52 protein-coding genes, 1 tRNA gene and 9 pseudogenes (1 of these 62 running past the window's edge) are annotated in these 56746 nt (G+C 57.8%); 31 read left to right on the top strand and 31 right to left on the bottom strand.

What is annotated here, in order from left to right; translation table 11 throughout:
- The 8 genes from nifN to HDG34_RS39440 form a co-directional block, all read left to right on the top strand.
- Positions 1–512: the end of a nitrogenase iron-molybdenum cofactor biosynthesis protein NifN gene (gene nifN, locus HDG34_RS24885; RefSeq protein WP_184062937.1), read on the top strand. The gene continues 880 nt to the left of window position 1, outside the view; only the last 512 of its 1392 coding nucleotides appear in the window; its start codon lies beyond the left edge, outside the window; the stop codon is at positions 510–512.
- Between the two features lie 22 nt (positions 513–534).
- A complete protein-coding gene (gene nifX, locus HDG34_RS24880; protein ID WP_184062935.1) occupies positions 535–948 on the top strand; it encodes a nitrogen fixation protein NifX in 414 nt (137 codons plus the stop codon).
- Entirely contained in the window at positions 941–1444 is a 504-nt protein-coding gene (locus HDG34_RS24875; protein ID WP_184062933.1) for a NifX-associated nitrogen fixation protein, read from the top strand. Before nifX ends, HDG34_RS24875 begins: the two co-directional genes overlap by 8 nt.
- A gap of 24 nt (positions 1445–1468) precedes the next feature.
- Positions 1469–1669: a CCE_0567 family metalloprotein gene (locus HDG34_RS24870; protein WP_105512102.1), complete on the top strand. Its 201-nt coding sequence runs from the start codon at positions 1469–1471 to the stop codon at positions 1667–1669.
- Between the two features lie 25 nt (positions 1670–1694).
- Entirely contained in the window at positions 1695–2006 is a 312-nt protein-coding gene (gene fdxB, locus HDG34_RS24865) for a ferredoxin III, nif-specific (protein WP_027193737.1), read from the top strand.
- A gap of 11 nt (positions 2007–2017) precedes the next feature.
- Entirely contained in the window at positions 2018–2578 is a 561-nt protein-coding gene (locus HDG34_RS24860) for a nitrogen fixation protein NifQ (RefSeq protein ID WP_184062931.1), read from the top strand.
- Between the two features lie 263 nt (positions 2579–2841).
- Positions 2842–3345, top strand: coding sequence for a DUF2325 domain-containing protein (locus HDG34_RS24855; protein WP_260321323.1), 504 nt, complete (start codon positions 2842–2844; stop codon positions 3343–3345).
- Between the two features lie 79 nt (positions 3346–3424).
- A complete protein-coding gene (locus tag HDG34_RS39440) occupies positions 3425–3547 on the top strand; it encodes a hypothetical protein (protein WP_260321322.1) in 123 nt (40 codons plus the stop codon).
- Here HDG34_RS39440 and HDG34_RS24850 read toward each other — a convergent pair.
- The 10 genes and pseudogenes from HDG34_RS24850 to HDG34_RS24805 form a co-directional block, all read right to left on the bottom strand.
- Positions 3537–4325, bottom strand: a complete 789-nt coding sequence (locus HDG34_RS24850) for an ABC transporter permease (protein ID WP_090811273.1) — start codon at positions 4323–4325, stop codon at positions 3537–3539. The genes HDG34_RS39440 and HDG34_RS24850 overlap by 11 nt on opposite strands.
- Before the next feature lie 3 nt (positions 4326–4328).
- Positions 4329–5243, bottom strand: a complete 915-nt coding sequence (nodI, locus tag HDG34_RS24845; RefSeq protein WP_184062929.1) for a nodulation factor ABC transporter ATP-binding protein NodI — start codon at positions 5241–5243, stop codon at positions 4329–4331.
- Between the two features lie 269 nt (positions 5244–5512).
- Entirely contained in the window at positions 5513–6871 is a 1359-nt protein-coding gene (nodC, locus tag HDG34_RS24840; RefSeq protein WP_184062927.1) for a chitooligosaccharide synthase NodC, read from the bottom strand.
- Between the two features lie 259 nt (positions 6872–7130).
- A pseudogene (locus HDG34_RS24835) lies at positions 7131–7784 on the bottom strand (polysaccharide deacetylase family protein).
- A 353-nt stretch (positions 7785–8137) separates the two neighbouring features.
- Positions 8138–8430 (bottom strand): annotated as a pseudogene (locus tag HDG34_RS24830) (IS4 family transposase); the annotation flags it as partial.
- A gap of 39 nt (positions 8431–8469) precedes the next feature.
- A pseudogene (locus tag HDG34_RS40215) lies at positions 8470–8637 on the bottom strand (6-pyruvoyl trahydropterin synthase family protein); the annotation flags it as partial.
- A gap of 103 nt (positions 8638–8740) precedes the next feature.
- Positions 8741–8983, bottom strand: coding sequence for a GTP cyclohydrolase I (locus tag HDG34_RS24820; RefSeq protein WP_260321321.1), 243 nt, complete (start codon positions 8981–8983; stop codon positions 8741–8743).
- 43 nt (positions 8984–9026) lie between these two features.
- A pseudogene (locus HDG34_RS24815) lies at positions 9027–9185 on the bottom strand (3-(3-hydroxy-phenyl)propionate transporter MhpT); the annotation flags it as partial.
- Between the two features lie 109 nt (positions 9186–9294).
- The gene (mhpE, locus tag HDG34_RS24810; RefSeq protein WP_184062923.1) at positions 9295–10317 is read right to left on the bottom strand and encodes a 4-hydroxy-2-oxovalerate aldolase; all 1023 of its coding nucleotides are present in this window, start codon (positions 10315–10317) and stop codon (positions 9295–9297) included.
- A gap of 13 nt (positions 10318–10330) precedes the next feature.
- Positions 10331–11272, bottom strand: a complete 942-nt coding sequence (locus HDG34_RS24805) for an acetaldehyde dehydrogenase (acetylating) (RefSeq protein WP_184062921.1) — start codon at positions 11270–11272, stop codon at positions 10331–10333.
- Positions 11273–11399: 127 nt separating this feature from the next.
- Here HDG34_RS24805 and HDG34_RS24800 point away from each other — a divergent pair, with 127 nt between their 5' ends.
- Positions 11400–11882, top strand: a complete 483-nt coding sequence (locus HDG34_RS24800) for a transposase (RefSeq protein ID WP_311734872.1) — start codon at positions 11400–11402, stop codon at positions 11880–11882.
- A gap of 56 nt (positions 11883–11938) precedes the next feature.
- On the opposite strand, the gene HDG34_RS24795 is transcribed toward HDG34_RS24800, so the two are convergent.
- Positions 11939–12106 carry a porin gene (locus HDG34_RS24795; RefSeq protein WP_184062919.1) on the bottom strand — a complete coding sequence of 56 codons (168 nt, stop codon included), beginning with the start codon at positions 12104–12106 and terminating at the stop codon, positions 11939–11941.
- A gap of 96 nt (positions 12107–12202) precedes the next feature.
- Positions 12203–12982 (bottom strand): ABC transporter substrate-binding protein, encoded by a 780-nt coding sequence (locus HDG34_RS24790; protein ID WP_184062917.1) that lies wholly within the window; start codon positions 12980–12982, stop codon positions 12203–12205.
- A 445-nt stretch (positions 12983–13427) separates the two neighbouring features.
- Between HDG34_RS24790 and HDG34_RS24785 the strand changes: the two genes are divergently transcribed.
- The 4 genes from HDG34_RS24785 to HDG34_RS24770 all read left to right on the top strand — a co-directional run bounded on the left by HDG34_RS24785 (position 13428) and on the right by HDG34_RS24770 (position 17241).
- Positions 13428–13766 (top strand): hypothetical protein, encoded by a 339-nt coding sequence (locus tag HDG34_RS24785; RefSeq protein WP_184062915.1) that lies wholly within the window; start codon positions 13428–13430, stop codon positions 13764–13766.
- A gap of 406 nt (positions 13767–14172) precedes the next feature.
- Entirely contained in the window at positions 14173–15498 is a 1326-nt protein-coding gene (locus HDG34_RS24780; protein ID WP_184062913.1) for an LLM class flavin-dependent oxidoreductase, read from the top strand.
- A 28-nt stretch (positions 15499–15526) separates the two neighbouring features.
- On the top strand, positions 15527–16027 hold the full coding sequence (locus HDG34_RS24775) for a flavin reductase family protein (RefSeq protein WP_184062911.1): 501 nt from the start codon (positions 15527–15529) through the stop codon (positions 16025–16027).
- A 296-nt stretch (positions 16028–16323) separates the two neighbouring features.
- A complete protein-coding gene (locus HDG34_RS24770; RefSeq protein ID WP_184062909.1) occupies positions 16324–17241 on the top strand; it encodes a LysR family transcriptional regulator in 918 nt (305 codons plus the stop codon).
- Between the two features lie 248 nt (positions 17242–17489).
- Here HDG34_RS24770 and HDG34_RS24765 read toward each other — a convergent pair.
- Positions 17490–18623: pseudogene (locus tag HDG34_RS24765) on the bottom strand (IS3 family transposase).
- Between the two features lie 580 nt (positions 18624–19203).
- Here HDG34_RS24765 and HDG34_RS24760 point away from each other — a divergent pair.
- The 3 genes and pseudogenes from HDG34_RS24760 to HDG34_RS24750 all read left to right on the top strand — a co-directional run.
- Positions 19204–20088 carry an acetaldehyde dehydrogenase (acetylating) gene (locus tag HDG34_RS24760; protein ID WP_184062907.1) on the top strand — a complete coding sequence of 295 codons (885 nt, stop codon included), beginning with the start codon at positions 19204–19206 and terminating at the stop codon, positions 20086–20088.
- Positions 20085–21110, top strand: a complete 1026-nt coding sequence (gene dmpG / locus HDG34_RS24755) for a 4-hydroxy-2-oxovalerate aldolase (RefSeq protein WP_184062905.1) — start codon at positions 20085–20087, stop codon at positions 21108–21110. The genes HDG34_RS24760 and dmpG overlap by 4 nt, the downstream gene beginning before the upstream one ends.
- 152 nt (positions 21111–21262) lie before the next feature.
- Positions 21263–22029: pseudogene (locus HDG34_RS24750) on the top strand (SDR family NAD(P)-dependent oxidoreductase); the annotation flags it as partial.
- Positions 22030–22219: 190 nt separating this feature from the next.
- Here HDG34_RS24750 and HDG34_RS39430 read toward each other — a convergent pair.
- The 3 genes from HDG34_RS39430 to HDG34_RS24735 form a co-directional block, all read right to left on the bottom strand.
- Positions 22220–22564, bottom strand: a complete 345-nt coding sequence (locus HDG34_RS39430) for a hypothetical protein (protein WP_260321320.1) — start codon at positions 22562–22564, stop codon at positions 22220–22222.
- A gap of 108 nt (positions 22565–22672) precedes the next feature.
- Positions 22673–24061, bottom strand: coding sequence for an MATE family efflux transporter (locus HDG34_RS24740; RefSeq protein WP_311734871.1), 1389 nt, complete (start codon positions 24059–24061; stop codon positions 22673–22675).
- 307 nt (positions 24062–24368) lie between these two features.
- The gene (locus HDG34_RS24735; RefSeq protein WP_184062903.1) at positions 24369–25466 is read right to left on the bottom strand and encodes an NAD/NADP octopine/nopaline dehydrogenase family protein; all 1098 of its coding nucleotides are present in this window, start codon (positions 25464–25466) and stop codon (positions 24369–24371) included.
- Between the two features lie 643 nt (positions 25467–26109).
- Between HDG34_RS24735 and HDG34_RS24730 the strand changes: the two are divergent.
- Positions 26110–26262, top strand: a pseudogene (locus HDG34_RS24730) (transposase); the annotation flags it as partial.
- Here HDG34_RS24730 and HDG34_RS40210 read toward each other — a convergent pair.
- From HDG34_RS40210 to HDG34_RS24715, 3 genes are all read right to left on the bottom strand, one after another.
- Complete coding sequence (locus tag HDG34_RS40210; protein ID WP_184062901.1) at positions 26220–26531, bottom strand: IS3 family transposase; 312 nt, start codon at positions 26529–26531, stop codon at positions 26220–26222. The pseudogene HDG34_RS24730 and the gene HDG34_RS40210 sit on opposite strands and share 43 nt — an antisense overlap.
- Positions 26532–26549: 18 nt before the next feature.
- Complete coding sequence (locus HDG34_RS39420; protein WP_260321319.1) at positions 26550–27041, bottom strand: transposase; 492 nt, start codon at positions 27039–27041, stop codon at positions 26550–26552.
- A 486-nt stretch (positions 27042–27527) separates the two neighbouring features.
- A complete protein-coding gene (locus HDG34_RS24715) occupies positions 27528–28427 on the bottom strand; it encodes a LysR substrate-binding domain-containing protein (RefSeq protein WP_184062899.1) in 900 nt (299 codons plus the stop codon).
- A gap of 208 nt (positions 28428–28635) precedes the next feature.
- Between HDG34_RS24715 and HDG34_RS24710 the strand changes: the two genes are divergently transcribed.
- From HDG34_RS24710 to HDG34_RS24700, 3 genes are read left to right on the top strand one after another with little or no spacing between them, the layout of a single operon-like run.
- Positions 28636–29781: an FAD-binding oxidoreductase gene (locus tag HDG34_RS24710; protein WP_184062897.1), complete on the top strand. Its 1146-nt coding sequence runs from the start codon at positions 28636–28638 to the stop codon at positions 29779–29781.
- Complete coding sequence (locus HDG34_RS24705; RefSeq protein ID WP_409259537.1) at positions 29756–30133, top strand: (2Fe-2S)-binding protein; 378 nt, start codon at positions 29756–29758, stop codon at positions 30131–30133. Before HDG34_RS24710 ends, HDG34_RS24705 begins: the two co-directional genes overlap by 26 nt.
- The gene (locus tag HDG34_RS24700) at positions 30130–31521 is read left to right on the top strand and encodes an NAD(P)/FAD-dependent oxidoreductase (RefSeq protein ID WP_184062895.1); all 1392 of its coding nucleotides are present in this window, start codon (positions 30130–30132) and stop codon (positions 31519–31521) included. The genes HDG34_RS24705 and HDG34_RS24700 overlap by 4 nt, the downstream gene beginning before the upstream one ends.
- A 361-nt stretch (positions 31522–31882) precedes the next feature.
- Here HDG34_RS24700 and HDG34_RS24695 read toward each other — a convergent pair whose 3' ends face one another.
- The 7 genes from HDG34_RS24695 to HDG34_RS24665 form a co-directional block, all read right to left on the bottom strand.
- Positions 31883–33028 carry a porin gene (locus HDG34_RS24695; protein WP_184062892.1) on the bottom strand — a complete coding sequence of 382 codons (1146 nt, stop codon included), beginning with the start codon at positions 33026–33028 and terminating at the stop codon, positions 31883–31885.
- 143 nt (positions 33029–33171) lie between these two features.
- Positions 33172–33966, bottom strand: a complete 795-nt coding sequence (locus HDG34_RS24690) for an ABC transporter ATP-binding protein (protein WP_184062890.1) — start codon at positions 33964–33966, stop codon at positions 33172–33174.
- Between the two features lie 70 nt (positions 33967–34036).
- Positions 34037–34750: an ABC transporter permease gene (locus tag HDG34_RS24685; protein WP_184062888.1), complete on the bottom strand. Its 714-nt coding sequence runs from the start codon at positions 34748–34750 to the stop codon at positions 34037–34039.
- Positions 34751–34754: 4 nt separating this feature from the next.
- The gene (locus HDG34_RS24680) at positions 34755–35444 is read right to left on the bottom strand and encodes an ABC transporter permease (protein WP_184062886.1); all 690 of its coding nucleotides are present in this window, start codon (positions 35442–35444) and stop codon (positions 34755–34757) included.
- A gap of 317 nt (positions 35445–35761) precedes the next feature.
- The gene (locus tag HDG34_RS24675) at positions 35762–36541 is read right to left on the bottom strand and encodes an ABC transporter substrate-binding protein (RefSeq protein WP_184062884.1); all 780 of its coding nucleotides are present in this window, start codon (positions 36539–36541) and stop codon (positions 35762–35764) included.
- A gap of 114 nt (positions 36542–36655) precedes the next feature.
- Positions 36656–37150, bottom strand: a complete 495-nt coding sequence (locus HDG34_RS24670; protein ID WP_184062882.1) for an NAD/NADP octopine/nopaline dehydrogenase family protein — start codon at positions 37148–37150, stop codon at positions 36656–36658.
- Positions 37151–37397: 247 nt separating this feature from the next.
- Positions 37398–37961: an MFS transporter gene (locus HDG34_RS24665; RefSeq protein WP_260321318.1), complete on the bottom strand. Its 564-nt coding sequence runs from the start codon at positions 37959–37961 to the stop codon at positions 37398–37400.
- Between the two features lie 905 nt (positions 37962–38866).
- Here HDG34_RS24665 and HDG34_RS24660 point away from each other — a divergent pair.
- From HDG34_RS24660 to HDG34_RS24625, 8 genes are all read left to right on the top strand, one after another.
- On the top strand, positions 38867–39169 hold the full coding sequence (locus tag HDG34_RS24660) for a hypothetical protein (protein ID WP_260321317.1): 303 nt from the start codon (positions 38867–38869) through the stop codon (positions 39167–39169).
- 84 nt (positions 39170–39253) lie between these two features.
- On the top strand, positions 39254–40021 hold the full coding sequence (locus tag HDG34_RS24655; protein ID WP_184062880.1) for an ABC transporter substrate-binding protein: 768 nt from the start codon (positions 39254–39256) through the stop codon (positions 40019–40021).
- Positions 40022–40234: 213 nt separating this feature from the next.
- The gene (locus HDG34_RS24650) at positions 40235–41638 is read left to right on the top strand and encodes an MmgE/PrpD family protein (protein ID WP_184062878.1); all 1404 of its coding nucleotides are present in this window, start codon (positions 40235–40237) and stop codon (positions 41636–41638) included.
- A 371-nt stretch (positions 41639–42009) separates the two neighbouring features.
- A complete protein-coding gene (locus HDG34_RS24645; RefSeq protein ID WP_184062876.1) occupies positions 42010–43173 on the top strand; it encodes an enolase C-terminal domain-like protein in 1164 nt (387 codons plus the stop codon).
- 1822 nt (positions 43174–44995) lie between these two features.
- Positions 44996–46366, top strand: coding sequence for an FAD-binding oxidoreductase (locus tag HDG34_RS24640; protein WP_184062874.1), 1371 nt, complete (start codon positions 44996–44998; stop codon positions 46364–46366).
- Positions 46367–46445: 79 nt separating this feature from the next.
- Positions 46446–47354, top strand: a complete 909-nt coding sequence (locus HDG34_RS24635; protein ID WP_184062872.1) for an EAL domain-containing protein — start codon at positions 46446–46448, stop codon at positions 47352–47354.
- Positions 47351–47740 carry an EAL domain-containing protein gene (locus HDG34_RS24630; protein WP_184062870.1) on the top strand — a complete coding sequence of 130 codons (390 nt, stop codon included), beginning with the start codon at positions 47351–47353 and terminating at the stop codon, positions 47738–47740. The genes HDG34_RS24635 and HDG34_RS24630 overlap by 4 nt, the downstream gene beginning before the upstream one ends.
- 282 nt (positions 47741–48022) lie before the next feature.
- A complete protein-coding gene (locus HDG34_RS24625; RefSeq protein WP_102630917.1) occupies positions 48023–48232 on the top strand; it encodes a hypothetical protein in 210 nt (69 codons plus the stop codon).
- Between the two features lie 490 nt (positions 48233–48722).
- Here the strand turns inward: HDG34_RS24625 and HDG34_RS24620 are convergent, their stop codons facing one another.
- The 3 genes from HDG34_RS24620 to HDG34_RS24610 form a co-directional block, all read right to left on the bottom strand.
- Entirely contained in the window at positions 48723–50009 is a 1287-nt protein-coding gene (locus tag HDG34_RS24620; protein WP_184062868.1) for an integrase arm-type DNA-binding domain-containing protein, read from the bottom strand.
- A gap of 164 nt (positions 50010–50173) precedes the next feature.
- Positions 50174–50260: transfer RNA gene (locus HDG34_RS24615), tRNA-Leu, on the bottom strand.
- Between the two features lie 1031 nt (positions 50261–51291).
- Complete coding sequence (locus HDG34_RS24610) at positions 51292–51465, bottom strand: hypothetical protein (RefSeq protein ID WP_184062866.1); 174 nt, start codon at positions 51463–51465, stop codon at positions 51292–51294.
- Positions 51466–52035: 570 nt separating this feature from the next.
- Between HDG34_RS24610 and HDG34_RS24605 the strand changes: the two genes are divergently transcribed.
- From HDG34_RS24605 to HDG34_RS24595, 3 genes and pseudogenes are all read left to right on the top strand, one after another.
- On the top strand, positions 52036–53139 hold the full coding sequence (locus HDG34_RS24605) for a porin (RefSeq protein ID WP_260321316.1): 1104 nt from the start codon (positions 52036–52038) through the stop codon (positions 53137–53139).
- A 312-nt stretch (positions 53140–53451) separates the two neighbouring features.
- Positions 53452–54117 carry a GntR family transcriptional regulator gene (locus HDG34_RS24600; protein ID WP_184062864.1) on the top strand — a complete coding sequence of 222 codons (666 nt, stop codon included), beginning with the start codon at positions 53452–53454 and terminating at the stop codon, positions 54115–54117.
- A 269-nt stretch (positions 54118–54386) separates the two neighbouring features.
- Positions 54387–54614: pseudogene (locus HDG34_RS24595) on the top strand (transposase domain-containing protein); the annotation flags it as partial.
- A gap of 224 nt (positions 54615–54838) precedes the next feature.
- Here HDG34_RS24595 and HDG34_RS39415 read toward each other — a convergent pair.
- Together HDG34_RS39415 and HDG34_RS24585 are read right to left on the bottom strand one after the other, a co-directional pair.
- A complete protein-coding gene (locus tag HDG34_RS39415) occupies positions 54839–55099 on the bottom strand; it encodes a hypothetical protein (protein WP_260321315.1) in 261 nt (86 codons plus the stop codon).
- Between the two features lie 227 nt (positions 55100–55326).
- Positions 55327–56287: pseudogene (locus tag HDG34_RS24585) on the bottom strand (IS110 family transposase); the annotation flags it as partial.
- Between the last annotated feature and the right edge of the window lie 459 nt (positions 56288–56746).

Raw genomic sequence — 56746 nt, 5'->3', positions numbered from 1 at the left:
AATTGCTCGATGCGATGCTGGACGGCCATTTCTACACCGGAGGCATCAAGGTCGCGATCGGCGCAGAGCCCGATCTGCTGTTCGCGGTCGGCAGCATGCTGCACGAGATGGGCGCGCAGTTGCGCTGCTGCATCAGCACGACGCGATCGCGCGCGCACGCGTTGCTGCCCGCTGATCAGGTCGTGATCGGCGATCTCGAAGACATGGAGCGCGCCGCGGCGGACTGCGACCTGCTGATCACCCATTCGCACGGCAGGCAGATGGCCGAGCACCTGCAAAAGCCGCTCTTCCGGATCGGTTTTCCGGTCTTCGACCGGGTTGGAAACGCACATCGACGCTACGTCGGCTACCGCGGCACGATGAACCTGATCTTTGAGATCGCCAACCTGATGATCGAGCAGATTCCGCATCACGATCCGGGCGAATGGCCGCTGCCGCAGGCCGCTATCGATCTGGCCGCGCGCGATCCGGCGCGCGAAGCGGACATTCCTGTCGTCGCGGCCGGTGCTTGACCCACCTAAAGGAGCACACAGCATGAAGATCGCGTTCGCCACCCAGGACAGGCGGTTCGTCGATGCGCATTTTGGCTGGGCGAGGAGCATCGTCACCTACAACGTCACACCGGACGGCTACCAGTTCGTCGAGGCGTTCGACTTTGGTGACAAGCTCGAAGAGGACGGCGACGAGGACAAGCTCGCGCCCAAGCTCGAAGCCGTCAAGGATTGCGCGATCCTGTACGTCGCCGCAATCGGCGGCTCGGCCGCGGCTCGAGTGGTTGCGCTGAAGATTCATCCGATCAAGGTGCCGCGGCCCGAGTCCATCGAGGAGACTCTCGGCAAGTTGCAACAGGTGCTGAAGGGCACGCCGCCGCCGTGGCTGCGCAAGGCGCTGGCGAAGGATGGCGAACGTGTATACGACTTTGAAGACGATGAGGTATCCCATGGCTGAAACATCCGCAATTCCGTCCAAGGCCAGCGACGAAATGCTGCTGGTCGCACCGTTCGTGCAGCAGCTCGTCAGGCAGTTGCGCGCGCAGGACACCCACGGCGTGTGGGACGGAAAGACCGACCTGCAACTGCTCAAGCCGTACATCCACACGCCGGAGGAACGCCGCGCGATTCCGATCATGGGCGACCCCGACCCCGACCCCGACCCCGACCCCGAAACGCTGTGGCGGCTCGAGCTTTTCTATAGCGCGATTGCGGTGGCGATCGAGCGTGAGACCGGCCAAATGGTTTCGCCGATGATGAAGATGAGCCACGAGGGCTTCGGCCGCATGGTGTTGATCGCGGGGCGGCTCGTTGTCGTCAACAAGCAGTTGCGCGACGTACACCGGTTCGGCTTCGCTTCGCTGGAGAAGCTCGCCGAGGCGGGCGCAAAGCTTCTCGACGAAGCGGTCGAGGTGATCCGGATGTACCCCGCCGTCGCACAGTACGGCGCCTGAAGGAATCGTGAGGGGACCGAGACGATGAGCACCGATGCCGATGAACTCAAGGCGCACCTGAAGAAACTCAACGCGCAAGCGACCCGGGCGAAGTTGGACCTGCACGACCTCTCAGAGGAACTCCCGACCAACTGGGAGAACATTCTCGCTGTCGCCCAGCGCTGCCATGACGCCCACGCCGCGCTGATGGCAGCCCGCAAGGCTGCCGCTGCGGCAGCGGCCTGAACCAGCGAAGCCATGGAGCCACATCATGAGCGATACCTTCAGCGTTACGCTGCCAAGCGGCGCCACCTGGACGCCGACGTTCGTCAACAGGCTCGACGAAGAAAAATGCATTGGTTGCGGACGTTGTTTCCGTGTCTGTCCGCGTGGCGTGCTGCAACTCGTCGGGCTTAACGAGGACGGCGCGCACATCGCACTGGACGGCGACGACGAAGACGAAGACGACGAGTACGAGAAGAAGGTGATGACTATCGTGCATCGGGAACTGTGCGTCGGCTGCACCGCGTGCGCGAAGATCTGCCCGAAAAAGTGCTACACGCACGCGGCGGCCGTTCTCTGAGCGATGCCGCGATGGACGCCTATGCGACCCTGATGGCGTGTGCGGTGGATGCGGCCGATCCCACCGTGCTGGCACTGGCCGGCGTGCTGTCGAGCGGGTTCGAGCACCACGGCGTCGATGTGCTGCCGATGCCCGGACTGGACGCCGACCAGACGCGCCGAATGCTCGCGCGCTGGTTCCCGGGTGCCGGCTCGGCGCTCGGTCTTACGTGCGTCTTGTCGCCCGCCACGATGCCGCGTGGCGACGAACTGGAAGACCTGGTGGCGTTGCTCAATCACCATGCCGATCCGCGCGCCGGCCCGGCAGACGAGGCGAACTGCGTGGCTCATGCATTGGCCTGCGCGAGCCTCGGGCAAAACCACCTTTGGCAAGACCTGCTTCTGCCGTCGCGGCGCGAGTTGTCCGCATTGATCAGCCACTGGTTTCCGCGGCTGGCCGCGAAGAATACGCATGACATGAAGTGGAAGAAGTTCTTCTACAAGCAACTGTGCGAGCGCGAGGGCCTGTTCATCTGCAAGGCGCCGAGTTGTGGCGTCTGTTCTGACCATGCGCTTTGCTTTAGAGCGGAGTAGGCAGCACGCGTCGGTCACCGCTTCGATTGTGTCGCGTCGCGGGTGGCCGACTTCTGGGGCTGGGCGAAGCTGCTGTCCGAGCATCGGCTGGCGCCGCACGCGCGTCATGCCGGCCGGACGCGCTACACGAACGACGCGGTGCGTAGCTGGTTTCTCACCCCGGCAGCAGGCGAACGGTTTGCTGGCCATGTCACGAGGTGCTCTCCATGAGACCCATGCCGCCTGCCGTTGCCGTAACGGTGCGTTCCGAAGCGCAGCCCGTCATGAATCAGAACCGCGGCACATGCCTTCCCGACAGCAGTGCGAGCCTGTCGCTGGAGCGCGCGCGGGCACATGTCGCGAGCCTGCAGCACGAGTTGTTCGCGGTTGAGCAGGCGCTGCTCGACGACCGCGCATTGACGCGCGCATTGAGCGGGCGTCGATGGGTTTATGTGGGCGGGCGGCCAAGCATCAACGCCGTGCTGCGTGCGCTGGTGGAGGCGGCCGGAGGCGAGTTCGTTCATCACACCGGGACCATCGACGACGATAGCCGTGCCGAAGGCTTCGAGGCTTTGCTGTCAGGCGCCTACCGGGTGCTGTGCCCATTGGATCTGATCGACCCGGACTCGCTGGTCGCGCTGCGGCGATTGTGCGCGCGTCACCGCGCGCCGTGGTCCGCTTTGCGTTCGTCGAGCGTGACGAGCTTCATCGCGGGCGTGTTGCGGGCTCGGCCTGCCCAGCCGCACGGCGTGGTCGCAGCGTCGCGCTTCTGCCTGAGGCATGGCTGACGTCGTCATGACTTTACGTACCGCGAGATGTGGGCGCAAAACTTGCCTTTGACGTGGTCTTTCCACGAGAGGGCCTGCCATGTCGGATTCCGCACAACGCTACGGCCTTTTCCTCAACGTCGAGAACCCCGACGGCGACGCGCGCGATGCGCTGACGCAAACCGTGCGTAATGCGACGGCCATAGCTGGCATTAAGACATGAGGCGTCGACGTAACAGCGCCACCGACAGGAAGAACGGCAACACCGTGCAAATGCAGAGAGCGCCAATATGCAAGGCAACACTGCCCACCGGGCGTCCGAGCATCGCGGGACGGATAAGGTCGACGGAATGTGCCAGCGGCAAGAAGCGCGCTACGTCGCAAAAAACGGCAGGTAGCTTGCTGATCGGGAAGATCACGCCGCTCAGGAGCACCATGGGCGTGAGAACGAGCGTTTGATAGAACACGAAGTAATCGTGACTGGGTGCAAGCGCCGTGAGGATCATCGCCAGACTCGCGAAGGCGAGGCCAGTCAGGGCGATGGCAGGCAATGCATAGAGAATGGATGACCACGCTGCATAACCCAGCACGGTGGCTACCACCATGACGGCGATGCCGGCAAAAAAGGCCCTGGTGGCGGCCCATGCCAGTTCACCGAGAACGATATCGCCGAGCGTGAGCCGTGTACACAGGATCGCTTCCCACATGCGCTGAACATGCATGCGAGAGAAAGCTGCGTAAATCGTTTCGAAGGTCGCGGAGGTCATCGCGCTCGTGGCGACCATACCCGCCGCGAGAAACGCGATATAAGATGCGCCATCGACGCGACCTACCATTATCCCGAAACCAAAGCCGAGGCCGAACAGATAAATCATAGGATCGGCAAGGTTACCGAGAATCGAGGCAAACGCGACTTTTTTCCATGCCAGATAGTTGTGGCGCCACACTGCAACCCAGTTCCACACGTTCGCGGGCAGGGCCGCTGCATAAAACTCTCTCATCGTTCACTCCTTCATCCCGCGCCCGGTTAACTGCAAAAAGACATCCTCGAGATTTGCTGGACGCTGTAAAAGGCGCAGCGCCGCGCGCCCGCGCAACTGTACACACACCCGTTCCGGATCGGACACATAGCAGAAGAGGGTCCCACCACTGACCTCGATACGCTGCGCGTGCGGCGCGATCAACGTGCGCAGCTCATGCGGATTGCCGCCGTGGATCTCGACCACGTGGCTCCCGATCTGTTCTTCGATCAGCATGCGAGGCCCGCCTTCGGCGATCTTTCGCCCCTCCTCCAGCACACACAGTCGGTCGCACAACCGCTCGGCCTCTTCCATGAAATGGGTGGTCAAGAGGATCGTCTTGCCGCGCGCCAACAATGAACGCAGGCTTTCCCAGATCAGGTGGCGCGCATGCGGGTCGAGACCCGTTGTAGGCTCGTCCATGACCAACAACTGCGGATCGTTGATCAGCGCGCGTGCCAACATCAGCCGCCGCTTCATGCCGCCGGATAGTTCGGTGACGCGCGCATCGACCTTGCTTTCGAGGCAAGCGAATTCGAGCAGCGACGGCACGACCGCTTCAATTTCACGTGTGCTCATGCCGAAGTAGCGCCCAAACACCAGAAGGTTCTCGCGCACGGTGAACCCGGGCTCGAGGTTGTCGAATTGCGGCACCACGCCAATGCTCATACGTGCCGAGCGAGCGCGCGCCGGCACTGGCTCCCCGAGCACGATGATCTTGCCTGCGTCGGGCGGCGCCATGCCGAGAACCATACGCACCGTCGTGCTCTTGCCCGCGCCATTTGGCCCTAGCAGACCGAAGCACTCTCCAGGCGCGACGCTAAACGACAATCCATCGACTACGATCTTGTCGCCATATGACTTCCTTACGCCGGTGAAGCTGATTGCTGCTTTGGACATGGAGATAAGAAGGAAAATTACGCACTCGTCTTAGAGAAAAAGAAGCCGTTCTGCTGCTGCGGCGCGATTGAAACCCTGGTCGATAGACGATCCTTGCCTGCCAAGCGCGAGAGTTACTGACAATGGAGTACCAGGATTTCGGTGAATGCACTGGCGTTGGGAAGACGACAATCGAGCCTTTGCGTGAGACGATCGCACTCAAGCGGACCAGTGCCGATGGTGGGCGGTTCTGGGTTGGCGCAATACTCGAGATCTATATGTATGATTAACTAATCGCCATCGAATGCTTCGTCAGACGTCGCTAATGTTGAAGACTCACACGCGTGATCCTTTCGACGGTGCGGAGTCGCAGATCTTGACGCTGAAGTCGCGTTCGGCTTTGTAACCGGATTCGAAGTATCGACCTGTTTTTCACGAACGTTCGATACGTTGCCTGCAGACCCACGGGACAGCCAATCGCTATTGCTCAATGTACACAGCGCATAGGCTTTCAGGGGAAGTAAGAGAAAGAGGTTAATGGGTGTGTGAAGAGAAAAGCCAAGAAATCGAATCTGGCGAGCGCGAACCGATGCCACGCTACAGCGGATCATGGTCGATGATGCGATTATCAGGGCGGTCCACCACGGCACTGTCGCTGTCAATGCGAGCTGCGCGAGACCCGCTAGTAGCGATAAGCCGAGAAATAGCGAGCCCAGATTCAGTCCGATCACGTCCAGCGTAAGGTAGCGATCGAGACAGGGCAGCAGGCGCAGCGAAAGCAACGTGTCCCGATAAGTACTGCGCGCCCAGCGCAGTTGTTGGCGCAGATACGCCCCCAGTCTGTCTGGAACGACTGTCGCCGCAATGGCGTCCGGAACGTACACGGTCCGATAACCTGCCGTCAGCATGAGAATCGTCAGATGGCGGTCCTCGCCGAAGTCGCTCGGTTTCCCGCGAAAAAGTTGCGTCTCGTACTGATCGAGCAGCAACAGGAGCGCGGACCGGCGGTACATGGCACACGGACCGCAGCAACACATAACAGCGCCGAAGCGAGTCTGTGCGGCGCGCTCTTCGTTGCAAGCCAACCAGTACTCCATATCGATCAGACGGGTCAACCAGGTGTCGCCGCGGTTGCTGGCCGTCAACTGCCCCATGGCGGCGCCTATCGTCGCGTCTCGCATTGTCAATACGAGCTTCTTGACGACATCGGGCGCCAGCGTCGTGTCCGAGTCGACGTTGAGTACCAGTTCCCCGGATGAAGAGCGTATCGCGGCGATCTGTGCCTTGCGCTTTCCCATATTTTGGGGAAGCGTAATGAAGTTGAATCTCGGGTCGCGCGCGTGGGCATCGTATACCGGCCTCACGGCGTCGAGATTCGCAGAACCATCATCGACCACATAGACCCGCAGTTTTCCGGCGTAGTCCTGGTTTGCAATGGACTTCAGGCACGCCGAGAGCGTGCGCGGTTGCTCGTTAAAGCACGGCACGATGACGTCCACGTCCGGCAGAAAGTTGGGGTCGGCGGCATTGGGCGAATTCGGCGGACCACTCGTCGGTAGGCCATGGAGGGCCTGTACGCTTTTGTAAACAGTCGAGAGTAGTGCATACAACAAAACCGGGGCAGTGCTGATTGTGGCAATGGCATTCATAGATGTCGGTTTGTTCCGTGTGGTTGGGGTAGCGAGCTGATTACAAATCCGCAGTCACGCAGTTCTGGAATCAGGCGGGAAAGCGCCATGAGGGTCTGGTCGCGCAGCCCAGCATGACAGCACCGTCCTGACTCGCCGGGAGGACGTCCGTTGTGCAAGAGCACAATTGCGCCAGGCCGGACAGAGGCCAGCACCGCGCTGACAATCGCATCGACGTGTAGACAGCAGCACTTGATTCGACAGACAGTGACAGTTCATTTCATCGTTCCCGACTTGAAAGCTGCTTTTTTCGGGGTGAGGAAAAGGTCAAGCCCGAAGCCGCGAAGCGGTGCGCCGCAGGCGCAGGCTTGAGGTTCGACTCGCCCCGAAGAATCATTCCCTGGTCGGGGGCGGACGATAGCTCCGCTGACATTGTCTGGCCGGTCAAGTACCGGCTAATACACATCGACGCCGGGGCGAGACTAGTCTGACGCCAAGGGTCTACCGACCAGTCAAGAGCCGCCAGGCCCGCCTTTGCCGCTTCAGCGACCACTTCGTCCGTCCATGTTCCGTAAGGGGCACGTATATGCCGAACTGTGGCTTGGGCACACGCCATCCGGATGATCCTGTTCGCGTCCAATATTTCGCGTCGTACTTCATCAGGTTCGCATCTGGACAAATCCGGATGAGTCATCGTGTGAGTGGCAATCTCTTGTCCCTCGGCGATCATTCGTTAGATCAGCTTCGGCTGGTCCTCTACGTACGCGCCGATGACGCAGAACGTTGCTGGCATCCGGTGTTCTGCCAGCACATCGAGGACGTCCGGTGTGCAAAGTGGATTAGGACCGTCGTCAAACGTCAAATAGACGTCGCGACGTCCGGCGCGATCGTGGCATTCGTCGCGCGCCTCGGATGCGCAATCGAGTACCTTCACAGCTCTGGCCCGTTTCGTTCAATTATCGAGCCAGTAAGCTGCTCCATAGTCGATCGTCCCATCCGGAAGGCCACGGGCACGGTTTCGGTAAGCTTAGGTGGCGTGTCGAGAGATACATCCAAAAGTGTGGGCATCATGGAGACATGTCTAAATCTGCCGTACTACTTAGGTTTATAAAATTGAAGTATTCGATCAATCAACTTCGATTTCCATTTCCGCAACGACGGGTTTCACTGTGCAATACAAAAATTGATTTGTAAAATTGATTGTGTTGATGCCTTGCATCTATAACGTGGATACGTTGAGAAATGCGTTTTACAGTGAGTGGATAGAGGCATGTCCCTATACAGGAGTCACGAGTCGTCTTCGCGAAGGGCCTGAATGGTCGAGACTGCATCCATAGTTCGCTGCATGCCGATCCAGAGGGTTTTCGCACCCGGTTCGCCATCACTCTTAAGGCGTAGAAGTCCACCCAGTGAAGAAATCAGGCGAATGATTTGATCGAGCGTGATGGGCGTCTTCGGTCGAGGCTTCTTCGCCAGCAGAAACTCACCGCGTATCTCGTCGGCATGGAAGAACAGTGACGCATCCAGTTCGGGCGGGGCCGGCCTAAACGCATCAGTCGGGCAATGCGCCACAGCAACATGCGGTGATCCCAGTGGTTTTCGACCCAGTCGCACAGCAGCGTCTTGATCGAACCGAAGTCGATGATGCGCCCGAGATCGTCAAGCGAGGCGGCTTCGCAAGCGAAGTGGATGCGGTAGTTGTGCCCATGCAGGTTCTGGCACTTGCCTTCATTCCCGTAGACGCGGTGCCCGCATGAGATGTCGTGATAATGCTCGGCCTGTAGCATGATCAGAACTCTTTGTCGTGCGATGTTCAGGAACTCGTCGCGTGCGCCTTTGCGATCGCGCAGGAAGCCGCGCATCACACTTGTCATCATGGTGACTTCGTGGTCACACACGCCGCGCGTCGTCATGCGCGATTGCGTTGCACGGGTGAGCACGCCCAAGCCCTGCGGCGTGGCCCGTTCCTCGATTTTCGTCGGCCAGTTGCATCACGGCTTCCTTCTGAATCTGGGAACACGACATCACCCAGTCGGCGAGCCGGTTGAACTGCGACACGCCGATCAGACGGTCACCGGGTATCACGCCAATCCATGCGCGGCCCGTGACCGAGGCCAAGTGATGCGAGCGCATCGGGCGAATCGGGAGAGAGCCGACCGTATGGAACTCATCGAGCCGCCGCGCCCATTTGCGCAACGGCCAGGTGAAATTCGCGCGCCATGCGCGGCGCGGCGACCCCGGTCGATTGCAGGTCGAGACCTTCGAGCAACGCGACGCCAAGACACAATCCAATGGTGATAGCACCGCTTGCACGGGCCGATGTTGACGTTTTCATGCGATGTCTCCAATGTGAAATCAGCGTCGCTCTTGGCGGCGATACGCTGTTGGCAAGATTTGCGAACACGCGGCGGCTGCGTTCAAGCGCAGGCGCCGCGAGTGCTGCTTCAGCTTTGGCTTTCGAGTGCCCGCGTCAAATCCAGCGCGACGTCGACGATCATGTCTTCCTGGCCGCCCACCATGCGGCGCTTGCCGAGTTCGACGAGAATGTCGACGGTCTTCAGGCCGTACTTCTTCGCGGCCACCTCCGAGTGACGCAGGAAGCTCGAATAAACGCCTGCGTAACCGAGCGCGAGCGTCTCGCGGTCGACGCGCACCGGACGGTCCTGCAGCGGACGCACAATGTCATCGGCTGCGTCCATCAGCGTGTACAGGTCAGTGCCGTGGTCCCAGCCCAGACGCTGCGCCGCGGCGATGAACACCTCGAGCGGCGCATTGCCCGCGCCCGCTCCCATGCTGGCGAGACTCGCGTCGACGCGGTCACACCCTTCTTCCACCGCGACGATCGAATTGGCGACGCCGAGCGACAGGTTGTGGTGGGCATGCATGCCGGTCTGCGTTTCGGGCTTTAGCACGCCCTTAAGCGCCCTGAAGCGCGCACGAATGTCGCTCATGTTCATCGCGCCACCCGAGTCCACGACATAGATGCAGGTAGCGCCGTAGCTCTCCATCTTCTGCGCTTGAACGGCGAGGTTTTCGGGGGTCGTCATGTGGCTCATCATCAGGAAGCCGACCGTGTCCATGCCGAGTTCACGCGCATATTCGATGTGCTGCATCGAAATGTCCGCTTCGGTGCAATGCGTCGCGACGCGCACCACGCGCGCGCCCGCCTCATACGCGGCCTTCAAATCGTGAATCGTGCCGATGCCGGGCAACAGCAGTGTCGCGATGGTCGCGTGGCTCACGACGTCGGCCGCCGCCGCAATCCATTCGAGATCGCTGTGTGCACCAAATCCGTAATTGAAGCTGGAGCCTTGCAGACCATCGCCGTGCGCGACTTCGATACTGTCCACTTTCGCCTTGTCGAGCGCGCGTGCGATGTCCTGCACGTTCTTGATTGAGTACTGATGGCGGATGGCGTGCATGCCGTCGCGCAACGTCACATCGGAGATATAAAGCTTCTTGCCCATGTCGGTGTGCTCCCTACGCGTTCGCGAGCGATTGTGCCATGCGCTCGGCGGTCGCGAGCGCGGCGGAGGTCATGATGTCCAGATTGCCTGCATACGCCGGCAGATAATGTGCTGCGCCTTCGACCTCGATGAACACCGAGGTCTTGAGTCCGCCGAAGCGGCCAAGTCCGGGGATGTTGAGCGGCGAGTCGGCAGGAATCTCGTCGAACTGCACCTTCTGCTTGAGACGGTAGCCAGGCACATACGCGTTCACCGCGCTCGCCATCTCCTCGATCGACGCCTCGACCTGCGCGCGCTCCGCGAGTTCGGACAGCACATAGACCGTGTCGCGCATCATCAGCGGCGGCTCGGCCGGATTCAGCACGATGATCGCCTTGCCCTTCGCCGCGCCGCCGACCGCTTCAATCGCCTTAGACGTGGTCTCGGTGAACTCGTCGATGTTCGCACGCGTGCCGGGGCCAGCCGACTTGCTGCTGATCGATGCGACGATTTCCGCATAGTGGACCTTCGCCACGCGCGACACCGCCGCCACCATCGGAATGGTCGCCTGCCCGCCGCACGTGACCATGTTCACGTTCGGCGCATCGAGATGCGCATCGAGATTGACGACCGGCACGCAGTACGGGCCGATCGCGGCAGGCGTCAGGTCGATCATCCGGATGCCGGGCTTGAGCGCGCGCAGGAAAGCGTCGTTCTTCACGTGCGCGCCGGCCGAGGTTGCATCGAACACAAACTCGATGTCCTCGAAGACCGGCAAACGCGCCAATCCCTGAACGCCCTCGTGGGTTGTCGCGACGCCGAGCTGCGCGGCGCGCGCGAGACCGTCGGAAGCGGCGTCGATGCCGACCATCGCCGCCACTTCCAGGTGCAAGCTGCGACGCATGATCTTGATCATCAGGTCCGTGCCGATGTTGCCGGAGCCTATGATCGCGGCTTTGAGTTTTTCGGAAGCCATGTCAGTCCTCAATGCTACTGGTTGCAGGTTTTTCGCGGGGGTTAAAACGGGCAGAGAGGCCGGCTGGGTAAGGGATCGGAGCGGTTGTCGTCGAAGCGGCTAGAATCCATCGCTTTGCTGATGGAAATTGGCCGAACGCCAAGCCCGACAACGGATTCCGTTGGAATTGAGCGAAGCGCAATTCAACGAATTTGTCTTGCCTCATTTGCCACGGGGTCGTCGAGGCCCGCTGCCGCGACTGCCGTTGTACAGGATCTTCAACTACATCCTGAAGGCGCTTTACCTTGGCTGCCAGTGGCACACGCTGCCGATCGACAGGAATCAGCAGGCTCGACGCGAAATCCATCCGACGAGCATTTACCGGATCTTTCGTCGCTGGCAGGCGAGCGGATGTTTCGACGCGATATTTCTGGCCTCAGTACGCCGACTCCAGCAGGACCCAGTTGCTCGATCTGTCGATCATTCACGGCGACGGCACAACGACTGCGGCAAAGAAAGGCGGCGACAATCTCGGTATCAGTGGCGTCGCCGGCCATCACTGCTCACGCCGACGGGTTCAAGCTTCAGGGGATCTGAGGGATTCTGCGTCATGTGTCCACCTGTCAGTTAGGTGGACACATACTGCGCCGTCCCGCCCCAGGAAACCATGTGCGCCTAATTCACCGCTTACCCTTGGACCGTACCGCTCTGGAGCTCGAACAGCTTGTTGCCACCGACGTTGTTCGTATAGTTGACTCCTTCATCGATCAGACCGTAAAGCGTCACGGTACTTTGGGCCATTGTGGGAGCCGCGGCGGCTGACATCACGAAAGCTGCAAGAAGTTTCATTTTCATTAAGGTCTCCAAAGGTTATATTGTGGGTCACGATGCTTCTTTGTGCGCAACCCTGGGTCGGGCATGCGGTCTGTTTTGCTGGGCAGTTGACGTCAATTAACCGCCGTAAATATCGAACGTAAAGTACTTCTTCGCAATTCGGTCATACGTCCCATCCTTGCGGAGACTGTCGATCGCACCGTTGATTGCTTCGAGCAGGGCTCTGTCACCCTTTCTCACACCGATGCTGACGCCCGGGCCGAAGATGCTTTCGTCCTTGATGGCCGGACCTCGCGCGAAACCGAAATCACGACCCTGCGCAGTATTCAGGAATCCCGACTCAGCCGTTGGCCCCGAAACCAGTGCCGCATCGAGCCGCCCATCCGCGAGGTCATTCCATACCTGGTCTTGCGAAGGGTAGGGCACAATGTCAACTCCATTCGTCCAATGCTTCCGTGCATAGGCTTCCTGTGTGCTTCCCTGCAAGACTCCGATATGCTTTCCGTTGAGCGATTCGGGCATTGCCACCAGAGCCGAGCCGCGCCTTACAACCAGCGCTTCGAAGTTGGCGTATATCTTGTGGCTGAAATCGATTGCCTTCGCGCGCTTCTCGGTCTGCGACATTGACGAATTGATCGCGTCGAACTTGCGCGCCTGCAACGCGGGAATCATGCCGTCGAACGAGTTTTCAACCCAGACGCACTTCACCTTGAGCTTCGCGCAAATTGCATTACCCAGATCGATGTCAAATCCAACGAGATCGCCACTCGGGGTTTTCGACTCAAATGGCGGGTAAGCGCTGTCGACTCCGAACTTAAGTTCCTTTCCCTCGTACGCGAATGCCGCAAATGGAATGGACGTTGCGCACAGGGCGACCAGCAGCGTTTTAATCTTCATTTTGGTTTCTCATAAATTCCAAGTCCGGATTTGCGGCATAGTACTTCTGCTTTTATTGCGTCGGTGGCCTCGGACTCGGACGCCCCTCGAGCGCATCGCCGGATGTAATGGCATCTAGGTTGGAACGGCATAGCCGTCGACTACAAGCCTCTTGAGGGTGTCGATTTGAAGCGATCCAATTTCGGAAAGAATGTCGTTGTCCGCCACAAAGTCCCGACCGTGACAAGTTAAAACAACAAGCTTATGCAGGACAAGCGATATGGAGGATCGAATCGTTGCGCGCAGCAGGGCGAGCGGCCCGGTCTTTTAGTACACGGGGACGTCGGCACAGTGCGCCGCAAGCTGCCGGCCGGCCCAGGACGCGGCCGCCTGAACGATGTGTGCGCAATTCAGCGGGCCGCGCACCTGGATCGGCGCGGACCGACGAGTGCCGCCACGCGGCCACATGATCGCCGAGATATCTCATCGAGAGGCCGAGCCTCATTTTTCCGTCTTTCATCATTTCGACACCTCAATTGCGGATTACGCCACCCGACAATGCATGAGCGGCATGAGCGGCATGAGCGGCATGAGCGGCATGAGTGGCATGAGCGGCATGAGTGGCATGAGTGGCATGAGCGGCATGAGTGGCATGAGTGGCATGAGCGGCATGAGCGGCATGAGCAGGATGGTGTGCTGCCGACGTGAACGACACAATGCCGTCAAAATAGGTCCGGTATTCGAAATGCGTATAGGGGGTTTTCCCCCCATATGGCTCGGCTCTGCAATTCAGTGGCCTCGCTGAACGAACTTAATGCCAGCCGCGGCTATGGACCGAGCAGGCCTTGACTCGGCGAACACGCGTCGGATGCCGGTGCGGTACGGCGCACGGAGCAGGCCCACGGCCGTCGATAGGGCCGGCACCACCGTCGCGCTGCACCTGCCGAAGGCTGGCAACGATGTCGCCCCAAGGGCGCGAAGCGCAGCAATGAGACAGGCACCGCGCACACCGATAACGATGCAGGGTTTTTCGCATGGGCAGCACATCGGGCCAGTTTCAGCCTCGCCTCAACGAAGTCAGGGAATACCCTTATCCGCTTTTCAAATAGACGGCCGCCTTTGGCGACATTGTTTATCGGACGGTGAAGCGCGAACATTCACCCATGCCGCCATGTTCCGGGCGGACCAGTCCAAGAATGGGAGCGCATGCAATGACTAAAGACGGAAAAATGAGGCTCGGCCTCTCGATGAGATATCTCGGCTATCACGTTGCCGCCTGGAGGCATCCGGATGTGCAGGCGGACGGAGCGCTGAGCTTCGTACATTTCCTAAACACGGCCCGCAAGGCGGAAGCGGCGCATCTCGACATGGTTTTCTTTGCTGACGGTCTTGGGATCCGCGCCAATGACAATCCGAAAGGATCACTTGCGCGTGACATGCGGAATGCAGAGTTGGAACCGATCACGCTTCTCGCCGCACTGGGTGCAACCACGTCAAACATCGGGTTAGTGGCAACTGCCTCAACCACCTACAACGAACCGTTTCACGTCGCACGGAAATACGCTTCGATCGACCACATCAGCGGCGGCCGCGCCGGATGGAATGTCGTCACTTCGTGGTCAGATGAGGAAGCTCAAAACTTCAACAGGAACGAGAACCTTGCCTATGAAGAGCGGTACGAACGAGCCGACGAATTCGTCGACGTTGTCAGATCCCTTTGGCGGAGTTGGGAGGAGGACGCGTTCGTTCGAGACAAGGAAAGCGGACTTTTCTATCACGAAGACAAGTTGCACGTGCCGAACCACAAGGGCAAGCATTTCCAGGTACGCGGCCCGTTGAATTCCGCGCGTACTCCGCAAGGAGAGCCGATCATCGTGCAGGCCGGAGCTTCCGAGGCCGGACGTGAGCTTGCCGCCAGATGCGCGGATGTGGTTTATAGCAATTCGCATTATCTGAAACATGCGCAAGATTACTATGGCGATCTGAAGGGGCGGCTCGCGAAGTATGGTCGCGAGCCAGGCGAGTTGTTGATCATGCCGGGCATTACACCGTTCGTCGGTAGGACCAGGCAGGAGGCACAAGACAAGTTCGACCAGCTTCAGGAGCTTATCCACCCGCTGAGCGGCCTGGCCGAGCTCTATAACGCGCTCGGCGACCTATCCGGCTATCCGCTCGACGGGCCGGTGCCAGACATCGGTGGGCAGAAACTCAGGAGCCTTGCATCAAACCTGTTGGAGATGGCTCGTGCCGAGAACCTCTCAATTAGACAACTCTATCAGCGCGTCGCATCGACTTTCTCGGTACGCCTGGTGATCGGAACCGCCAGTGACATCGTTGATGAAATGGATGAGTGGTTCAAGAATGATGGCGCAGACGGCTTCAATTTTTGCCCGGCCATTCTTCCGGGCGGTATGGACGACATTAGCGATTTCATCATCCCGGAACTGCGCCGCCGTGAGTTGTTCAGGGACCGATATGAAGGACGAACTCTGCGCGAGAACCTTGGCCTCAAACCCAGTGTCTACAAGCGTGGGTGAGCCGTCATAGTCTAGTCAGGTGACAGAAATGCAAACCATCGATTCCAAAGCTAACTTCCAGCAGGCGATGTCGTTGTTCGCTGCCGGTGTTACAGTTATTACCGCAATGCACCACGCAAAGCCGGTCGGCCTCATCGCGACATCGGTGTGCAGTCTCTCCGACGACCCACCGTCGGTCATCGTCTGCGTGAACAAGTGCGCTTCGTCCCACGATGCAATCCTGGGCGCAGGTAGCTTTGCCGTGAATCTTCTTTCGACAGCGCACTGCGGGCTCGTTGATACGTTTCGCAAGCGCAAAGGGCAAGACCGTTTCGCCGCCAACAAATGGTCATCTCTCGAGACCGGTGCGCCGATCCTGCCTGATGCTACCGTTGCATTGGACTGCGAAATCAGCGATCGGCATGACGGATTCACTCACTCCATCATCGTTGGCGTAATCAGAGAGATTGCGTTCAATGAGACTGTCGATGCGGGATGCCTTCTGTGGCACGAACGTGGTTTTGCACGAAGCGCGCCTCTAAGAATTTGACTGGCAGACGCTGGTGCGGTCATGTCACTGAGTACGCGTCTGGCATGATCGCAGATAAAACTGCAGATTTTGGTCTAACGGATTGATATCAATTTCTTGATGCGAGGCGTCTTGATTGCCCGTTCAACTTGGCTGGCCGGTGTGATCGTTCGTCTTATGCGCACTTGATTGGGCGGTGTCGACTTAGAAGGACCAGCAATGCTCGATCATATGAATACCGTGGCCGACACGCCCTTGCGATGTCGGTCCGAACCATAGATGATGGTTGCTGAAAGGGGAAAGTCACTTGGGAAATCATGAACATCCGGCAACTTGAAGCGTTCCGCACGACCATGATGGTCGGCACTGTAAATGGTGCGGCGGATCTACTGGGGCTGTCTCAGCCATCGGTGAGTCGCTTGATCACCGAGCTCGAAAAGGAGCTCGGCGTGACATTGTTTAACCGCGCTGCTGGCAGGCTCGTGCCGACGCCTGAGGGCAGGATGATCCACGAGCAAGTGGAGAACACATTCCGTGCGTACCAAAAGATCGGAGAACTTGCCGCTGATGTGAGGAAACTTCGCGTAGGCGGCATTTCGATCGCATGCATGCCTGCCCTCGGAATAACTTTTTTGCCGGCAGTCATAGCCCTGTTTTGCGAAGCTCACCCAAACGTTGATATCTCACTGGATGTTCAAACCTCCACGAAGGTGGAAGACTGGATTGCGACGGAAAGAATCGATCTTGGTCTTGCAGAAGTACCTTACGACCGCGAAGATCTTTCGGTAGACGAATTCTGCAACGTTCCCTACTACGCGGTTATGAAGAAGGGGCACAATCTCGGTAAAAAGTCGACGCTTTCACCTGAGGATTTCGAAGGTTGCACATTTATCTCAACCACGGCGCACTATCAAGACCGGCCGCATGTTGATCGTCTATTTGAATCGCGAGACGTAAGCCGTGTTATGCGTATCGATACGTCATTCTCCCACTCGACATGCGAGTTGGCCGCACTAGGAATGGGTGTCGGTTTTATCGATCCTTTCAGTGTTCACGGATACCTTGACCGGGTCGACGTTCGACTCGTGGACCCGTGTATCACCTTCCGGGTTGGGCTGCTATACCCGAAGTGTCGCCCGTTGTCGAAAGTGGGGCGAGCATTTGTTTCGTTTATGAAGCAGCATCGTGATCGATGGTTCGCTGAAGTCGCAGCAGCTTGCAAACTCCATGAATGACTCTGCCCAGACGCTTTTAACCTGGCAGTCGCGTAGGCGGCCTAGATTGATCGCCTGAATATGTTCAGACCTGGGCGCAAATGGAGTAACTCTAGAAAAATCCGTCTCACCCTGTTATCAAATTCCGACTATGGCTATCCAAATAATTCGCAGACCTGGTTATCCGATTGATGCGCAGTTCGTCGAGAGAGGTGGCCTCGCTTGTTCGGACAGGTTCTCGATATTTTTAAGTGGAACGTCCAGGGCAGTCATGCTGCCAATTTGATCGCAGGCAGTGTTGCGAAGTATGCCTCATCCGGCGTGCGGTCTTCCAGACTCGAATGAGGCCGTCGCTGGTTGTACAGATTGATGTAATCGCCGATTGAGCGCCGGGCGTGGCCGACCGATTCATAGGCTTTCAAATACACCTCTTCATATTTCACGCTTCGCCACACGCGCTCGACGAACACGTTGTCTCGCCAGGCACCTTTGCCGTCCATCGACAAGCGGATGCCCCGGCTGAGCACGGCCTCGGTGAACGCTGTCGCGGTGAACTGGCTGCCCTGGTCGGTATTGACGATCTCAGGTTGCCCGTACTTCGCGAACGCTTCTTCCAACGCCTCGACAACGTGCATCGCCTAGATCGTGATCTCTACGCGGTGGGCCAGTACCTTCCGGCTGACCCAGTCCACCACGGCGGTCAGATACACGAAGCCGCGCGCCATCGGGATATCGCTCGTATCCAGTGCCCAGACCCGGTTTGCCCGATTGATCGTCATGCCCAGCAGATACGGCCAGATCTTGTGCCGCGCATTGCGTCGGCTCGTGTTCGGCTTGCAGTACAGCGCCTCGATACCCATGCGCTTCATCAGCGTGCGCACGCGCCTGCGGCCAATCTCGTGTGCCTCGCGACGCAGCAGTCGCGCCAGCATCCGCCCGCCGGAAAACGGAAACTCCATGTGCAGTTCATCGATCCGGCGCATCAGCAACTGGTCTGCCTCGCTCACCGGTTGCGCCCGGTAATACACGCTCGATCTTGCGATACCAACGAGTCGCGCCTGCTGCGAGACCGGCAATGCGTGTGTACGATCGATCATCGCTTTGCGCTCAGCAATCCCGCCTTGTTGAGCGCGCCGCTTAAAAAATCGTTCTCCAGCGTGAGCTGGCCGATCTTCGCATGTAGCTCCTTCAAATCGACTTGCGGCTCGCTCGACGCCGTGCCGCCTGCGCCAAACACGTCGGCTGCACGTTCCTGCAACTGCCGCTTCCATTCGGTGATCTGGTTCGGGTGCACATCGAACTGCTGCGCCAGTTCGGCTAGCGTCCGCTCGCCCCTTGACCGCCGCCATCGCCACTTTCGCTTTGAACCCGGCTGAGTGCGTCCGTCGGGTTCTCTTCGTCATCTTCCTGGTTCCTTTGTCGGCATTATCGCCGGCTCAGGTCCCGAGCATTCCACTTATCCGACTGTCCGAATTTGCGCGGCCATCTCTCAGCGCGTGGGCCGCGCTCAAGCCACGCGCTACACATGCGTTTCACTCGCCTTTGGAGGTCTTCGCAGGCATGCGCGAAGTCGCTTCAACACGTCCCTCTGCATTTCACTAAACCGGTTGCACTTCACCTTTCAAACTGCTCGACCAAATACGCTCGCCGCTTAGCTCTGAGTCTAAACGCGTGCGGTTTGTCGGGAAGTCGACCTCATTGTCTGAAGACCGACGTTAATGAGCGGCACAATTCTTCGCAAGTGGGTCAGAGGTCCTGTCGTCCCGGGATTCCGAGGGTTTGCGGCCCACATGGCCCGGAAGCTGCTCAGAGACTGCGCGGATACAGTCCGGTCGCTGCCGCAACCGCGGAGAAAGACCATATGCCCTCAGCACACGGAGACATGGTCACGCTATGCAGCCCCCGATTCGCAACCACGTTTCTAACTTTTTCTCAACTGGAAGGTGCCAATGTTGATGATTTGGAGCGCAAAGAGAGCGCGAAATGAGTGATTCACGCACGAACGTAGCCATCATTGGATCAGGAACGCTTGGTACCGATCTGATGTGCAAGGTCCTCGCGTCGGAAAGCTTGAGCCTTGCGTTTTTGGCCGGACGCGATCCGAAGAGCCGCGGGCTCGCCGTTGCGAAAGAGCGTGGCGTCGAGACGTCGGCGGATGGAATCAATTTCCTGAAAGCGCACCGCAATGCATATGACATCGTGTTCGATGCGACCTCCGCCTATGCGCACGTCGACCACAATGCCGTTTTTTCTGCTTGCGGGAAATTTGCCGTCGATCTGACGCCGGCTGCCATTGGTATGGTGTGTGTGCCATCGGTCAATCTCACCGACGTCGCCGGGCAGCAAAACGTCAGTCTGGTTACCTGCGGCGGACAGGCGAGCTTGCCGCTCGCGCATGCGCTCAGGCAGGCGACGCAGCAGATTGACTACCTCGAGGTCGTTTCAACAATAGCGGCCGCGAGCGCGGGCATGGCGACGCGGGTAAATATCAACAATTACCTTACTACTACCGAGCGGGCCCTGTCTCTCTTTTCGGGGGCGGACAAGGTGAAGGCGATCCTAAATATCAATCCTGCGGAACCGGGCGTAATGATGCAAACGACGATCTACGCTTACGCGAAATGTGGTGACTTTTCCGAAATCGAGGGCGCAATCAGTAGCGCCGTCGCTTCCGTACAGGAATACGTCCCCGGCTTTCAGATCGTGCTCACGCCGATTCTGGATGAAGGACGAATCACTGTCAGCGTGAAGGTGCAAGGCAGCGGACATCATCTACCGAGCTATGCGGGCAATCTCGACATCATCAATTGCGCGGCTGTCGCGGTAGCGGCGCACAAGGGCCGTGTGACGAGGAGCAAGCAATCGTGAAAAGCTACATCACTCTGACCGACGCATCCCTGCGCGACGGAAATCACGCAGTGCGGCACCAGTTGACAATTGGGCAGATCGTCCGCTACGCGCAGGCCGCCGACGTGGCTGGGATCAATATCGTGGAGGTGGGCCACGGTAACGGACTGGGTGCCTCATCGGCTCTGCTGGGTAAAGCGGCGAGCACCGATGCGGAGATGCTGGCGTCCGTGCGTGAAAAGCTCAGGCATACGAAGCTCGGAGTTCATTTCATTCCCGGGCTCGGCAAGATATCCGACATTGAGGTGGCGCTAGAAGCCGGCGTCGACGTGTTTCGGCTGGCATCCCATTGCACCGAGGCCAACATCACCCGGCGTTTCATCGAGTACGTGAGGCACGTCGGGAAAACCGCCTATGGCGTGCTGATGATGTCGCATATGGCCGATGCCAGAGAGATCGTGGATCAGTCCCGCCTGATGCAATCGTACGGCGCGCACGCGATCGTCCTGATGGACAGCGCGGGCTTTTCGACCCCGGATCTCGTCAAGGAAAAGGTCGAGGCCCTGATCGATGGTCTGTCAATACCAATCGGGTATCACGCTCACAACAACTTGGGGCTCGCAGTAGCGAACTCGATTGCCGCGGCGGAGAGCGGTGCTACGCTCCTCGACGCCTGCGTGTGCGGTTTCGGCGCCGGCGCCGGCAACACGCAGCTCGAAACGTTGGTTCCAGTTCTTGAGCGCCATGGGTACCAGTTAGGTACAGACTTCGCGCGCGTAGCCAGACTAGCGAAGTGCGCAGACGAGGTGCTGCCGATCCGGACCCCTCACATCCCCATCGCTAACATCATCACGGGCGTTTTTGGCCTCTTCTCGGGTTTCGTTCCGCACATCGAGCGCCTAGCGTCCGAGCTTAAGATCGATCCTTTCGAGCTGTGTCAGGCCCTTGCCCAGCGAAAGCTGGTAGCGGGGCAAGAGGACGTGATCGTAGAAGAAGCGCACCGCCTCGCGGCCATGAGCGCACAGAGCGTCGCGGTGAGGTAGTTCCGTCCGCGAAGATGGCACACGCCGACGTTTGCCGTCCTTGCCGAGAGTGGCGATTTGAACAACATGTATCTGGTTGCGTTGCATGTGCAGCGCCGGTGCAGCATCTGACAGATCTTATCGCGTCATGATTTCTTACAGGACAGAGAGCAATGAGCAAGCTTGCACATAAAGCAGCAGTCGTAACGGGCGCATCGAAGGGTATCGGTGCTGCCGTTGCAAAGGCGCTGGCGGCCGAAGGCGCGGCCGTCGTCGTCAACTATTCAAGCAGTAAGAAGGGAGCGCATGCGGTTGTCGATGCAATTACAGATGCCGGAGGCAAAGCCGATTACAGATGCCGGAGGCAAAGCCGTCAAAATCGGCGGCGATGTCTCGAAACTGGCGGACGCACAAGGTATCGTCGACGGCGCGATCGAGCATTTCGGTCGCCTTGACATCGTCGTCAACAACGCAGGGATCTACGAACTAGCTTCCATAGAGGACGTGACGGAAGAGCATTTTCATGAGCAGTTCAATATCAATGTGCTTGGCACGCTGCTCGTCACACAAGCTGCGATCAAGCATCTGCTCGGAGGCGGCAGTATCATCACCCTTAGTTCCGTCGCAAGTCACGCGGCAGTTCCGAGAACGGCAGTTTATGCGGGTACGAAAGGGGCCATCGATGCCGTTACGGGGGGGCTTTCGCGCGAACTCGGACCACGCCACATTCGCGTTAATTCGATCCAACCCTAGCATAGTCCTGACAGAAGGTACGCACAGTGCGGGCATCGTCGGGTCCGATTTTGACGCTCTGGTGCTCAGACAGACGCCTCTGGGTCGTCTTGGGCAGCCCGATGATATTGCTGCTGTGGCGGTGTTTCTCGCGTCGGATGACGCGCGGTGGATTACGGGCGACAACCTGCTCGTTGGTGGTGGCTTACCGGATTGCGGGCCATCGCGAAAGCGGTGGAATCACCACCGGCGCCTACCGGGGTGCGCGCCGGTTCTCGACCCTACCTTAAGGGGAGGGGCTGTAAACGGGCCGGGTTAGCCGCGTACCGCCGCCAGTTCCTTAACCGGACACTACTGATACTGATAAAGGCTTCTTGGATCTCTCATAGCAATGCCCTCTAGTTCATGAAGTGTGTTCGAAGAAGTCCGGCTGATCGTTGGAGACCTTGATGCGCAAGCCTTTGCATCGTCCGCGACGAACCAGCACGGCGTCGAGCCCGCCGCGCTTTACACGCTGCAACACCGTTTGACGGGCAAGCTTCACTGCTCTTGAAGATTTCATCTATCTCGGCAGCAAGTTCGTCGAGCCATTGCTGCAGTGCCTTCAGTTGCTCGAGGTACATCGAGCCAAGCCGTCTGAGCAACGTGGTGATGGGGGAATCGGGATTGTTGACGAGCTCAACCACTCCTTTTCTCAATTGCGGAAGCCCGACCGGGAAGATCACACCCTCTTCAGCAAACATACTCCAGATCTGATTCGATTTCGCTGTGTTCCTACTACCGTGAACATAGGTCGCGGTGCGGGGCCCACTGGGCGGCCGGCATTTCGATGACACCGGGCATACGAGACGTCATCGAGTACATTGAGAAATGATTCGCCGGAGGTGCTTGCAAATTGCTTTACTGCCACCGCTGGCAACCAGTGACATGATCAGTGCGCTCGGCAGCAAACCAAAAAAAACGCCGCACCAGACCCCGGTTGCTGACACGAGATTCACGCTGCCGAGCCAAAGCCGCTGCGTTGCGAACCCGTCTCCCAGAACCGCAACACCTATCCACAGGCTAATTATCTGCACAAATGCGGGAAACGCATTAATGCCAAGTGCACGCAGAGCCGCTGCGGCACTAGTTTGAAGGCAGTCAACGAAAATCACTAATGACAGGAAGATAAGAATTCTGTTCGAGATCGACAAAACTCTCTCGTCCGCCGTATGAAGTCGGAAGACAGCGGCTCCAAAAAACATATGTAAGCTGGCAAGTAAGAAGCCGACTGCCATCGTGACGAAGATCGCCGTTCTTGCTTTGCGGCCCGCTGCAATTTGTCCCTCAATCCCGAATGCTTGACTTATCTTGACAGAAAATAAAACTGCAAGGGAAACGACCAATGTGTACCCGACGTTATAGACGTTAGAGACGATTTGATGGGCGCTCAGCTGGTCAGCGTCGAACTTGCTTATCAATATAGTCATGTATCCGAATGCTGCAACTTCGGAAAGCGTCGAAAATGCGACGGGGAGGCCAGTTCTCAAGAGAACCACCAACTGAGATGGCTCTCGAGACAGAAAAAAATCAAATCGGAATACGGAAAATCGCCTATCGAATAAAAATAGAAGCGTGGCGCCTATACCCATGATATAGAAGGCAATGGTAGTTGACAGACCACAACCAATCAGGCCAAGCTGGAAGTGTGGGCTGTCGACCAGCGCTAGGGATAGGGTAATTTTTGCTATTAAACCAATGCCTTGCAGTGCTGTAATATAGGCTGTGGCCCGAATCGAGTTTGCGATGCAGGCTATAATTCGAAAGAGGATGAACGGCAAAGCGCTAAACGTCAGAGCATCAAGATAATCTTGAGTCGCGACCACTAAATCGGGTGATTGGTTCGACCAATGATGGACTGTCGAAAAATACTTCATAACACAGAAAAAGAATGCAGCAGCAAAGATTCCAGACGCAAATCCGTAGTAAGCGATGTATTTAAGTGTTGCTACGGATTTCTCTGCTATAATTCTCGATGCATTTATGGTGATCGACGAAAAAAACGCGGTCATGATTACACCAAGTGGACCGTAAATCGCGTTCCCCAATGCCAGCGCACCGAGGAGATCTGGCCTTCTGTTGCCGACGATAAGAACGTCTGCTACGGCATAGGCAACTACGAACAGTTGCCCGACCCAAATCGAAAAGAAGAAAGAAAGATCGCGACTTAAATTGACTAAAGATGGTTCATGTTCGGACACTTGAAATCTCCGGTGTCAGGAAACCAGTACCCTAGACGTGTATGCAAGGCGCTGCTCTACGTCGTCGCCTTCTAGCGCTTCGCGATCATTAAGCGGAGTGACGCAAGTGTTCCGTCTCCGACGGCGGTTTAACAGAAAGCTGGTCGACAAGATGTCCCACAGGCGCAGTCTAGTTGGCAAACGTGTCGAATAGGATGTCCAGAGGACGACGAACGAATCGCTTGTCCAAGGCGATCGGTTTCCGGTAGCCCGACTGCTTTCTTAGCGACTGCTTGCCCCTGCCGAAATCGCACTGTTTTCTCTGATGTCACCTCGCCCATGGGAGGTGCCAAGTCGCGCTATCAATAAACCGCAACAGTTCTATTTTCGACATGTGATCCATGCCAAGGCGCTTCAAATTGCGGCCACTTTTAAAGTAGTCAACGCCGTTGATGACCGACGCGATGTCCACCACAGCCTTGATGGTCGGAGCCTGGACTTCTACTCTCGAGCCAAGCTCGTACCAAGGGACCAAAATATAGGGTACATCCTCTGACACGTATCTGTCTTGCATGTGAGTGGGCGCTATCTTCTTCGCGTTGTGAACCTTAGTTTGCGACGCGAAATCCGAAAATTTCTCACAAGCCCCACCGTAGAAACCGACCATTTCCTGCAAAACCGTCTGCAGTCGAAACCCGAAGGCTTCCGCGATCTTCAGGCGCTCGGCGTCTACCGCCTCTATAACGTTCCCGACTGAGGGCGAAATCCCATCACGATAGAACAGGAAGTCTCCTTTCCTACTTTCTATCCAACCTGTGTTCAGGATTCCTGCCGCCGGATGAATAACACCATTATTGGACTGCATTCCGATTTCAAAAACGTTGTTGCACCACAGGAGCGTCTTAGGAAATATCTCGGAGATTTGCGACCACTGCTGCTCCCCCATATTGTTCGGAAGCGCTGCGATGGGGAGGCTGCTCTTGACTCCGGCGATAGACACTTCGCCGTCCTTGACCCAAGATGCGTATGGAGAAGCGTTGGTTTCTAGGATGGCCTGCGCGTTCAACTCGCTATGACCGAGCAAAGCGAAGAAGTTGCCATTGATGACTACGATAATGTGATTACTGAGATCGAAGCCCTTCAAATTATTAATAATGTCGGCGTGCCCGTACGATGGCACAGTGACCACAAGAAAGTGTGAAAATCGTACCGCATCGGCCATCTCGGTGGTTAAAATTGGGTTAAATTCACCTTCTATCTCCATACTAGAGGCAAGGCAACCTTTTTTCCGGATCGCGTCAATATTGCCTCGGTGTTTGGGATGACCATAAAGAAGAACATCAACTCCTCGGCTGGCAAGATCAGCCGCGAAGGTGCAACCAGTATTTCCGGCGCCGATGATTGAAACCGGCAGCTTTGAAGACATCGCCTCTCCTTCTTCACAAAGTGTAATTCGAATGATAGGTCTCGTCGAACCCCTCGCCTAAAATGAAAATTAATGTCAATGTGCAGATCCGACACCGCTGCCAACAGAGACTTGCAACAATCGCGCCAACTGCCAAAAAGCAGTCAAAAAGTTTTCCGCTTGCCATGCCAATGGTCGAATAGAGCCCCGTGGGGCGCCCGGCTGATTACCACTGTGTCGCGGACTCGACAAAGCTCACATCTGCTGCAGGGTTGTCGAGTTCGCGACATATCGGTAGGTGCTCTGGTCCGTCTATGAAAGCCCCCATTTTTGACAAGCGGGTCTGATGGGTCGTCGCTCAAGATTTCGGGGGCGCGAATGGCGACGGGAGAAACTGGACGCGTGCAAATGGCTCGGTGAAGAGAGGCGATAGTGTTATTGCCGATAGTGCAGGATGTTTGCGGAAGCAGGGCCACGGTCGAGGAGATAGATGCGGCAATCGTTGGTCAAGGACACGTTAGCGGCTCCGTGCCTCGGGGAAGGGCGCGCGAGGGGAACTACACAGGCCGAGCGACAGAGATGGCGCCAAGAATTCGGACATTTCGTTGAGTGGAAAAGCTGGGGCGTGAGTCGGCCATAATGGCTGGCGACAAGGAACCAGAAGATGACGAAACGAAACCGACGGACACACTCACCGGCGTTCAAGGCAAAGGTGGCCCTAGCGGCGCTCAAGGGCGACAAGACGCTGGCAGCGCTGGCCCAGCAGTTTGAGGTTCATCCGAGCCAGATCACGGACTGGAAGAAGCAACTGCAGGAGTGGGTTGTCCACGGCCGGGCGGCGGGTCGCCTGTCACGACCACGACGCTGCCTGGCGGTGGACAACCCGCGCGTCGATAAGCTTTGACCTTGCGCATGCAGGTTTTCGAACTCGAGCGGCGAACAGTAACCGATGCTGCTGTGCAGGCGGCGTATGTTGTACCAGCTCTCCAGAAACGAGAACAGACGCCGCCGTGCCTGTTCGTGGGTCGCGAAGTGTTCGCGACAGAGCAGTTCGGCTTCGAGTGTGCCGAAGAACGACTCGCACATCGCGTTGACGCTCCTATGTCAAGCGAAGGCTGTAGAGTCAGCTAGATCGGCGAGAATGAGAGGGTAAAGTTCTCGCACTATGTACCGCTTCAGGCAGCGGTGAATTTCCTTCTTCGAGATATCCTCATGGCTGCGACGTTGCACGTACGCTTTCGTCCTCGGGTCACTACGCATCCGGACCATCGCTATTGTCCATAGCGCGTTGTTCGCGGAACGGTTTCCCCCGCGATTCAGTCGATGCCGTACTGTTTTCCCGGATGAGGCCTGGAGAGGGCTCGTTCCGCAAAGTGCTGCGAGAGACGCTTCATTTTTGAGGCGTTCAGGGTTGTCGCCGGCAACAGTAACGAGTGTCGCGGCGGTGTGAGGTCCGACACCGAAGCGCCCCCTAAGCCGACAAGCGTACTGGTTGGTAAGCTTCTCCAGCATTGCATCGAGCGTCTTCAGTTCTTCCTCCAAAGCCACCCACCGCTTGGCCAGCAAGCGAAGCGTGATGGCCAGAGTCTGCAACATGGGAGTGTTGCCAGCGACCTGACTCGAGCGCAGTTCGCAACGCACTCGGCCATCTTCGTGCTTGAAAGGCGTTGGCGAACGTCTTGGGGTGCGCTGGCGAGCAGGCTTCTCAGCTGATTGATGGCTTGGGTTTTCGCCTTAACAGCACTTCGCCCAGCGCGCATAGCCTCAGCAGCGCCCGATTTGTCTTTTGGGATGGCTGCGGCCTTGCCCGAAAGGACGGCGCGTGCAGCGCTTTCGGCGTCGGTGGTATCGGATTTGCCGCGAAACCTGCGATCTGCGCGGCCCGGCCGGTTCACTTCCCGAACTTCAATCTCATGATCGAGCAGAACGCGCGTCAGCCCTGCGCCGGATTGGATGCAGTTTTGCCGATGGAGCAGCCAGTCGGGGGCGCCGGCGCGGCAATCACGGTTGTGTCTGGCCCTCACAGGTGCAAACGATCGCGCGCGGCAGAAAAACCGTCCGGCGTTCTACGCATAGGGATTTTTACTGCCAGCTTGTTATTTCCAGTTCGAACTGGTCTCGCAACAACGCAGCGAATTCCTCCGCCAATTGTGAGACTGCTCTGTGCGGAGGATAGAGAAGGAAGTTGGGGTAGTTGACGGATGGTGAAAAGGGCAGAACCTTGATTCCCTGGCCTACATAATCCGTAGCCACCAGGGGATGGGCCAATGTAACGCCGAGCCCGAGCTTTACCATCTCGCAACATGTGGCACTGTATTGCGCTTCGAGCGACAGCACGCGTTCGACCGCCTCCTGCTCGAAGACACGGTCGGTTTCTTCCCTCGAGCCATCTCCATGCACGAGCGAGATGTATTGCTCGCCGCGAAGGTCGGTAGCCTTTATTCTGCTTTTTCCAGCGAGACGATGGCTTTTCGGCAAGAGGCAAACGACCTCTGCGTCAGGCAGCGCAATCGCCTGGCAGGTAGCGGCGGCAGATACGAACGCGACGATTCCGACGTCGCAGAACTGTGACGAGACCCATTGCTCTACCGTGTTAGACGTATTCGTATGGATCGATACGGTCACATCGGGGCGGGACTGCCTGAAGCGCTGCACGACTCTGGGAAGGAAGCTCATCCCGATGCCGGGGATTGACGCAATGCGCAGGCGGCCGCTGCCGAGATTGCGAATGCTGTCGGCCGCGTACGCGAGGCTTTTCAGCCCGACGAAGACGCGCTCAACCTCGCGAAACAGAGCTTTTGCCTCCGGCTTTGGACTGAGACGTCCACCGGAGCGCTCGAAGAGAACGAGCCGCGTATCGGCCTCGAGTTGAGTAATGAGCCTGCTCACGTTGGACTGAGAAGTATGCAGTTCTTCGGCGGCGCCGGTGGTTGAACCGGCTTGCATCACTGCGCGGAAGGCCTCGATTTGACGTAGCTTCATCTTGGCTATCTCGTTTCGGCATAGGGTTGCATTATATTGGTATTTGACTGCATAGGAAGGGGCCGTCAACATCCGTACTACTACGCACGTGGCTCGTTGGTAGCGAAGACGCTTCAGGCAAAGCCGATGCTTTTTTCTCTGCTGCGCGAGGCGCATACAGGAGGGGCGAGCTACGGCGAGGAATCGTTATCTTGCGCGAGGACGCAGTATGAAGACACACCATTTGACGGGCTCCTACGATGCGATTGTCGTCGGCGGTGGGTTGGTCGGGTCTGCTGTCGCCTATGGCATCGCCCGCGAGGGCGCTCAAGTCCTCGTTATTGACGAGGGGGACGACACGTTCGGCGCGTCGGCGGGCAACTTCGGCCTGGTCTGGGTGCAGGGCAAAGGTATCGGACAACCCGCGTACACTACATGGACCCGGGAATCCGCGGCGCTCTGGCCATCATTCGCCGACGCCTTGCGCGATGAAACCGGCGTGGACGTGCAGTTGCTGCAGCCGGGCGGTTTTGATTTGTGTTTCTCAGATGGCGAGCTCGAGGAGCGTGGAAAGCAGCTGCTGCGGCTATCGAACGACGCCGGTGGCGACTATCCTTTCGAGGTTCTCGGCCGCGCGGACCTGAAGGCCCGGATACCGGAAATTGGCGGGTCCATCGCTGGCGCAACGTATACGCCGATGGACGGTCACGTGAATCCGCTAAAGCTACTGCTCGGCTTACGAAGAGGCTTGACCAACCGCAAAGCACACCTCGTTAACTCCGAGAGGGTGGTGCGCATTGACTCCCAACCCGGCGGATTCGTTGTATGCGGACAGCGGGGGCACTGGTGCTCTGCACGGGTCGTGCTCGCTGCGGGTCTGGGCAACAAGGACCTTGCGCCCATGGTCGGATTACAGGCTGCCGTCGTGCCAATACGCGGTCAAGTCCTCATAAGCGAGCGCGTCGCGACGTTCCTTCGCTTCCCAACCGCCACAGTGCGGCAGACGGATGAAGGCACCGTCCAATTGGGCGACTCACTTGAGAACGTCGGCTTCGATAACGGTGTCACAACGGACGTGCTCTCGGAAATAGCAACGCGCGGGGTGAAAGCTTTTCCACTGCTTCGTGAAGTTCGGCTCGTGCGGGCATGGGGGGCTCTCCGCGTGATGACTCCGGATGGATTCCCGATCTACGAGGAGTCCGCGATCTGTCCCGGGGCCTTCAATATCAGCTGCCATAGCGGGGTAACGCTTGCCGCGGCGCACGCGCTGCGGCTTGCGGGTTGGACAACCGGCGAACGGCGAGTTCCGAATTTCCAGTCGTTTGCCGCGGATCGCTTCCGAAATCAATATGAATCATTTTCCCATGTCGATTGAACCGCTCTTCGAGCAACTGCCGGTTGCGCAAGGTCCAAAGGTGCGCATTACCTTCAACGATGTACCTTATGAGGTGCCTGACGGAATGAACCTGGCTGCCGCGCTCCTTGGTGCGGGTGTTCGACGTTTCCGCAGTACGCCTGTGAGCGGATCCCCGCGGGCACCCTATTGCATGATGGGTGTTTGCTTCGAGTGTCTGGTCGAGATCGACGCGACTCCGAACTGCCAGAGCTGTCTCGAAAGCGCGCGTGACGGCATGGTCATTCGGTCACAAGAAGGCGTGCGGCAGGTGCTGGCCGAATTCAGCGCTGAGTCAGCAAGCACGATTGGTGGAAAGGGGCAGCGTCAATGATGCCAGAATCAGTTGATGTCGTAGTTGTCGGTGCAGGACCAGCAGGCATGAGTGCCGCGACCACCGCCGCGCAGGCGGGACTTAAGGTTGTGCTGCTTGACGAACAAATGGCAGTTGGCGGCCAGATCTATCGGTCTATTACCCGCGCTGACGACAAACGCATTGACTTGCTAGGGCCGGACTACGCGTCTGGAAGCACTATCGCTGTGGCTTTGTCCGCAAGCAATGTCCGTCATGTAACCGGTGCCCAAGTATGGTTTGTGAGCAGAGAGCATGCGGTACATTACACGCAGCAAGGGCAGAGCAAGTCCCTGGTGGCGCGTCACGTTGTGCTCGCCACGGGCGCCATGGAAAGACCATTTCCGATTGTCGGCTGGACTACACCTGGAGTGATGACCGCCGGCGCCGCGCAGATTCTGCTGAAAGCATCTGGCACGGTACCTAGGCAGCCGGTCGTGCTCGCAGGCTGTGGACCACTACTCTATCTGCTTGCCTGGCAGTACTTGCGTGCGGGCGTGCCCATCCGGGCCTTCGTGGAGACGACTGGTCTTGCAGACAAATTCAGAGCGGCGAAACATTGGTCGAGCGCCCTATTGGGATGGCGCGACTTGACGAAAGGCCTCAACTTGTTGCGAGCGCTCAGAAGGGCACGCGTACCAGTATACCGAGGTGCAACAGAGCTGCGTGTTGAAGGCGAGCCGGTTGCCACAGCACTGACCTTCATAGCGAGCAAGAAGCGTCAACGCATTGATGCTCCACTGATACTTCTGCATCAGGGGATTGTGCCAAATACGCAAATCACCTGGTCGCTTCAGGCATCGCATCATTGGGACACGAACCAACTGTGCTGGGTTCCGGACCGCAACGACGTCTTCGAGCTGGACGTGCCAGACGTTTTCGTTGCAGGCGATGGTGGCGGCATCGCTGGCGCGAAGGCCGCGGCGACGCAAGGACAGATCTGTGGGCTTGAGATAGGCCGCCGTCACGGCAGGATCGAAAGACGTGAGTTTGATAAGCGGCTCGACAGCTCACGCTCGGAGCATGCCGGGCATCTTAGCGTACGGCCGTTTCTCGATGCGCTATATCGACCTTGCGACGGAACACGAATTCCGGCAGATGACGTACTGGTCTGTAGATGCGAGGAGGTCACGGCAGCCGAGATCCGGCAATCGGTAGCGCTTGGATGCGTTGGTCCCAACCAGACCAAGGCGTTCAATCGATGTGGTATGGGCCCCTGCCAGGGCCGACTATGCGGGCTGACAGTCACGGAGATCATCGCGCGAGAGCGTCGTGTCTCCCCGGAAGTCGTCGGCTACTACCGGATCAGACCACCCATAAAACCTCTTACACTTGGGCAGTTGGCGTCAATTGGCGACCATGCCGAATAACACGTGCAACGTTGAAACAGGATGCCGCAATCAGCAATGTAATCGCTACGATCCACACGGACAGCAGTTACGACAGACCCGGGAAGACGCGCTTCATCTACGACGTTCACGGCGACTGAATCCTGATTTTTAAAAAAGGGAATTTTATGATAATCCGTCAAGGAATTACTGGAAGGCTGAGCAAAGCTTTGGTGGTGAATGGCTTTGCGTTTCTATCGGGTCTGACTGACGTTGCCCGCGAATTTCGGATCCCTTATCTGAAGGCCGTCGGAACGGACAAGTCCCGCATCGCGGTTGCGAACATCTGGCTGCGGGACGTTCGTACATTGTAAGAAGTTCAAGCTACGGCCACATGGCATGCTCAGAATTTGTGACGAATGGCGACACGAGCGACGACCTGGTTCTGGCTCGACGACACGTCAGCGGCACCTGGCACATAAGCGAAGTCGAGCACAGTTCCGGTCCGGTCGCCGCCAACGTGCTGATAGACGCCCTGAACATATAGATCGGTGCGTTTGGACAGGTTGTAATCGGCCATCCAACCAACCATTTGGTAGCTTGGGTTAAGCTTGCCTGCGGTACTGTTGAAGTCGACTCGCGTGTATGTGTACATGGCCCCCGCATAGAACGCCGGGGTGAACTGATACTTGCCGTTTATTTCGAAATTCTGAAAGCGCAGGCTGGAAAGCGTGCCTGCGGCCGGGGTAATGTCACCGACGTATCCGGATGCAGTCGGATTAGCTACGTACGTGTTCGTGTACGCGACACCAACATTAGCGGACCCGAAGGTGTAGCTCGCGCCTGCGCCGAAAATACGCAATTTGCTTCCTACGAAGTTCTCGTCGCCTTCATTATTGATCGCACCGCCGGCTGTAGCCGATGGATTGTTGGCCTGCAGATACGCCGCCGCGAGAAGCAGTCCACCGGTGGTGTACTGCGCACCGAGGCTGTATTGCCGATTGTTGGCAAAGTTCGTATCGTTCGAGAAGCTATACGTGCCGCCAAACTGAAACCCTGCGATCGTCGGGCTGGTGTACTTTACGGTATTGTTTACGCGGAAACTGTTGTCCGTGTTGTCATTGTCATAGGGGTGCGAAAAAAGGTAGCCCGCCCAGTTGCCGTTCGCGGTGGTCTGCGCCAGGTAGTCGACGACCGAATCATACTGTCGACCCAATGTCACGGAACCGAACTGATTCGAGGAAATTCCGACGTATGCCTGACGGCCGAACATCAGCCCGCCTTGCCCGAGTCGACCATTGTTGGCATTGAAGCCGTTCTCCAGTTTGAAAATCGCGCTCAGCCCGCTGCCAAGACCCTCTGTTCCTCTAAGACCCCAGCGGCTACCTTGAGCGTAGCCGCTCTGGAGTTCATATACTTTCGAACCTGCGACATTGTTGGTGTAACCGAAGCCTTCATCAATCAGACCGTAAAGCGTCACAGTAGATTGAGCGAATACCGGAGTTGCGATAGTGGAGATAAAAAGTACAGCAAGTGTGATTTTTTTCATTAAAGTCTCCGAATATTAAAATATAACTACGTGAAAACGTCCTTGTCGACGGACCCAAATTAACCACGCCTGATTCGTATCCGATCTATCAGTAATACTGACGAAAAATAAGACGTCGCCGGCAGTTTTCTCACGGTCGCGGGCTACTTCAGGCTGCCAGAGAGAAACTGCCTGAGTCGTTCGCTGCACGGCTTGCTCAATACTTCCTCAGGAAGCCCCTCTTCCTCCGTGCGTCCTTTATGAAGAAACACTACATGATTTGATACGTTGCGGGCGAACCCCATTTCATGCGTAACCACAATCATTGTGCGTCCTTCGTCTGCGAGCTTTTGCATTACCTTGAGAACTTCACCTACCAGCTCCGGGTCGAGTGCAGATGTTGGTTCATCGAACAGCATCACGTCAGGGTTCATCGCCAACGCGCGCGCAATCGCGACACGTTGCTGCTGCCCTCCGGAGAGATGCGAGGGATACTGCTTCTCCACGCGCGGCGCGAGTCCGACTTTCTCCAGGTATTCACGCGCGCGCTCTTCGGCCTCGCGACGCGGCAGCCCGAGCACATATATCGGCGCCTCAACAATGTTATCGAGAACGTTCATGTGCGCCCAGAGATTGAAATGCTGGAACACCATCGAGAGTTTCGTCCGGATACGCTGCAGCTGCTTCGGGTTCGCGACGTCGAGATAGCCGGATTTATTGGACTGCGTCTTTACGGCTTCGCCATCGACCGAGATGCGCCCGGAGTTCGGTCGCTCAAGAAAGTTGATGCAACGAAGAAACGTACTCTTTCCCGAGCCACTTGCCCCGATGATGCTGATAACGTCACCCTTGTTTGCCTTCAGGGACACGCCCTTGAGCACCTCGTGGTCTGCGAAGCGTTTATGGATGTCATGAACTTCTAACTTGCAAGTTTCTGTCTGAGTCGTGCGCCTCAACATTCTGATCCCTTATCGTTACGTTTAAAGCACCGGTGTGTCGGACACCTTGGCTGGACACCAACGTGCAAGCTTAGTGAGCACGCGGTCCGAGGTAGCCGAGCCAGTGGCGTTCAGCACGCCGGAACACAGCAACCAGCGCGAAAGAGATGGTCAGGTAAAGAAGCGCGGCAATACCAAATGCCTGGAACGACTGGTAGGTTGCTGAGTTGGCATCGCGGGCGACCTTCAGGATATCGGGCACGGTCGCCGTGAAAGCAACCGAGGTGGCATGCAGCATAAGGATCACCTCGTTGCTGTAGAGAGGCAGGGACCTTCGCAACGCGGAAGGGATGATGATGCGTCTGTACAGGGTGAACCAGTTCATTCCGTACGCGCGTGCTGCCTCAACTTCACCGTGAGACATCGAGCGCATCGCGCCAGCGAATATCTCGGTCGTGTAGGCGCACGTATTAAGCGCAAACGCAACAGTTACGCAGTGGTAACCGCTTCGAAAGAAGGCATCGGTAAGCTCATGCGACCGAATAAAGTCGAAGCTATAAATACCCGTATAGATCAGAAGCAATTGCACGTACAACGGTGTGCCCCGGAAGACATACGTGTAGAAACGCACGGGCATGCTTATGCATCGATTCGTGGAGACACGAGCCACCGCGAGGGGCACCGCCATCAAAAAGCCGACTACGAGAGATGCCACCAGCAGCCAGAGGGTGACGGCGAGGCCGGAGACGCGCTGCCCGTCCCAATACAGGAAAGCGCGCCAGAACTGGTTAAGGATATCGATCATGAGCCTAGAGTTCCGCGTGACGAACGCCAGTCGAGAATCGTTTCTCGAGCCTGAACAGCATGAAATTGGAGATGGTTGTCATCGCGAGATAGATGAGCGCGGCACACATGACAAAGAAGAACATTTTGAACGTGCTCTTACCCGCATCCTGTGTGGCCTTTACGACGTCTGCCAGGCCGATAATGGAGACCAGCGCAGTCGCCTTGACCAGAACCTGCCAGTTGTTGCCGATGCCCGGAAGTGCGAAGCGCATCATTTGAGGAAACAGGATGCGCCGGAAAATAAGAACCCCATTCATTCCATAGGCGGCGCCCGCTTCCAGTTGACCGCGCGGCACTGCAAGGAATGCGCCCCGAAAGGTTTCCGTGAAGTAGGCTCCATAGATGAAGCCGAGTGTCAGGACGCCTGCCGCGAACGGGTCGATGTCAAATTGCGCGAGACCCAGGGCGTCGGTAAGATTGTTGACCGCGATCTGGATGCTGTAAAAGACAAGGAGCATCAGGACAAGGTCTGGTACCGATCGTATCAAGGTCGTGTACGCTGAGCCGATTGCGCGAAAACCACGATTTAGCGAGAGCTTCGCGACGGCGCCCATGAGGCCAAGGACAACCGCGGCCGCTAGCGAGAGCATCGACAATTCAATTGTCCGCACAGTGCCGGCCAGCAACTGCGGACCAAATCCGAATAGAAACACATGCGTCTCCGTGCTTGTTATAGGTAGAAAACGGCGAGCCGAAAGCTTTCGCATCTCTGTTGTGCGGCAACCATTCAGTCACCCAGGCGGCAAGGAAAATCGCGGCGGCTCGGAAGGGGCACTCACCGGGCACGCAGCAGCGTCTTGTCCCACATCTCCTTCAACAAAGGCGTGGGAGAACAGAATAGGTAACGGCCCCTTTTCCGATGGCCATTGGTTAGCCTGACGGTCTCCAAATGCCGGACTTTGGCCGCTGGCGATTGGCACCAAACTCGGCCGACGTTTTCGCAAGTTCTATCTGGATAGTTGCAGGCACGTCAGCCGCCATAGATGTCGAAGCTGAAGTATTTCTTTGAAATCCTGTCGTAGGTGCCGTCTTTCCGGATGCTATCGATAGCGCCGTTGACTGCGTCAAGCAGGGCCTTGTCGCCTTTCCTGATACCGATGCTTACGCCCGGGCCGAAGATGCTTTCGTCCTTGATGGCCGGACCTCGCGCGAAACCGAAATCACGACCCTGCGCAGTATTCAGGAATCCCGACTCAGCCGTTGGCCCCGAAACCAGTGCTGCATCGAGCCGCCCATCCGCGAGGTCATTCCACACCTGGTCTTGCGAAGGGTAGGGCACAATGTCAACTCCATTCGTCCAATGCTTCCGTGCATAGGCTTCCTGTGTGCTTCCCTGCAAGACTCCGATATGCTTTCCGTTGAGCGATTCGGGCATTGCCACCAGAGCCGAGCCGCGCCTTACAACCAGCGCTTCGAAGTTGGCGTATATCTTGTGGCTGAAATCGATTGCCTTCGCGCGCTTCCCGGTCTGCGACATTGACGAATTGATCGCGTCGAACTTGCGCGCCTGCAACGCGGGAATCATGCCGTCGAACGAGTTTTCAACCCAGACGCACTTCACCTTGAGCTTCTCGCAAATTGCATTACCCAGATCGATGTCAAATCCAACGAGATCGCCACTCGGGGTTTTCGACTCAAACGGCGGGTAAGCGCTGTCGACTCCGAACTTAAGTTCCTTTCCATCGTACGCGAATGCCGCAAATGGAATGGACGTTGCGCACAGGGCGACCAGCAGCGTTTTAATCTTCATTTTGGTTTCTCATAAATTCCAAGTCTGGATTTGCGGCATAGTACTTCTGCTTTTATTGCGTCGGTGGCCTCGGACTCGGACGCTTCTCGAGCGCAGCGCCGGATGTAATGGCATCTAGGTTGGAACGGCATAGCCGTCGACTACAAGCCTCTTGAGGGTGTCGATTTGAAGCGGTCCAATCTCGGGAAGAATGTCGTTGTCCGCCACAAAGTACCGACCGTAACAGGTGCCGAGAATTGCCACGCCGCCCTCGTGCAAGGGCGCTCTCACCCCAGCCAGTTCGGCGGGTCGAAGCGTCGGTACCAACCCGAACGGCACTTCTTCGAGCACGTAGCGTGTGGCGATGTCTCTCGGGCCGGGCGGATCACTCCCTTGCCGGACAAGTTGCTCCGATATTGCCGAAAATGAGTCACCAACCACGCCAAAAGACAGCCTGCAATGATCAAAGGTCGTTCTCACTGACTTTCCGAATGCTGCTGCAATGGTAAGTGTCTCCTGGTCTAGACGGGCTCCCGATGGAGACCAGACTTTCGGTTTATGTCCATTCTGTATGAGATACGCCGCATAACCCAAAGCGATTGCGCCGGCTCCTACGATTGTCACTTGCATGTGCCTTCCACCTTGAAATAGTCCACTGACCGTGCACGACCTAGGCGGTTATGTAATAGATTTCTCAGCCCAAGCCCGAACCCATCGCTGTTTAGGAGAGGGCAAACGAAACGTCACCTACACGTTCTTCGCATATGAGATAGCAAAATGGCAGACGCCAGCCCCACGAATCGATCTGTTGCGGCGACAGATAACGATTCGCGCCGTAGGCGAATAGCGACGCCGCCAGTACGGCGAGACCTGACGTCTACCATTGCAAGCCACCGAAAAACCCCCTGCTGTTCACATCCTGTTCGGTGAGGAAGGAATTGGCCGCTCCGAACTCGCCGCCCGCCGAAAAGCCTTGCAGCAGGCGTCTCGCCACTAGAATCACCGGCGCGAGCACGCCGATCTTGTCGTATGTCGGCACGAGGTTAATCGACGCAGTGCCGCACAGCATCAGGAACGCCGTGCGGCTTAGCGTGAATCGCCGACCGTACTTATCTGCGACGACCCCGAGGATAATTGCACCGACGGGCCGGATGAGGAACGAGCTAGCGAAGGTGAGAAGGCTGAGCAACAGCGCCGATTGTTCGTCCCCGGTCGGAAAGAACAGCTTGGACACGGTGATTGCGAACATCGCGTATACGAGCAGGTCGAACCATTCGAAAAACGTGCCGAAGTTGGCGGCGATGACATCGCGGACCGAATTTTTTACGGGCGTCGCGCAGACACCGGCGTCAAGGGTGTTGGTTCTGTTCGGCATCTTATCTCCTTTGCAGTCGGCGCCGGTCGGATTGTTGCCGCCGGAGCCGTTATAGAGACGCGCCATGCGCGCGCCGCGATTTAAAACAACAAGCTTATGCAGGACAAGCGATATGGAGGATCGAATCGTTGCGCGCAGCAGGGCGAGCGGCCCGATCTTTTAGTACATGGGGACGTCGGCACAGTGCGCCGCAAGCTGCCGGCCGGCCCAGGACGCGGCCGCCTGAACGATGTATGCGCAATTCAGCGGGCCGCGCACCTGGATCGGCGCGGACCGACGAGTGCCGCCACCCGGCCACATGATCGCCGAGATATCTCTTCGAGAGGCCGAGCCTCATTTTCCGTCTTTCATCATTTCGACACCTCAATTGCGGATTACGCCACCCGACAATGCATGAGCGGCATGAGCGGCATGAGCGGCATGAGCGGCATGAGCGGCATGAGCAGGATGGTGTGCTGCCGACGTGAACGACACAATGCCGTCAAAATAGGTCCGGTATTCGAAATGCGTATAGGGGGTTTTCCCCCCCATATGGCTCGGCTCTGCAATTCAGTGGCCTCGCTGAACGAACTTAATGCCAGCCGCGACTATGGACCGAGCAGGCCTTGACTCGGCGAACACGCGTCGGATGCCGGTGCGGTACGGCGCACGGAGCAGGCCCACGGGCGTCGATAGGGCCGGCACCACCGTCGCGCTGCACCTGCCGAAGGCTGGCAACGATGTCGCCCCAAGGGCGCGAAGCGCAGCAATGAGACAGGCACCGCGCACACCGATAACGATGCAGGGTTTTTCGCATGGGCAGTACATCGGGCCAGTTTCAGCCTCGCCTCAACGAAGTCAGGGAATACCCTTATCCACTTTTCAAATAGACGACCGCCTTTGGCGACATTGTTTATCGGACGGTGAAGCGCGAACATTCACCCATGCCGCCATGTTCCGGGCGGACCAGTCCAAGAATGGGAGCGCATCCAATGACTAAAGACGGAAAAATGAGGCTCGGCCTCTTGATGAGATATCTCGGCTATCACGTTGCCGGCCGGAGGCATCCGGATGTGCCGGCGGACGGAGCGCTGAGCTTTGCACATTTCCTAAACACGGCCCGCAAGGCGGAAGCGGCGCATCTCGACATGGTTTTCTTTGCTGACGGTCTTGGGATCCGCGCCAATGACAATCCGAAAGGATCACTTGCGCGTGACATGCGGAATGCAGAGTTGGAACCGATCACGCTTCTCGCCGCACTGGGTGCAACCACGTCACTGGGCGGCTCGCACTGAGCCAAAAGTACTACCGAAAAGTCGTACGTTTTAAATGAATAGCTTAACCAATCACAAATTCGATATATAAAGAAAGGAGCGGAGATGAGACAACTGGTAGCCTCCACTGTGCTTTGCCTGCTGGCGTCTTCTGCGTGCGCCACAGATACTCTGCGCTTCGGCACTGAAGCAGACTATCCGCCGTTTGAATATAAGCTGCCAAGCGGAGAATTGGCAGGTTTCGATATTGACATCGGCAATGCTATTTGCGCGAAACTGCAGGTCAAATGCAAATGGGTTGAAAGTTCGTTCGATGGCCTCATTCCCGCTCTTGAGGCGCGCAAGTTTGACGCCATCAATTCGGACATGTGGGCCACGGAACAGCGCGAAAAAGTAATTGATTTCACATCCGTTATTTACGCGACCTCGGCCCGTTTGGTGGCGCGCTCGGACAGTCACATCCTGCCGAACGTAGAATCGCTCAAAGGCAAGCGCGTCGGTGTTCAACAAGGTGGAACGCAGCAATATTACGCAGAACAGAAGTGGGCGCCGGGTGGCGCTGTCGTAGTTACATATCCGAGTCAAACCCAGGTATACGCGGACTTGGCCGCCGGTCGAATTGATGCTGCCTTGCAGTCGCAGCAAAGCGCGGAGGACAATTTTCTGAACAAGCCCGAAGGCAAAGGGTTTGCGCTGGTTGGCCCGCCACTGACCGATGAGAAGATATTTGGCCGCGGAGTTGCTTTCGGCGTCCGCAAGCAGGATCCGGAGCTCAAAGCTCGCCTTAACGAGGCTATCGCCTCCTTGAAACAAGATGGCACGCTCAGCAAGATTGCCAAAAAGTATTTTCCGTATCAGATCGTGACTCCCTGAAATTCCCGCCAATTCCAACGTGGAGTTTCGCGTGCTTGGGACCAAAAGCGACTATATATCGAGATTACTGCACACCCGCGCAACTTCTGCGGAGAAATCTCGCACAATGGAAAGCAGGAACGAGCTCATTGAGCAAAGCGAAGAAGGTTCGGGAGAGAAATCTCGAAGAGCCGTGCATGATACGAGGAAGGACCCTATGAAGAGGAAGCAGCTATGAAGTCGCCGGTGGCATATCGGGACCCGCACACTACAGTCGTCGACCTGTTCGCATCCTATGTCGAAGAGGCTCGAGACAGGCCTGTTCCGCAGCACGTTTCGGATGTCGCCATAATGCATATTTTTGATCTCATAAGTGCGGCTGGGGCAGGCATCTATGAGCAGATCGCGGTCGTCAGCCGCGACTTAGCTCTGGAAACCTTTCGGCGTGGGCGCGTACAGATCTGGTTCACAGGCGCCGCCAGTTCCGTCATTGGAGCCGCCTGGGCGAACAGCGCCGCCGCTTCGGCGCTCGATGTTGACGACGGGGATCCAGTGGCGCGCGGCCATCTCGGAGCGGCGGTTATTCCCACCGCTTTCGCCGTGGCCCATGAAGTCGGCGCGACATTCGACGAAATCGTGCGAGCCATTGTTATCGGCTACCAGGTCGGTGCGACGATCGCTACCGCGCGCACATCCTATGGTACGACCGGAACTTGGGCTCCCTATGCTGTAGTCGCGACAGCGGGCGCGCTCCGTGACATCGGCAGACGTGTATTGGCGCACGCACTTGCAATTGCGGGGGAAGCGGCGCCGAACTGCGCGCTTATGAGTGCTCCTGCGCCCCATGACCCGCTCCCCGAAGGCAGTGACGTAAAGGAGGGGATTCCTTGGTCTGTCGTAACAGGCCTAAATGCCCTGGAGGCGGCTCAGAAGGGCATGACCGGACCACGAAATATTCTCGATAGTGTTCGTCATTACAAGTTTCCCGTTGATCTCGACGAGGTTATTCGTTCCGGTTCACGCATCAGGGATAGCTATTTCAAATTCTATTCCTGCTGCCGACACATCCATGGTCCGCTGGATGCGCTGCAGGAGTTAATGGCAAAGAACAAAATCAAAGCGCCAGATATTCAAGAAATTAAAGTCGAAATTTACGACGACGCAATGCGTCTTGAAAACAGGTGTGAGCCCCAAAATCTGCCGGACATCCAATATAGCATCCCCTACTGTCTCGCACTCGTAGCTCTTTTCGGGCCGCAGGTCTTGCTGCCACTCAGTGGGGGGGCTCTGAATCGCAATGACGTATCTGCTCTTGCTCGAAGAGTTTTGCTGTCGTGTAGCGCAGATATTGAAGCGGTATATCCGCAGCAAACGCTATCGCGCGTGACTATCACGTGTGGCAGCGGAACGTTTAGCTCTGGAGATACCGTTCCGAAGGGCAAGGGCGAGCATGTTACCTGGCAGGAGCTCGAGTCGAAGTTCAAGATGGCGACGCGCCTTGTCGCCCTTCCGGCACAGCAGAACGAGATCGTTGAGGCCGTACACCAAGCCCGGGCGGGAAATGCGTCAAGCTTGATGACCTGTCTCGCGGAGGTGAGATTTGACGAAGTGGACCGACGCACGAGCAACGAAGGCTAGTTATCTCTAGTAGGAGAAGTATGAAGCTATCTACACCGAAAAATTAATGATGGGTTGGCGGGTGTGGTTTGAGCCGTTTAAACGACGTAGGATTTGCTTGCTTAGGCCGATTCGAATCATTTCCGGGAGATCACATCCACCATGAAGTGGATCCTAAGCTTCCGGTACTGGAGAATGATCGCCTCTGCTGATATTTCGCGAAAGGCGATTGGCGCGGGCCACCCGACTCTCGTGCGTGCTTTGGGCATCTGCCAATTAAACCGGCACTTCTACCAGGTGCTAAGCGCAGTAATTAAATTTGATAGAAGAAACAGCGCCTGCGGATCTGCAGATGACTAATCTTCTGTCTGTGACCTTTTCCAGGAAATGTGATGCGAGATGGATCCGACGTTAATGCGATGGCACGGGTGGTCGCAGCCGAGGTGTTCGAAATTGAGGCGGCGCTTGTTACCCCATACAAGCTGTCCGAAGGAACACTGGTGTCAACACGCGCCGTATTGCTCAAACTGACGGACGCCGATGGCGTTGAGGGCTGGGGCGAGGCCAATCCTTACGATTCCTTTACCGGAGGCACGGCAAGCGATGCTGCACGTGCCCTAAAGGAAACACTGCTGCCTGCAGTCATGGCATCTTCGGCTCCCACCCCCGGTTGCATCGACGAGGAACTCGATACACGGCTCGCTGGACACCTCAGCGCCAAGGGGGCCGTGACGATGGCTCTGCTCGATATACTCGGCAAGCGGCTCGGTGTCCCCGTTGCAACGCTACTGGGCGGGGCGCTGCGGGAGTCACTTCCAGTGGTTTGGCCGCTCAGCAATGGTACATCCGAGGAAGACATCCGCGTGATCGACCAGCGGATTGAGCAAGGATTCTCAAGCTTCGCGTTAAAGATGGGTACGTCGCCAATACGTAGCGAGATACAACGGGTGGCTGACCTGGAGGCGCGTTACGGGAGCCGTATAACGCTGACCGCCGACGCTAACGAAGGCTGGAACCGCGAGGAAGCTCGTGAGTTCCTGAAAGGAGTTAGTGGCTCCCGGCTTGCGTTCGTCGAACAGCCGTTGGAGAAGTCTGATCTGGAGGGAGCGGCGTTGTTGGCCAGGGACAGCAGGCTTGCGATCTCAGCGGACGAAGCGGTGGCTGAACTCTCGCATGCGGCGCGGATTGCAAGCGTCGGTGCCGCTAGTGTCTTTAGTGTCAAGAGCAGCAAAAATGGAGGCCCTTTGCGCGCTCAGCGCATTGTGGCGGTAGCACAGGCGTTTGGGATTTCCTGCTACATGAATTCGATGATCGAGTTCGGCGTGACGCAAGCCGCGTCATTGCAGCACGCCGTAACCATAGGGAATCTCGTCGACGTCGGCCACGCCTTTATGTCAACGTTACGGCTCGCCGAGGACCCGACCGATTTTTCTTCATTCGTGCGCAAGGGGGTAGTGCATCTTCCTGAGAGAGCGGGATTGGGTGTGGAGGTAGACGAGTTCCATGTGCGTCGCATGGCGGTAAGTGGATTTCATCTTCGCCGCTCACCACAGTGAATTGCCAACAACAGCATGTCGGATGAAAAGCATGACGGAATGCGAGACACGCCCGACTCCGCTAGCAGTATTCTGATTGAGGATACTGCTCCGGTTCAGGGCCCTTCGCCTCCACAAGGAGGCGAATCGACAACCTGATGCTTGCAAACCGCTCGTGTGGGAGGCTCGCGCGAGCGCGACCCTTAATTCTGTGCCTGAGTGCAGTGCGGATTGCACGTCATGCGCTTTGAGGGATATTTATCACCGGCTCTACTCCTATCCGACGAGCGTTATTCGCGTGAATCAGATTCGTGTTTGGCCCCGGTGCGCAGATCTTCGCCGCGGATCGGGTGCTGTGAGCCGGTGGCTATACAGAGTGTACTGAAGGCGCCTAAAGCGCGTAACCAATCGCAATGCCGTTCGGCAATCTTGCCGACGTATCCCGACGAGAGCGGGTCGGCTACATACATAGGTATTCGAATATGCCGACGTTAGCCTAACCGAACGGAAATGAAGCCTTCATTGATCAGGCCATGACCTTCACAAAGGATGAGGAAGTTATGACGATTGTGGGAATGTCGTTGAGAAATATGGTGGAGGGTTGGCGCCCGACCCGAAGAGAGGATTTCGAGTCAGCCATTACGGACGATCCAGCACGGGACGTTACGTTTGCGTCGTCGCAGACAACGGAGGCGGGTCAAGGGTGATGTTCTTTTTTCGACACCGAAACGGAAAATGGTGCGTCTTTCCACCCGATCCAGAGAGACCTGCCATACGCATCGCCGAGATTTCGTATGCCCGGGACTGAGGGTGAAAACAAGCGTCAGGCTGAACATTCAGAGCTCGGTCGGTGCCACCGACGATGCGCCAGGGACTTTCTTCGTGTGCTGTGGGTGAGCGATCGTTGATCGCGGTCAGTTTTTCCACGTCCTGATCGTGGTTGCGTGGCCGGTTCGCTGCGATCATCGAACACGTGCCGGCCGGGAACCGGTGAATGCGTGTTCCGCGCCACGCGCGGCTACGCGGCGTGCAGCGAAAAGTACGTGTGGATGTTTAGCATATCGAGGTGAATATGGAGCCGTCCGAAAATCCTGCTCACGAACCGCCCACATCCGCACCGATTCGGCTTGCCGGGCGGGAGGCCTGTGACAGTAAGTGTGACGCGTGCAACGCGAATTTCGACGGTCAGAGAAAGAGGGAAGATCGTCCACGTTCGTGCCAGCGGTCGATGCCCACGCGAATCGACGCGCCAGCGGAGCCTGCCGGATCGGTCGGGGAGCTCTGCGTCGTCGCAACGATCGTGAGTGGACGCTTTCTGTGAACACTTGGGCGGCGAGCAGTTCAGACGATTCAGCGGTCACTCATCCTGAACAGGATGTGGCGCGTTCGGGAAGATGAACGTCTGAGAAAACGCATTTTTTTTGCGTTAATCCGAGGGGCGGTCTGGCTATTCGCGATTATCGGCCATCTATTGCTCACAGTGGCTGTTGCAACGGAAATGTGCAAAGCTCGATTTCTGGCACTAACCGCCCAAGTCACCTCGGGAAATCTACGGGCGGACGGCGCCGCATCCAGTGGGCTCGCGTTGTAGTAGCAATATTCCGAAGTCGTGAACTTGCGCTGCGGGACAAGAATGTGCGGGATTAGCATGTATCGCAGATATTGAGCCGACGGTGCAAGCGTGGCACGCAAGCGCGATGCTAGATGCGGGTTCTGGCTTTCGGCCCGCCGACCGCCGATTTGTTTAACCATCACCGGCCCTCGACATCGGCTAAGCGGAATTGTCTCGAGGAAGCCGGACATTTCGTTACCGCGGTTTTTTGTGACGGCATGGAGTCTCAAGTTGGATGCAATCGTCGTTGGAGCGGGAGTCATAGGGATCACCGCGGCATTGGAACTTCAACAGCGTGGGTTGAAGGTCATGCTGCTGGACCGGCAGTCTGTCGCGCAGGGCTGCAGCTTTGTCAGTGCGGGCGTGATCTACCCAGGCGCATTCCCGTCCAGCACGTACTATCGCATTCCCGAGCTTCCCGCCGCTTTCTTCAAGGCTAGTTCGTCTGCCGCCCTCGATTGGCGATCAGCTCCAGGCCTGCTTTCGTGGTGTGTTCAATACGCGAGAGCAACGCGGTCGGACATCGTCTGGCATGGCACGGACCTACTTCATGAACTCTGTCGGGACTCACTTCGTTCTCTCGAACTGCTGCTTGGCTCGGACCTGCCGCCCCTCAGCAGATGCGGTCACCTGGCGGTTCATCTCTCCTCTTGCGAAGTCGATCGGGCAACATGTCTGAACTCGATTCGCACGTCGCTCGGCGCGGCTGTCAGGATAGTGTCTGGCGGAGAACTGGCCGCGTTAGAGCCTGCGATTTGCCGTCTCGCGCTTGGGCCAAGTGCGGCCGGAGCTACCTTCCTGGCAGGGGCGGCTCACGTGACAGATACCGCTGCGTTTGTTGCCAGTCTTGCGGACGTATTTGTCCAACGCGGCGGGCTCCTGTGCTTCGACAGGGTACAGGGCCTTAATAGCGCAGGATGCGGAAAGGTCGCCGTGAAGTGTGCCCGGGGAGACTACTCACCCGGAACCGTTGTTCTCGCGACCGGCGCACACTCGAACCGGCTTCTGGCAGATTGCGATCATCGCATTCCGCTAGTTGCCGAAACCGGGTACCACATCGAGTTGGACGTCGAGCCCGGATTTATCAGTAGGCCTGTTTCGCTATCAGGCCTTGGCGTGATTCTGACGCCGAGTGAACGCGGAGCCAGGATTTCCGGCCTCATTCACTTCGGGCTGCCAGGTTTCCGAGCGCGGCCCGACCTGCTGTTATCCGCGCTGGATCGCGTGCGCAAATCCCTGCCGGGTCTCAGAGCTCGACCAGGATTCGAGGTACGCAGCGGTGAGCGCCCCAGTACACCGGACTCCTTGCCGGTCATCGAGCGCGTTCCAGGCCATCGTTCCATCTTTGTGTCCACCGGGCACGGGCATCTGGGCCTCACGCTGGCTGCCGTCTCGGCGGGCATCCTTGCGGATCTGGTGACGAATGGCTCATCGAGCTATGAAAGCGAACTCAGCTCCCAAAGGTTCAGCAGAAGTACTAACAGCGAGGCAGTTTTGCGAGCCGCCGATCAAGCGGCAGCGCGCTTGATAACCCGGATGTGTGCACCTTTGTGCTGCGGCGCAGTGCTAAAGAACCTTCTGGCCGTGCACGTCTCGAAGTGATTCGAGGAGCACTGAGCGGTAGAACAGCCTGCGTGCACGAGCTTGCCTTCCGTCACGCATCGCGGCCTACGGTGCCGCGATGAGCAATCGCCTTCGGCTCGTCCGCCGGCCAACGGAGGTCAGATCGCTTTCGATAGCGGAGGAGGAAAATGTGCAGGGCACATGCGAGGCAGCGAAGGAAAGTCTGGTGTCCGAGAGCACCGCACGCGGGAACCCACTGTGCATCGTGGCGTCAATCCGTAACCTCGCGCACATTGAAAGCGCTTACGGCACCGCAACCGCGCTGACCGTCAGGCATGTTGTATGTAGGCGCGCTCGCGATTTCTGTACGCGGGAGTCGGGCATCATGACGCGCAGCGGAGAGCAGATTGTCGTTCTGATTGACCGTGCTGTTCCTGAAGACCTGGCGAACGCTCACGCAGTTTGCAGCGACCATAGCATCGTCGATGCGGTCGTCGCGGCGCTGGGCGACGCGCCGGTGTTCACGTCGATGGGCCTGATCCGCGCAGCCATCGGTGCATCGATCCCGACCTGCGACGGCACACCGTTCGACCCCGAAAAAGAAGCATCCGCGGAGATGCGCATGGGCACCAGAAAGGGGCGGACCCGATACGCGCGCGACATGGAAATTGCCGGGGAACTGCTAGGCGCGATGGAACGCGACGAGTGGTGCTTCCGCTACGAGAAGGTCTGCAGCGCGACCGGTACGGAGAGCGTCAGCTATTGGGAGGCGTTGTTGTGCAGGACCGGAGATGGCGTACCGGTCAGTGTAGGCAAATGGATTCCCGCTCTCGAACGGCTCGGACTGGTGAGCCGCCTCGACAGATGGGTCGTGACGACCGTGATCGATACGCTGCGTGCGCATCCGGGCATGTCGCTAGGCTGTAACGTGTCGATTCAGAGTGCAGCGCTCGGCGGCTGGCGGTCGACGGTCATCGAAACCTTGCCGGGGAACCTCAGGTCGCGGCACGGCTCGTCATCGAGTTGACGGAAAGCGCGCCGCTGACCGACATCGACGCAGTCGTGGACTTCGTCCGGGCGCTGCAACAGCTCGGATGTCGCGTCGCTCTCGATGACATCGGTGCAGGCTACAGTTCCGTGCGGAGTCTTATGGAACTGGGTGTGGACATTGCAAAAGTCGATGGTGGATATCTGCATCAGGCCCGCTCGAATGGGTGCGCACGAGTACATCTGGGTGCGCTGATCCGTCTGGCGCGAACATGCGCTTCGCAGGTGGTGGTCGAACGTGTCGAGGACGAGGAAGACCTGCACGTCTCCCGGGCCTGTGGCGCGCATTGGGTTCAGGGATATCTCTTCGAGCCCATCTTCGCCGCCGGTTTGACACGATCCGCGTCTGAGCCCGAACGGGACTGATGCGCGAGATGGAAGGTCCTGCGGGAGAAAGGAGAAGTCATGAGCGACATCTATCAGTACAAACCTGGAAGTGGCGTGCCGGTCGTCACACAGCCCATCCCTGGCACGCGGACCTGCAGGCCCGCCAGCAATTTTCTTCTTCCGCGACAATGACCGCGCTTGATGCGTCTTCCCGCCTGAGTCCGAACCTCCGTGATGGAGTGTTTCCCGCAAGTGCAGCGCGATAGAGGATCGACCCGGCCATCAAAGCCGGGCAAGTCCGGGATTGAGTGGAGTACAGAAATGTTTGAGAAATCGAAGCCGCTAACGCCCGAGTACGCCCGCGAGCTGGAAGTATGGACGTGCGCCTGGTACGACGAAGCCGTTGCAGCGAATTTCGTGCGCCCGCCGTATCACCCTGACGCGACGATCATCAAACGTCTCCAGGGCTACTTCCACGCCGGCCTGGCGCCGGCTGAAGCCGCAGTGGCATGCTTCGGAAGGAATCACTGAACGGTGTCGTCATCGCGTCCCCGCTGGGCAAGGATGGTCCTGCGGAAGGCAGACAACGATCCGCGGAGGCAATGAATGCCCAGCCCGTTACACGCGTGTATTAACCACTGGAATCGGGCAACAACTTTCAGCGAAGGTGCGCGTCTGTTGGTGTACCGAAGGCGGCGCTTTGGCACCTGAACGAAGGAAACCATCGACGCGAAGCCCTCGGGCGGCTGTGGGGCGGCGCCGCCGCCGCATTCCAGACAGAATGTTTTTTTGTTGATACCTATGCGTGGTTCGGGAGGAGGGCACGACGTTGAACATGATCGAAGTCGCCCGGCGTGTCAAGGTTGAAGTGTGCTATGCGTTGACGCCTGCCCGCTACGCACTGTCCCACATTACTGGGCGCACGGATCGCCGACAACCGGCAGCTCTTGCATTCTGTAAAAGCTCCCGTCGTTGTCATCGGATCGAGTGGATAACGTTGAAGCAACGAACCGCGGCTTCATCAGGCTGCGATTTCGTCGTTGTCGAGCGATTGCGAAGATGTAGATGGCGATTGCACGGGTTTCTGGTTGACCCGTTGGGCAAATGACTGCTGCTGGGCAGGTTGCATGCCGGTCTTCAGCACATCAAGGTAGTCAGCGTACCACTGGATCATCGCGCGACGTTGCACCAGATACTTGGCGTGGTTGTAGTCGCCGGCAATGCCTTCCTCTAGATAAGCTAGTTGCGTTTCGACGTGATCCTTTATCCAGCCGTGCTCGCGAAGAAGGGTGCTCGCGGTATGGCGTGTGCCGTGACCGACCATACGGCCCTTGTAGCCAATCTTCGAAAACACGAGGTTGATGGTGTTCTCGCTGATGACTTCGTGCTTCGTGCCGATGCCGGGAAAGACGTACTGGTGACGGCCCGTCAGCTCCATGAGCTCGCGCAGTGCCTTGACTAGTTGCGATGGAAGCGGAGTGACGTGGCTGCGCCGCATTTTCATTTTTTCAGCGGAGATCGTCCACAGGGCGCCGTCGAGATCGATCTCGGTCCATTCGGCATAGCGGACCATACCCGGCCGGCTTGCCGTCCAGATTGTCATCCAGACCGCGACGTATGCGATGAGGCGGCTCTTTGATTTTTCAAGCGCCCGCAGGAAGTCGGGCAGCTCCGGTTCGAGCAGGTGAGGATAAGGCTTAGCCTTTGGGGCGGCCTTCGCAATGACCTTGAGTTCCGACGCCGGGTTGAATTCGCACTTGCCGCGTGCGATGGCCTGACTGAAGATTTCGCGTAACCACCCGCGGGCCTTTTTCGAGACGTTGAGTGCGTCGCGCTTTTCGAAGCGTTCCTGGACGCGGGCGCAGTCAGCACGCGTGATGTTTGCCAGCTTGATCGAACCGAGCTCCGGCAGGATGTCCTTGTCGAGGTACGTCCGAATCTTGTCGAGCGTTGACGCCGACCGACCCGCATCCTGTTTGCTCTTGTACCAGAGTTCAGCGGCTGCCCTGAACGTGCCGTCGTCGCTGGTATCCGCCCGCTGCCGGTCTATCCGTCGTTTTGCGCGAGGATCGGCACCGTCGGCGACGAGTGTCCGGTAGGCCGCTGCCTGCTGCCTCGCTTTCTGAAGCGTGACGTCGGGGTAGCGTCCCAACGAGATGCGCGGTTGCTTGCCGTGCAGGCGGTAACGGAAGTGCCAGAATTTGTTGCCCTCGGGCGTGACCCAAAGGACGAGACCGTCGCCATCGGCCACACCGTAAGGCTTTGGCTGGGGACGGGCTGCTTCGACTTCGCGGACTGTGAGCGGCATGGTGAGTACATTGAGCGATCTCGAACTTTCAATGTACTCAAAAACGTACTCATCTGCACGTGGCTTGCCGTATCCCGGCTTGGACGGCAATAAACAAAAAACCCCGCAAATTCAATGATTTACGGGGTCTTCTGGACTTCTCTGTACTACGCTAAACAGCCTTGTGGTGCCCAGGAGAGGACTCGAACCTCCACGGTGTTGCCACCGCTAGGACCTGAACCTAGTGCGTCTACCAATTCCGCCACCTGGGCACGTCTTCAAGCTAGACCGCTATTTTAGCAAGATGATTAAGTTTGTCAATTCCTGCTTCAAACAAACTTGCTTTTCTCGTCCGCTCGGTTGAACGCGCAGCGAAGTAATGCAATCGCTACTGAACCACCGTCCTGCTGATCCGGCAATCGAAACACAAACAACGATTTCGACTACCAGGCCTTACAAAAAAAGAGAGCCGCCAAAAGGCGGCTCTACTTTTGAATCTGGTGCCAGGAGAGGACTCGAATGTGAAGTTCAAGTGCTTGATTTTAAATTAAAAAAATTGTTGATTTATGGCGTATATACGCACCTGTATACGCAAAAATGTTGGATCCCACAGGACGCTATTCCGTGCCGGATGGCTCCGCACGCCGCGACGGCGAACAGACTCTTCAGCTCGGGGAGATTTGTTCCTTTCATGGGGTGCAGGTGGTCGGAGGTTCAAATCCTCTCGCCCCGACCAATAGATATAAGGCTCTCATGGCTTCGGCTGTGAGAGCCTTTTTCGTTTGGGGCGATTTTGCCCCCACGTTTGCCCCCACAGGACGGACGGCTCTCGCGGGAACAAAGCGGAATTTTGGGTCGCGTCGAGGGGCCGGCCGCGTTCGCTGCTCACGAGATTGAGACTCGTATATCAATGCGCGAACTGTGCTCGCGACAACCTGTTTACTGGTAACGCAGCCCCATTTCTGACGGCTTGGGGGCTGCCAGCGGTCCAACTGTAGGGCGGCGGAGCAGCAGTTCATTCGCTTAGGAAAACCAGGAATGCGCGTTGGATACTAGTACGGCCTATCGATAACAGCCTGGGGGAATCTCTATGAGCGGATGCGATTGCAGCTTATGCGTCGAAAAGGACACTGCAAGGTGGTGGATCGCTGCTCAGATCGAAACATCGATTAGGCTCCTATAGGTTTATCACTCCGCAGAGCGCAGCGCTGTTCGATCACTCCCTCTCCGCCAGAAACGGCGGCAAACCCCGCAGAGTCTGGGCCTAACCGCATTTTGTTTTTGCGCGATCCACACAACGACATCAAGTCATAGCCGGATTCTGGCGGACCTTCTTGTATGTCGGTCCAATGCATGGACCGAACTTATGTCCGGTCGCCGACAAGACGTTGATGACGTGTGCTTTATTAGCCACCATCGTCAACTCCAACGCAGCGACGATGCCGTACAACTCGCCCTTAATGTTGACGTCGACCATGCGATCGCACTCCCCTACGTGCAAGCGGTCAAGCGTCGAGCGAGCGAGGCGTGAGTTTCGTATAGTTGAGCATGACATCGACGCGGGCATGCGTCTTGATGGCGTGGTCCACGAGGTGTTAAGCCTAGTGGTGGTGGGGTTGTCGTCCCTCAACCTCACGGAGTGGCTTGTCTTTAGTCTTCGTCGTACTGCGCGATCCCGGCCAACGGTTGCGCAGAGGATGCGGGCGGCATTTCTCGTCGCATGGAATTCAACGCCAAGGCGCCCGCCGTTGAGCAAGTGACCGACGCCACACCCGCCAAGAATCCTGGCCCAATTCCCGCATGTCCGGTCAGCAAGCCAAGAAGCGGCTTGTCACGCCAAGCGTCGTGTCGAAGAACGAGGTGGACGCACCATCGCAGCGCCATTGCTCGCGGCGGCGCGCCACGCACGGCCTCGACGCCGAAACCCGCATAGACGAGTGCATAGCTGATCGCCGTCAATGCCGCCGTGCGATGGCGATTGAAAGCAAGTATCGGCACGGAGTTGCGGCGACAGACTGAAATCGACACCAGAAGGATTTCGCAAGGAATGAAAGGTACCTGCAACCCAGAGATCAAAAGACAGGAGACGGAAGTGCACAAAAGAATTGCTGGATGCATGCTGGGTGTCTTGCTGCCATGCGTAGCGCACGCTCAGTCGAGCGTCACGCTTTACGGCGTTGCTGACGTGTTTTACGGTTACTTCAAGAACTCCGCCACAAGCGTGAGCAGCCTCAATTCGGGCGGACTGGGCGGATCACGATGGGGCATTCGCGCCAAGGAGGATCTTGGCGGCGGCGTGACTGCAATTGCAGTTCTTGAAAGCGGCTTCAACATTAACAATGGAACGCTCGGGCAGGGCGGTCGGGAGTTTGGCCGCCAGGCGTATGTCGGCATCGACAGCCAGTGGGGAACGCTCATCGGGGGGCGCTTGCAGACGGCAGGCTACGTATGGGGCACGACGTTCGACCCGATCTTGATGTCTGCAGGATCGGTCCTGGGGTCAATGACCGGCGAGGAACCGCGACCGTGGATCTTCAACCCGCTGCAGGATCCCGCCCGCCAGGACAATGCGCTGCAATACAGCTCGCCCACTTGGCATGGCCTCAGCGCGACCCTGGGCTACTCGTTTGGCTCAAACCAGGGCGCCGCCACGAATACGAAGTATCAGATCGGCACGCTGTGGTATACGAATGGCGGTCTGGTCGCCAGCTACGGACTGGGCCGCAGTCTCACCGTGGCGCCAGGTGGCGACGCCAATACACTGGAACATGCGTTTGGCGTCAAATACCGGTTCGACTGGCTTTCCCTCTACGGCACGTATCAGTTGCGGCGAAACAATCCTGGATTTACCGACAAGGCATGGCAAGCGGGCTTCACGGTTCCGACAGGGGCCGTGGGTATGTTCGGCTTTGCGTACGGCGGGCTGAGCGACGAGAACCAGGTCCTCTCGCAAAACTGGAGCGTGCGCTCATTCGCAGTCAGCTATACCTATTATCTATCGAAGACCACTTCGCTCTATGGCTTCTATAAGAAGCTCTGGAATCGCGGAGTCGCGAAGCAGACAATCTTCCCACCCGGCGGCTTGCCCGCGCCCACCGCGTACGATGAACATGTGTCCGCTATCGGCATCGGCATGCAGATGCGGTTCTGAACCTTGTTGGGAAATGCGGAAATCGTCATCGGGCATTCGGCTATAGCCGTGCCCTCGAGAGCCCGGGCGACCTCGACATCAATGCGATGCGCAACTGCATTGGTGCATCGCTTGCGGTCATGCGCAGTGGGCGATCAAGCTTCGTTGACGAGCGAGGCTTGATGTACTCCCGCCTCGTGGCACCACGGTCCTCGGCCGGTAATAAATAAATGTAGCGCCCCCGGGCGGCCCAATCAGGAAGGGCTCGGACGCCTTGCGCCGTCGACAATCAGGATATAATTTCGGATTGAATACAACTCTTGGGCGGTCATCGTGACAATTACAGAACTTGATGGGGTCGACTTCCCGTCCCAGATCGCGTCGGAGATGCGCAAACTGATCAATCGCGGAACACTCGCGCCGGGCTTGCAACTTCGCCAGTCCGATCTGGCCGAACGTTTTGGCATCAGTCGCGTGCCAGTGCGCGAAGCGCTCAAGCTTCTGGCAGCTGAGGGCATCATCGAACACGACCCGAATCGTGGGTTTTTCGTGGCACCCTTGTCCAGTGACGAGGCACGTCAACTCTATCGGATGCGCCATCTGCTTGAATCCGAGTTGCTCGCCACCATTGTCTGGCCCAACCCGCCCCAGTTGAAGAGCCTCAAGGCGATGGTGGCCGAGCTCAACCAGTTACTGGCAAGCGGCTCGCGCGACGCCTGGATTGAGCGCCACCGGGCGTTTCACGACGCGATCTTCGATCTGTCAGAAAACAAGATCCTAAAGCGTGAAGCTTTGCGGCTGATGCGCCTGACCGATCGGTATCGCTCGTTGGCGGCGGACATCACGCGCCAAGGTACGCACCTCGACGCGCGAATCGAGGAACAGCTTCTCAAGGCATTGTCGGCGAAAGATCGCAAACTGCTCCTGAGCACCTACGACAAGGGCCGCGCCATCGTGCTCCAAGGCTTGATGGCGGTTTTGGCTGCGCGCGGCGTTTAGGAATGTTCATTAAGGGGCCGCCGGGATCAGGCTGGTCCGCGGCGCGCCCGTTTCGCTGCTTCTAGAACCGCAACTGCATTCCGGCAGCGGGGACCGACTGGATCTTGCCCGCCGCCGCGGTGCCAATTTCGGCAGGGTAAGCGCCGTTCGTAGGTAAGCGGTAAGCCATGGGCGTTATAGATCTCGCGTAGAGGCGATCGCACAATGCTCTTCGTTCAATTCGATCAGGAGCAGGCGATGACGGCATCAGCTAGAGAAGAGCAATCGGAAACGGGATGTTCTGCTGGACCGAACTCGGTGCCAGGCAGATCGGTATCGCGCAAAGCCTCCTCGTGACGTGCAAGCTACACGACATCGATCCCTACGATTATCTGGTCGACGTGCTGCAGCGCGTGGGCCAGCATCCGGCATCGCGCGTGCATGAACTCACGCCGCGGATGTGGAAATCGCTCTTCGCCGGCAATCCGCTGCGCTCGCCCTTGCATCAGATCGCCTGACATCGCAAGGACGTCGGTGAATTGCCGATTACGTTCGTACGCTGAAACACACCGGCCAGGTGGACTGCAGTGGTTTTTGGATAGCGCGTGGGTGAGCTGGACCGCCGCTTGGTTGATTGCGACATTCTTCAAAAAGGCATTGTCGTTCCGAATCGGTGTGGGCTGCACCAAGATTCCATGCCGGGGCGAAGTCAGCTTGACCGCATTGGACATGCGCTTGCCGCTCACACGGTCCCAGTTGATCGCCCCAGGCCCGTGGGCACGCCGTTGTTGATGATGGGCGGGTACGGGCCGACTGCGGCCACCGCGCCGATCTGCGCGGGACCCGCGACACAGAGCAGGTCGGCGCCGTAGCTTCCGGTGCGAAAGTTCAGCATGCCTCGTGCTGCTCCCGTTGCGGGATCAATGCCGCCGATCAGAAAGTAGTCGAAGGCAAAATCATTCTGTCGCCCCAACCGGAAAAAGCCCAGCCCTGTCTGGCGCATCCCGACCGAAGCGGAGTTTTCGAATAGCGCCCCGCGCGACTGCGGGTCAAGGTTGCCGGTGCTCAGGCTGATCAGGGAGTCCAGGCTGAAATTGGCGCTGAGCCCACCGCCGAGGTCCTCGTGCCGCGAAAGAAGAACTTCGTCGGAAAGATCGCAGAGTCCTGCATCTGGATCAGGCGAGAGCCATTCGCATCCCGATAGCCCGCGATGCTCTCGTCCAGAAATCCGCCGATGGTAGACGAGCCTGAGCGTCGGGTGACCGGGGCGAGGCCGGCGTAGGCGGCGAGATGCGCAGCTGAAGCGAAGGCTTTGTGGGCGACTTCCGCGAGGAGTCTGGCGGCGGTCCTGACGCCCACTCCCGGCATGCTGGTCAGGACCGGCCAAACAGGGTGCGCGTGCACCAGGCGTTCAACTTCGCTGGCAACCTCGTCGCGTTGTTTGCGCAAAGACGCGAGCTGCTGGGCCAGACGCGGCATGACGATGGTTGCTGCCTGCGTACCAGGTACGATCACAGCCTGTTCGCTGAGCGCCTGAACGATTTCGGCAGCAAGGCTTTTGCTCATGCGAGGTGCAAGTTTGGTGAGGCGGTTGGCGAGTGTTTTCTCGCTGGTCGCGGCAAGCTCGGCGGGCGATGGGTACCGCGCAAGCAGATCGAGCACGGCCGGATGGTCGAGGCGCGGCCTCAGAACCCGTTCCAGTGCGGGATGGATCTGGGTAAGCAGGCCGCGAATGCGATTGCTGGTCTATGTGATCTGCGCGGCGAGATCGCCATCGACGCCGCATAGCATGGTGAGTTCGGCAAGTTGCTCATCAGCCACTCGACGCGAGCGCAGCGTATGCGGCATCGAGCGCGCGGCTTCTGCAATGATGGCGGCATCGCGGGCGTCGGTCTTGGCTTCGCCTGCATGCAGATCGGCGATGCGGCGCATGGCCAGACCCGGCAGATAGGCGACCAGGACGCCTTCATCACGGGCGACTGCCACGGGCAACGCGCCAATCGTGGCGGGGCTGGTCGACGACGAACAGAAGTTGGTCATACGTCTTGAGCTCGGTGATCAGGGCACGCAGTTTGGCCTCATCGTTGGGCAGCACTTTGTTGTACAGGTGCTTTCCGGTCCGATCGAGAGCGACGGCGTGATGGCGGCCATTGCCGACATCGACGCCGACGAATACGTCGACTGGAGTCATGTTGTTAGTTTTCTTGCATCGAAGGCGTTGCAGGTCTCGGTATCCACGTTACGGACGGCCTCAAGATATCCTGACCGAGCCCCTATTAGCGATCACCAGCCACCCACCAGACCCGGTGACAACACCCCCGGATCATGACTGCGACTGGTGGCGGGAAAAGCAAATCTGATTGCTTCCCTCGAAACGCGGTCTCTAAGCGCGCTCGGACGTGAAAAGCCGGGCGGGGAAACCCTCACCCAGGACGTGACGTTGAACATGCGGCCTCGGTCGTTCAGACGCCGTATGAGTTGAAGCACGTTCTCGAACCATCTCGGGTATACCCGCCAATCGCAACCCTTGTGTCTCGTGGTCATGTCGCATAATATGGTGAATACTGAATTAAATAATATTTGGCAGGTTTTACAGTCAGCCGATAGCGCAGTTTGCGTCACACCAAGCGCTGGAGTAGCGCTGGCTGTC

Origin of the sequence: Paraburkholderia sp. HC6.4b, assembly GCF_014200875.1 — a bacterium.
Lineage (GTDB): Bacteria > Pseudomonadota > Gammaproteobacteria > Burkholderiales > Burkholderiaceae > Paraburkholderia > Paraburkholderia tuberum.
Note: the sequence above shows the minus strand (reverse complement) of the source record. Positions and strands in the feature narration are given on the sequence as shown.

Bases quoted from the DNA above. Each gene is read 5' to 3' on its own strand.
- HDG34_RS24785 (WP_184062915.1), top strand. From the start codon at position 13,428: ATGATCGCCGAGATATCTCATCGAGAGGCCGAGCCTCATTTTTCCGTC.
- HDG34_RS24780 (WP_184062913.1), top strand. From the start codon at position 14,173: ATGACTAAAGACGGAAAAATGAGGCTCGGCCTCTCGATGAGATATCTC.
- HDG34_RS24715 (WP_184062899.1), bottom strand. From the start codon at position 28,427: ATGAAGCTACGTCAAATCGAGGCCTTCCGCGCAGTGATGCAAGCCGGT.
- HDG34_RS39430 (WP_260321320.1), bottom strand. From the start codon at position 22,564: ATGTTTGCTGAAGAGGGTGTGATCTTCCCGGTCGGGCTTCCGCAATTG.
- HDG34_RS24855 (WP_260321323.1), top strand. From the start codon at position 2,842: ATGAATCAGAACCGCGGCACATGCCTTCCCGACAGCAGTGCGAGCCTG.
- HDG34_RS24660 (WP_260321317.1), top strand. From the start codon at position 38,867: ATGACTAAAGACGGAAAAATGAGGCTCGGCCTCTTGATGAGATATCTC.
- mhpE (WP_184062923.1), bottom strand. From the start codon at position 10,317: ATGGGCAAGAAGCTTTATATCTCCGATGTGACGTTGCGCGACGGCATG.
- HDG34_RS24610 (WP_184062866.1), bottom strand. From the start codon at position 51,465: ATGGTCGACGTCAACATTAAGGGCGAGTTGTACGGCATCGTCGCTGCG.
- HDG34_RS24790 (WP_184062917.1), bottom strand. From the start codon at position 12,982: ATGAAGATTAAAACGCTGCTGGTCGCCCTGTGCGCAACGTCCATTCCA.
- HDG34_RS24805 (WP_184062921.1), bottom strand. From the start codon at position 11,272: ATGGCTTCCGAAAAACTCAAAGCCGCGATCATAGGCTCCGGCAACATC.
- HDG34_RS24650 (WP_184062878.1), top strand. From the start codon at position 40,235: ATGAAGTCGCCGGTGGCATATCGGGACCCGCACACTACAGTCGTCGAC.
- nodC (WP_184062927.1), bottom strand. From the start codon at position 6,871: ATGAATGCCATTGCCACAATCAGCACTGCCCCGGTTTTGTTGTATGCA.
- HDG34_RS24690 (WP_184062890.1), bottom strand. From the start codon at position 33,966: ATGTTGAGGCGCACGACTCAGACAGAAACTTGCAAGTTAGAAGTTCAT.
- HDG34_RS24625 (WP_102630917.1), top strand. From the start codon at position 48,023: ATGTTTGAGAAATCGAAGCCGCTAACGCCCGAGTACGCCCGCGAGCTG.
- HDG34_RS24700 (WP_184062895.1), top strand. From the start codon at position 30,130: ATGATGCCAGAATCAGTTGATGTCGTAGTTGTCGGTGCAGGACCAGCA.
- nodI (WP_184062929.1), bottom strand. From the start codon at position 5,243: ATGTCCAAAGCAGCAATCAGCTTCACCGGCGTAAGGAAGTCATATGGC.
- HDG34_RS24655 (WP_184062880.1), top strand. From the start codon at position 39,254: ATGAGACAACTGGTAGCCTCCACTGTGCTTTGCCTGCTGGCGTCTTCT.
- HDG34_RS24665 (WP_260321318.1), bottom strand. From the start codon at position 37,961: ATGGCGCGTCTCTATAACGGCTCCGGCGGCAACAATCCGACCGGCGCC.
- HDG34_RS24770 (WP_184062909.1), top strand. From the start codon at position 16,324: ATGAACATCCGGCAACTTGAAGCGTTCCGCACGACCATGATGGTCGGC.
- HDG34_RS39415 (WP_260321315.1), bottom strand. From the start codon at position 55,099: ATGCGCCAGACAGGGCTGGGCTTTTTCCGGTTGGGGCGACAGAATGAT.
- HDG34_RS24860 (WP_184062931.1), top strand. From the start codon at position 2,018: ATGGACGCCTATGCGACCCTGATGGCGTGTGCGGTGGATGCGGCCGAT.
- HDG34_RS24820 (WP_260321321.1), bottom strand. From the start codon at position 8,983: ATGCGCTCGCATCACTTGGCCTCGGTCACGGGCCGCGCATGGATTGGC.
- HDG34_RS24850 (WP_090811273.1), bottom strand. From the start codon at position 4,325: ATGAGAGAGTTTTATGCAGCGGCCCTGCCCGCGAACGTGTGGAACTGG.
- HDG34_RS24685 (WP_184062888.1), bottom strand. From the start codon at position 34,750: ATGATCGATATCCTTAACCAGTTCTGGCGCGCTTTCCTGTATTGGGAC.
- HDG34_RS24760 (WP_184062907.1), top strand. From the start codon at position 19,204: ATGAGTGATTCACGCACGAACGTAGCCATCATTGGATCAGGAACGCTT.
- HDG34_RS24675 (WP_184062884.1), bottom strand. From the start codon at position 36,541: ATGAAGATTAAAACGCTGCTGGTCGCCCTGTGCGCAACGTCCATTCCA.
- HDG34_RS24735 (WP_184062903.1), bottom strand. From the start codon at position 25,466: ATGTCTTCAAAGCTGCCGGTTTCAATCATCGGCGCCGGAAATACTGGT.
- nifX (WP_184062935.1), top strand. From the start codon at position 535: ATGAAGATCGCGTTCGCCACCCAGGACAGGCGGTTCGTCGATGCGCAT.
- HDG34_RS24875 (WP_184062933.1), top strand. From the start codon at position 941: ATGGCTGAAACATCCGCAATTCCGTCCAAGGCCAGCGACGAAATGCTG.
- HDG34_RS24605 (WP_260321316.1), top strand. From the start codon at position 52,036: ATGAAAGGTACCTGCAACCCAGAGATCAAAAGACAGGAGACGGAAGTG.
- HDG34_RS24775 (WP_184062911.1), top strand. From the start codon at position 15,527: ATGCAAACCATCGATTCCAAAGCTAACTTCCAGCAGGCGATGTCGTTG.
- HDG34_RS24645 (WP_184062876.1), top strand. From the start codon at position 42,010: ATGCGAGATGGATCCGACGTTAATGCGATGGCACGGGTGGTCGCAGCC.
- HDG34_RS24795 (WP_184062919.1), bottom strand. From the start codon at position 12,106: ATGAAAATGAAACTTCTTGCAGCTTTCGTGATGTCAGCCGCCGCGGCT.
- HDG34_RS39420 (WP_260321319.1), bottom strand. From the start codon at position 27,041: ATGTTGCAGACTCTGGCCATCACGCTTCGCTTGCTGGCCAAGCGGTGG.
- HDG34_RS24670 (WP_184062882.1), bottom strand. From the start codon at position 37,150: ATGCAAGTGACAATCGTAGGAGCCGGCGCAATCGCTTTGGGTTATGCG.
- HDG34_RS24620 (WP_184062868.1), bottom strand. From the start codon at position 50,009: ATGCCGCTCACAGTCCGCGAAGTCGAAGCAGCCCGTCCCCAGCCAAAG.
- HDG34_RS39440 (WP_260321322.1), top strand. From the start codon at position 3,425: ATGTCGGATTCCGCACAACGCTACGGCCTTTTCCTCAACGTCGAGAAC.
- HDG34_RS40210 (WP_184062901.1), bottom strand. From the start codon at position 26,531: ATGTGCGAGTCGTTCTTCGGCACACTCGAAGCCGAACTGCTCTGTCGC.
- HDG34_RS24635 (WP_184062872.1), top strand. From the start codon at position 46,446: ATGAGCAATCGCCTTCGGCTCGTCCGCCGGCCAACGGAGGTCAGATCG.
- HDG34_RS24705 (WP_409259537.1), top strand. From the start codon at position 29,756: ATGAATCATTTTCCCATGTCGATTGAACCGCTCTTCGAGCAACTGCCG.
- fdxB (WP_027193737.1), top strand. From the start codon at position 1,695: ATGAGCGATACCTTCAGCGTTACGCTGCCAAGCGGCGCCACCTGGACG.
- HDG34_RS24870 (WP_105512102.1), top strand. From the start codon at position 1,469: ATGAGCACCGATGCCGATGAACTCAAGGCGCACCTGAAGAAACTCAAC.
- HDG34_RS24710 (WP_184062897.1), top strand. From the start codon at position 28,636: ATGAAGACACACCATTTGACGGGCTCCTACGATGCGATTGTCGTCGGC.
- HDG34_RS24695 (WP_184062892.1), bottom strand. From the start codon at position 33,028: ATGAAAAAAATCACACTTGCTGTACTTTTTATCTCCACTATCGCAACT.